Annotated in this window: 50 protein-coding genes (2 of these 50 running past the window's edge); 28 read left to right on the top strand and 22 right to left on the bottom strand. The window is 71.9% G+C overall.

Going from position 1 to position 56,429, the window contains the following annotated elements; genetic code table 11:
- Window positions 1–547: the 3' portion of a TonB-dependent receptor gene (locus HNR76_RS10750; protein WP_162310434.1), read on the top strand. It extends 2,201 nt beyond the left edge of the window; the window shows 547 of its 2,748 coding nt (coding positions 2,202–2,748); the start codon falls outside the window, past its left edge; it ends in the stop codon at window positions 545–547.
- Between the two features lie 623 nt (window positions 548–1,170).
- Window positions 1,171–4,986, top strand: a complete 3,816-nt coding sequence (locus HNR76_RS10745; RefSeq protein ID WP_425501775.1) for a LamG-like jellyroll fold domain-containing protein — start codon at window positions 1,171–1,173, stop codon at window positions 4,984–4,986.
- Between the two features lie 225 nt (window positions 4,987–5,211).
- Here HNR76_RS10745 and HNR76_RS10740 read toward each other — a convergent pair whose 3' ends face one another.
- Window positions 5,212–6,870, bottom strand: a complete 1,659-nt coding sequence (locus HNR76_RS10740; RefSeq protein WP_162310436.1) for a carboxylesterase/lipase family protein — start codon at window positions 6,868–6,870, stop codon at window positions 5,212–5,214.
- A 386-nt stretch (window positions 6,871–7,256) separates the two neighbouring features.
- On the opposite strand from HNR76_RS10740, the gene HNR76_RS10735 reads away from it, so the two are divergent.
- The 8 genes from HNR76_RS10735 to HNR76_RS10700 all read left to right on the top strand — a co-directional run bounded on the left by HNR76_RS10735 (window position 7,257) and on the right by HNR76_RS10700 (window position 15,396).
- Entirely contained in the window at window positions 7,257–8,102 is an 846-nt protein-coding gene (locus HNR76_RS10735; protein WP_183982233.1) for a 2-keto-4-pentenoate hydratase, read from the top strand.
- The gene (locus HNR76_RS10730; RefSeq protein WP_162310437.1) at window positions 8,099–9,118 is read left to right on the top strand and encodes a TRAP transporter substrate-binding protein; all 1,020 of its coding nucleotides are present in this window, start codon (window positions 8,099–8,101) and stop codon (window positions 9,116–9,118) included. The genes HNR76_RS10735 and HNR76_RS10730 overlap by 4 nt, the downstream gene beginning before the upstream one ends.
- A 25-nt stretch (window positions 9,119–9,143) precedes the next feature.
- Window positions 9,144–9,656, top strand: a complete 513-nt coding sequence (locus HNR76_RS10725) for a TRAP transporter small permease (RefSeq protein ID WP_162310438.1) — start codon at window positions 9,144–9,146, stop codon at window positions 9,654–9,656.
- Between the two features lies 1 nt (window position 9,657).
- Complete coding sequence (locus HNR76_RS10720; RefSeq protein WP_162310439.1) at window positions 9,658–10,941, top strand: TRAP transporter large permease; 1,284 nt, start codon at window positions 9,658–9,660, stop codon at window positions 10,939–10,941.
- Window positions 10,942–11,108: 167 nt separating this feature from the next.
- Window positions 11,109–12,170, top strand: a complete 1,062-nt coding sequence (locus tag HNR76_RS10715; RefSeq protein WP_162310666.1) for a LacI family DNA-binding transcriptional regulator — start codon at window positions 11,109–11,111, stop codon at window positions 12,168–12,170.
- A 223-nt stretch (window positions 12,171–12,393) separates the two neighbouring features.
- The gene (gene kduI / locus HNR76_RS10710) at window positions 12,394–13,242 is read left to right on the top strand and encodes a 5-dehydro-4-deoxy-D-glucuronate isomerase (protein ID WP_162310440.1); all 849 of its coding nucleotides are present in this window, start codon (window positions 12,394–12,396) and stop codon (window positions 13,240–13,242) included.
- An 85-nt stretch (window positions 13,243–13,327) separates the two neighbouring features.
- Window positions 13,328–14,083 carry a 2-dehydro-3-deoxy-D-gluconate 5-dehydrogenase KduD gene (kduD, locus tag HNR76_RS10705; protein ID WP_162310441.1) on the top strand — a complete coding sequence of 252 codons (756 nt, stop codon included), beginning with the start codon at window positions 13,328–13,330 and terminating at the stop codon, window positions 14,081–14,083.
- A gap of 164 nt (window positions 14,084–14,247) precedes the next feature.
- Window positions 14,248–15,396 carry a GDSL-type esterase/lipase family protein gene (locus HNR76_RS10700; RefSeq protein ID WP_162310442.1) on the top strand — a complete coding sequence of 383 codons (1,149 nt, stop codon included), beginning with the start codon at window positions 14,248–14,250 and terminating at the stop codon, window positions 15,394–15,396.
- Window positions 15,397–15,631: 235 nt separating this feature from the next.
- Here HNR76_RS10700 and HNR76_RS10695 read toward each other — a convergent pair whose 3' ends face one another.
- Complete coding sequence (locus HNR76_RS10695; protein ID WP_162310443.1) at window positions 15,632–16,717, bottom strand: PA0069 family radical SAM protein; 1,086 nt, start codon at window positions 16,715–16,717, stop codon at window positions 15,632–15,634.
- Window positions 16,718–17,280: 563 nt separating this feature from the next.
- Here HNR76_RS10695 and cls point away from each other — a divergent pair.
- From cls to HNR76_RS10680, 3 genes are all read left to right on the top strand, one after another.
- Complete coding sequence (gene cls, locus HNR76_RS10690; RefSeq protein WP_162310444.1) at window positions 17,281–18,726, top strand: cardiolipin synthase; 1,446 nt, start codon at window positions 17,281–17,283, stop codon at window positions 18,724–18,726.
- A 124-nt stretch (window positions 18,727–18,850) separates the two neighbouring features.
- Complete coding sequence (locus tag HNR76_RS10685; RefSeq protein ID WP_162310445.1) at window positions 18,851–19,144, top strand: hypothetical protein; 294 nt, start codon at window positions 18,851–18,853, stop codon at window positions 19,142–19,144.
- Complete coding sequence (locus tag HNR76_RS10680; RefSeq protein ID WP_162310446.1) at window positions 19,141–19,905, top strand: pyridoxine 5'-phosphate synthase; 765 nt, start codon at window positions 19,141–19,143, stop codon at window positions 19,903–19,905. The genes HNR76_RS10685 and HNR76_RS10680 overlap by 4 nt, the downstream gene beginning before the upstream one ends.
- 190 nt (window positions 19,906–20,095) lie before the next feature.
- Here HNR76_RS10680 and HNR76_RS10675 read toward each other — a convergent pair whose 3' ends face one another.
- The 11 genes from HNR76_RS10675 to dnaA all read right to left on the bottom strand — a co-directional run bounded on the left by HNR76_RS10675 (window position 20,096) and on the right by dnaA (window position 32,109).
- Entirely contained in the window at window positions 20,096–20,509 is a 414-nt protein-coding gene (locus tag HNR76_RS10675) for an ExbD/TolR family protein (RefSeq protein ID WP_162310447.1), read from the bottom strand.
- 3 nt (window positions 20,510–20,512) lie between these two features.
- Window positions 20,513–20,938, bottom strand: coding sequence for an ExbD/TolR family protein (locus HNR76_RS10670; RefSeq protein WP_162310448.1), 426 nt, complete (start codon window positions 20,936–20,938; stop codon window positions 20,513–20,515).
- Window positions 20,939–20,987: 49 nt separating this feature from the next.
- Window positions 20,988–21,746, bottom strand: a complete 759-nt coding sequence (gene exbB, locus HNR76_RS10665) for a TonB-system energizer ExbB (protein ID WP_162310449.1) — start codon at window positions 21,744–21,746, stop codon at window positions 20,988–20,990.
- Between the two features lie 94 nt (window positions 21,747–21,840).
- Window positions 21,841–22,515, bottom strand: coding sequence for an energy transducer TonB (locus HNR76_RS10660; protein WP_183982231.1), 675 nt, complete (start codon window positions 22,513–22,515; stop codon window positions 21,841–21,843).
- Window positions 22,516–22,647: 132 nt separating this feature from the next.
- Entirely contained in the window at window positions 22,648–23,817 is a 1,170-nt protein-coding gene (locus HNR76_RS10655; protein WP_162310451.1) for a tetratricopeptide repeat protein, read from the bottom strand.
- A 109-nt stretch (window positions 23,818–23,926) separates the two neighbouring features.
- Entirely contained in the window at window positions 23,927–24,733 is an 807-nt protein-coding gene (locus HNR76_RS10650; protein ID WP_162310452.1) for a M48 family metallopeptidase, read from the bottom strand.
- 72 nt (window positions 24,734–24,805) lie between these two features.
- Window positions 24,806–25,633 carry a CPBP family intramembrane glutamic endopeptidase gene (locus HNR76_RS10645; protein ID WP_162310453.1) on the bottom strand — a complete coding sequence of 276 codons (828 nt, stop codon included), beginning with the start codon at window positions 25,631–25,633 and terminating at the stop codon, window positions 24,806–24,808.
- Window positions 25,626–28,082 (bottom strand): DNA topoisomerase (ATP-hydrolyzing) subunit B, encoded by a 2,457-nt coding sequence (gene gyrB / locus HNR76_RS10640; protein ID WP_162310454.1) that lies wholly within the window; start codon window positions 28,080–28,082, stop codon window positions 25,626–25,628. The genes HNR76_RS10645 and gyrB overlap by 8 nt, the downstream gene beginning before the upstream one ends.
- A gap of 111 nt (window positions 28,083–28,193) precedes the next feature.
- Complete coding sequence (gene recF / locus HNR76_RS10635) at window positions 28,194–29,288, bottom strand: DNA replication/repair protein RecF (RefSeq protein ID WP_162310455.1); 1,095 nt, start codon at window positions 29,286–29,288, stop codon at window positions 28,194–28,196.
- 82 nt (window positions 29,289–29,370) lie between these two features.
- A complete protein-coding gene (gene dnaN / locus HNR76_RS10630; RefSeq protein WP_162310456.1) occupies window positions 29,371–30,471 on the bottom strand; it encodes a DNA polymerase III subunit beta in 1,101 nt (366 codons plus the stop codon).
- A gap of 312 nt (window positions 30,472–30,783) precedes the next feature.
- Complete coding sequence (gene dnaA / locus HNR76_RS10625) at window positions 30,784–32,109, bottom strand: chromosomal replication initiator protein DnaA (protein WP_162310457.1); 1,326 nt, start codon at window positions 32,107–32,109, stop codon at window positions 30,784–30,786.
- 244 nt (window positions 32,110–32,353) lie between these two features.
- On the opposite strand from dnaA, the gene rpmH reads away from it, so the two are divergent.
- The 5 genes from rpmH (at window position 32,354) to HNR76_RS10600 (ending at window position 37,334) form a co-directional block, all read left to right on the top strand.
- Window positions 32,354–32,494 carry a 50S ribosomal protein L34 gene (gene rpmH / locus HNR76_RS10620; RefSeq protein WP_162310458.1) on the top strand — a complete coding sequence of 47 codons (141 nt, stop codon included), beginning with the start codon at window positions 32,354–32,356 and terminating at the stop codon, window positions 32,492–32,494.
- Between the two features lie 37 nt (window positions 32,495–32,531).
- Complete coding sequence (gene rnpA / locus HNR76_RS10615) at window positions 32,532–32,987, top strand: ribonuclease P protein component (RefSeq protein WP_162310667.1); 456 nt, start codon at window positions 32,532–32,534, stop codon at window positions 32,985–32,987.
- Window positions 32,984–34,696, top strand: coding sequence for a membrane protein insertase YidC (yidC, locus tag HNR76_RS10610; RefSeq protein ID WP_162310459.1), 1,713 nt, complete (start codon window positions 32,984–32,986; stop codon window positions 34,694–34,696). The genes rnpA and yidC overlap by 4 nt, the downstream gene beginning before the upstream one ends.
- A gap of 148 nt (window positions 34,697–34,844) precedes the next feature.
- Window positions 34,845–36,188, top strand: coding sequence for a tRNA uridine-5-carboxymethylaminomethyl(34) synthesis GTPase MnmE (gene mnmE, locus HNR76_RS10605; RefSeq protein WP_162310460.1), 1,344 nt, complete (start codon window positions 34,845–34,847; stop codon window positions 36,186–36,188).
- 144 nt (window positions 36,189–36,332) lie between these two features.
- Complete coding sequence (locus HNR76_RS10600; protein ID WP_162310461.1) at window positions 36,333–37,334, top strand: energy transducer TonB; 1,002 nt, start codon at window positions 36,333–36,335, stop codon at window positions 37,332–37,334.
- A gap of 196 nt (window positions 37,335–37,530) precedes the next feature.
- On the opposite strand, the gene HNR76_RS10595 is transcribed toward HNR76_RS10600, so the two are convergent.
- From HNR76_RS10595 to HNR76_RS10565, 7 genes are all read right to left on the bottom strand, one after another.
- A complete protein-coding gene (locus HNR76_RS10595; protein WP_162310462.1) occupies window positions 37,531–38,712 on the bottom strand; it encodes an ABC transporter permease in 1,182 nt (393 codons plus the stop codon).
- The gene (locus HNR76_RS10590; protein WP_162310463.1) at window positions 38,709–39,455 is read right to left on the bottom strand and encodes an ABC transporter ATP-binding protein; all 747 of its coding nucleotides are present in this window, start codon (window positions 39,453–39,455) and stop codon (window positions 38,709–38,711) included. The genes HNR76_RS10595 and HNR76_RS10590 overlap by 4 nt, the downstream gene beginning before the upstream one ends.
- Window positions 39,456–39,486: 31 nt before the next feature.
- Entirely contained in the window at window positions 39,487–40,992 is a 1,506-nt protein-coding gene (locus tag HNR76_RS10585; protein WP_162310464.1) for an alpha/beta hydrolase, read from the bottom strand.
- 51 nt (window positions 40,993–41,043) lie between these two features.
- Window positions 41,044–41,241 carry a helix-turn-helix transcriptional regulator gene (locus HNR76_RS10580; RefSeq protein ID WP_162310465.1) on the bottom strand — a complete coding sequence of 66 codons (198 nt, stop codon included), beginning with the start codon at window positions 41,239–41,241 and terminating at the stop codon, window positions 41,044–41,046.
- Between the two features lie 10 nt (window positions 41,242–41,251).
- Window positions 41,252–41,833 (bottom strand): hypothetical protein, encoded by a 582-nt coding sequence (locus HNR76_RS10575; protein ID WP_162310466.1) that lies wholly within the window; start codon window positions 41,831–41,833, stop codon window positions 41,252–41,254.
- Window positions 41,830–42,021, bottom strand: a complete 192-nt coding sequence (locus tag HNR76_RS10570; RefSeq protein WP_162310467.1) for a hypothetical protein — start codon at window positions 42,019–42,021, stop codon at window positions 41,830–41,832. The genes HNR76_RS10575 and HNR76_RS10570 overlap by 4 nt, the downstream gene beginning before the upstream one ends.
- Before the next feature lie 199 nt (window positions 42,022–42,220).
- Window positions 42,221–42,952, bottom strand: coding sequence for an FAD-binding oxidoreductase (locus HNR76_RS10565; protein WP_246429099.1), 732 nt, complete (start codon window positions 42,950–42,952; stop codon window positions 42,221–42,223).
- A gap of 138 nt (window positions 42,953–43,090) precedes the next feature.
- On the opposite strand from HNR76_RS10565, the gene HNR76_RS10560 reads away from it, so the two are divergent.
- The 4 genes from HNR76_RS10560 (at window position 43,091) to HNR76_RS10545 (ending at window position 46,302) form a co-directional block, all read left to right on the top strand.
- Entirely contained in the window at window positions 43,091–44,041 is a 951-nt protein-coding gene (locus HNR76_RS10560; RefSeq protein ID WP_162310469.1) for an ABC transporter ATP-binding protein, read from the top strand.
- Entirely contained in the window at window positions 44,038–44,850 is an 813-nt protein-coding gene (locus tag HNR76_RS10555) for an ABC transporter permease (RefSeq protein ID WP_162310470.1), read from the top strand. The genes HNR76_RS10560 and HNR76_RS10555 overlap by 4 nt, the downstream gene beginning before the upstream one ends.
- Complete coding sequence (gene panE, locus HNR76_RS10550) at window positions 44,847–45,800, top strand: 2-dehydropantoate 2-reductase (protein WP_162310471.1); 954 nt, start codon at window positions 44,847–44,849, stop codon at window positions 45,798–45,800. Before HNR76_RS10555 ends, panE begins: the two co-directional genes overlap by 4 nt.
- A 271-nt stretch (window positions 45,801–46,071) precedes the next feature.
- A complete protein-coding gene (locus HNR76_RS10545) occupies window positions 46,072–46,302 on the top strand; it encodes a hypothetical protein (RefSeq protein ID WP_162310472.1) in 231 nt (76 codons plus the stop codon).
- A 133-nt stretch (window positions 46,303–46,435) separates the two neighbouring features.
- Here the strand turns inward: HNR76_RS10545 and HNR76_RS10540 are convergent, their stop codons facing one another.
- On the bottom strand, window positions 46,436–47,443 hold the full coding sequence (locus HNR76_RS10540) for a hypothetical protein (RefSeq protein WP_162310473.1): 1,008 nt from the start codon (window positions 47,441–47,443) through the stop codon (window positions 46,436–46,438).
- A gap of 139 nt (window positions 47,444–47,582) precedes the next feature.
- Here HNR76_RS10540 and HNR76_RS10535 point away from each other — a divergent pair, with 139 nt between their 5' ends.
- From HNR76_RS10535 to HNR76_RS10515, 5 genes are all read left to right on the top strand, one after another.
- On the top strand, window positions 47,583–48,113 hold the full coding sequence (locus HNR76_RS10535; protein ID WP_162310474.1) for a hypothetical protein: 531 nt from the start codon (window positions 47,583–47,585) through the stop codon (window positions 48,111–48,113).
- Window positions 48,114–48,202: 89 nt separating this feature from the next.
- Window positions 48,203–48,742, top strand: coding sequence for an ECF-type sigma factor (locus HNR76_RS10530; protein ID WP_246429098.1), 540 nt, complete (start codon window positions 48,203–48,205; stop codon window positions 48,740–48,742).
- Between the two features lie 7 nt (window positions 48,743–48,749).
- Window positions 48,750–51,581: a serine/threonine-protein kinase gene (locus tag HNR76_RS10525; RefSeq protein WP_183982229.1), complete on the top strand. Its 2,832-nt coding sequence runs from the start codon at window positions 48,750–48,752 to the stop codon at window positions 51,579–51,581.
- 113 nt (window positions 51,582–51,694) lie between these two features.
- On the top strand, window positions 51,695–52,216 hold the full coding sequence (locus HNR76_RS10520; RefSeq protein ID WP_162310477.1) for a copper resistance protein NlpE: 522 nt from the start codon (window positions 51,695–51,697) through the stop codon (window positions 52,214–52,216).
- Window positions 52,217–52,247: 31 nt separating this feature from the next.
- Window positions 52,248–53,036 (top strand): lysozyme inhibitor LprI family protein, encoded by a 789-nt coding sequence (locus tag HNR76_RS10515; protein ID WP_162310478.1) that lies wholly within the window; start codon window positions 52,248–52,250, stop codon window positions 53,034–53,036.
- A 22-nt stretch (window positions 53,037–53,058) separates the two neighbouring features.
- Here HNR76_RS10515 and HNR76_RS10510 read toward each other — a convergent pair whose 3' ends face one another.
- The gene (locus HNR76_RS10510; RefSeq protein ID WP_162310479.1) at window positions 53,059–53,853 is read right to left on the bottom strand and encodes a TatD family hydrolase; all 795 of its coding nucleotides are present in this window, start codon (window positions 53,851–53,853) and stop codon (window positions 53,059–53,061) included.
- 171 nt (window positions 53,854–54,024) lie between these two features.
- Between HNR76_RS10510 and hrpB the strand changes: the two genes are divergently transcribed.
- Window positions 54,025–56,429, top strand: partial view of an ATP-dependent helicase HrpB gene (gene hrpB / locus HNR76_RS10505; protein WP_162310480.1) — the 5' portion only. Its footprint extends 103 nt past the window's final position; 2,405 of the gene's 2,508 nt are visible here — the first part of the coding sequence; it begins with the start codon at window positions 54,025–54,027; its stop codon lies beyond the right edge, outside the window.

Below are 56,429 nucleotides of genomic sequence, written 5' to 3'. Positions count from 1 at the left end.
GATCGCCGGCACCGGCGCCACGATGAGCGACGAGTTCGTGTTCACCCAGCCGTTGAACACCCCCGGCGGCGACCTGAAGGGCTACGAGCTCAGCTACCAGCAGCCGTTCTCGTTCCTGCCCGGGCTCTGGAAGGACTTCGGCGTGCAGTTGAACTACACCCACGTCGAATCGGAGATCCAGTACCTGTCGTCGACCGGTGCGCCGAGCGCGAAGGGGCCGATGGTCGGCCTGTCCGAGAACGCCTGGAACGCCACCCTGTACTACGACAACGGCGACTTCTCCGCCCGCGTGTCGGCCGCCTATCGCGACGAGTACATGAACACCATCCCGGGCCGCGAGAACACCGACATGGAAGGCACCGCGGCCACCACCACGGTCGACGCCTCGCTGTCGTACAACATCAGCAAGAACCTGTCGGTGTCGATCGAGGGCCTGAACCTGACCGACGAGTGGAACGACATGTGGATCGACAGCACCCGCGACCTGCCGATCGCCTACACCCACACCGGCCGGCAGTACATGCTGGGCCTGCGCTACAAGTTCTGATCCGGCCGCACGGCCACGATCGGGCTTGACCCAAGGCCGGGGCGGCACTGCCGCTCCGGCCTCTTTTTGTGCGTGCCGCCGGCTACCGCATGGCCTTCGGCGCGGTACCCGCCTTCTCCGGCGACGGTCCGGAGAGCGGCCGGCCACGCACTCCGGGCGGTGCTGCGCTGCAAGTTGCGGCACGCCCGGACCGTTGTTACGGTCCTATGACCATCGGTGTCATATGCACCGCTTCCGTTTGGATGCCCTGCCGCATCCTGCCGACCATGCCGCCATTTCCGGGAAGGGGAACCTTCGATGCAACCATCTGCCATCCATGGGAAGACACCGGTTACCTTGTTGGCCGACTCCGCCGGCATGTCCTTCGGCAGCGGGGCTGGAATCCGGGCACCTGCGCGCCGACCGTGCGCGACGCGGGCGGACGCGGCGCGCGCCCTGCGTGCGGACATGCCGGTCCACGGGGGCGCGACCTGCACCGACAGCCGGGCCACCCTTTTGTCCCGCTCCCGCAATGCCGCATCGTGCGGCAGCGGAGGATGCCTCTTGCCCCCGCGCGACCGCATCGCGCACCTCCGTTCCAACGTGGAAACCCCGATCCGATGAACGTCCTCCTGCGCCTCGCGATGCTCGCCACCGTCATGGCCGCCGCGCCGCCCGCTTCGGCGCGTGCCGAAGCGCAGGCCGACGCGCCGCAACTGCTGTTCCGGGTCTCGGCCGATGCCAGCCTGGTCGCCGACCACGCCGCCGGCGACCCGGTGCCCAACTTCCGGGACAAGGTGCGGGTCGTGCCCACCGGCGTGCAGGGCGGGGCGATCGAATGGGACGACGACGGCGTGCTGGCCTGGAACGCGCCGGGCAACATCCAGGCCCGGCGCGGCACCCTGTCGTTCTTCTGGCGCCCGCGCTACGCGGTGGGCGAGGCGCCGTTCGTGATCTTCCGCGTGGGCTACGCCGACCACAGCAGTTGGGACATGACCTGGCTGCGCATCGACTGGAACGGCCACGGCTTCGACGCCTTCGCCACCGACGCCAACCTGGCGCGCACGCGGGTGTCGTTCAAGCCCGACGCGCTGCCCGATGCGAAGTCCTGGACCCACCTGGCCTTCGCCTGGGACGAGGCCGTGGGCGTGCGCCTGTACGTGGACGGCCGGGAAGCGGCGCGAGCCGGCACCGATGGCCGCGCCTCGCTCGACTACGACGCCGCGCTGGACCAGCTCGGCCTGGCCGGCCGGGTGATGGCGCCCTACCAGGTGCAGAGCCGCTACAACTTCCTGCGCGGCGGCGACTTCGACGAGATCCGCGTGTACGACCGCATGCTCGACGCCGCCGGCATGGCCGTGCTGGCGCGGCGCGCCGACCTGGCCGCGGCCGTGCCCAAGGCCGCCGTCGAGGCCGGCGAGGCCGCCCGCCACCGGGCCTGGCTGCACCGCCATGGCTGGGACCACGGCCAGGCGCCGCCTGCACTGGAGGCGGCCACCACCTCGATCCGCAAGCTCGAGTTCGCCGACGTGCGCGACAAGAAGCAGTGGATGTGGAAGGGCACCGACGGCATCCCCGAGACCACCTGGCCGGGCGTGTACAACCGCTCGCGCCTGCCCGGCCGCAACGATTACTTCCAGTTGCCGGACTGGAACACCTACGTCGAGGGCGGCATGGCGCTGGACCTGGCGATGCCGGACGAGCCGTTCAACCGGGTGGAGATCCGCGGCGCGGCCTTCGGCCAGGCCACCCACGGCGCCGATGCGCAGCACCTGCAGCCGCTGTTCGAGCGTGCCCGGGGCACGGTGCGCAGCGTCCACCCCTTCGGCACGCGCAGCGGCGGCCACCTGCGTTTCGCCAACGCCGAGCAGGAAACCCCGATCCAGGAGATCTGGGCCTACCACGTCGGCGACGCGGCCGAGCCGGAAGGCACGGTCAAGCAGCGCTACTTCGTCGACAGCTCGGTACTGCCGGACTACGGGAACGTGCAGGCGCTGCGCCATTACATCGACGGCCGCTTCCCGGCCGCCGAGCGCAGCACGGTGATGGCCCTGCCCAAGGGCGCCGGCTCACGCAGGCGCGGCGACGCCTCGTTGCCGGCCTCGCCCGACCCCATCGTGCACGTGCTGGTCCCTTCCGGAGTGGGCGACGCGCCGCCGGCGCAGCCGCTGATCCGTAGCTGGGCCTACAGTTGGGAGAACATGCACGACGGCCTGGACGGGATCGCCATCGACCTGCCCGCGCTGGACCTGGCGGCCACCCACGACGGGCTGATCCCGCTCAACATTCGCGTCAAGGACCCGATCTGGCCGGCGCGCGACATGATCGACGTCTCGGTCTCGGTGCGCCCGGGCCAGGCGCGCACCGTGTGGCTGGATCTGCGCGACCGCATCCTCACCGCCGACAGCCTGTGGATCAGCATCGCCAGCGCCGCGCCGGGCTTCGGCGCCGCCTCGCTGGACGGCGCCCAGGTGCGGCTGGTGTTCAAGGACCGCGAGCGGGCGAAGAAAGAGCACGTCGCCGACCGCTTCAACCAGGTGCGCGACAACTGGGGCTTCCTGGTGGAGGAGCACACCACCTCCAAGCGGCAGCGCCTGTACGCGCGCGTGTACGCCGACCTGTCCGACCTGCTGCGGGTGGACCCGGACCACGCGCTGGGCCGGCTGTACTGGAACTACATCAGCTACGACAGCCAGGGCCGGCCGCCGTTCGAACAGCCGCGCGCGCCGCAGGGCGTGCCGCTGTGGGCGTTCCGCCAGGTCGAGGACCTGAAGTACGTGCGCCGCTTCGTCGACTGGTGGATCGACCACCGCCAGGTGGAATACGGCGACTTCGGCGGCGGCCTGTCCGACGATTCGGACCTGGTGCAGCAGTGGCCGGGGCTGGCGCTGATGGGCGTGCGGCCGGACAGGATCAACGCCTCGCTGACCGCGGTGTCCGACGCCATCCACCGCAACGGCATGGTCACCGACGGCCTGAGCACCATCGAGACCGACGAGCTGCACGCCTATGAGGAAGGCATCAACGCCGACAGCGCCATGCTCTACCTCAACTGGGGCGAGCCGCTCACCGTGGAGCGGCTGATGGCCACGGTGCGGGCCTTCGACCAGCGCATCGTCCTGCCCAACCCGCAGGGCCACCTGCTGTTCTCCAGCAACTGGTTCGGCGGCAACAAGGTCTATCGCGAGCCGAACTGGCAATGGCAGAAGCCGTATTCGTTCCCGGCGCTGCATCCGGCCTACCTGCTCGGCGACTTCAACGCCGACCGCACCGGCCGCAAGCTGGTCACCGGCCTGGCCGACGCCTACCTGGCCCATGCCTATACCGCGCAGGACGGGCAGTGGGCGCTGCCCAACGAGATCCACTGGGCCACCGGCCGGACCCGCGGCGGCGAACTGCTGCAGAGTTCCGGCGGCGGCGACACCCTGCACCTGTTCTGGGCCGCCTGGCGCTGGACCGGCGAGGACCGCTACCTCAAGGCGCTGGACTATCGCGTGGCCCGCAGCGGCCCGGCCGCGCTGGGCAACCTGGGCGAGAACTTCGTCGGCGTGCTCGGCCGCCAGGACGACTGGGGCCGCGCGCTGGTGGCGGCGGCCGACACGGGCGCCACCGGCTACGCCAGCCTGGCGGCCTGGCAGCACACCGGCGACAAGAAGTACCTGGAGGCGCTGCACGCCGAAGGCATCCGCGCCAAGGCGCAGCGCCACTACATGAACACCGAGGGCCACTGGTGGTCCGACCGGGTGGAGGCGCCCAGCGAGTTCCTGCAGCGCGCGCGCCTGGGCGGCATCGCGCTCAAGCGCAACCAGTCCTGGCCGGGCCACACGGTGAGCTGGCGTTTCGCCCGCGAAGGCGGCGCCGAGCAGGTGGCGATCCTGCTGCCCGACCCACGCCGCGACCGCTTCAAGGTGATCGGCTACAACCTGGATGGGCGGGCGCAGCCGGCGACCATGACCGGCTGGAACATCGCGCCGGGCACCAGGCGCATGACCTGGGGCATCGACCGCGACGGCGACGACCGCATCGATGGCAAGGCGTCCACCCGCGAGTTCGCGCTGGAGAAGAGTGCCTCGGTGGACCTGCTGTTCCCGCCCAGGCAGACCGTGGTGATGGAGTTCGAACGGGTGCGGGAGGGCAGCCCCGTCGAACTGCGCCCGGACCTGGGCATCGGCCGCGGCGACGTGCGCGTGGCCGGCGATGCGGTGGAGGTGACCGTGCACAGCCTCGGCCACGTCGCCACCGGCGGCGCATACGCCGTGCTGGAGGACTTGCGCGGCCGCGAGCTGGCGCGGGCAGCGGTGCCGGCACTGGCCGCACCGGCCGACCTGCAGCCGCGGACCGCGCAAGTGTCGCTGCCGCTGCCGCCCGGCGTGGACCGCGCCGGCCTGCACGTGCGCGTGGGCCTGGAAGACGGGGCCGCGGAAGTGACCGCCCTCAACAACCGGCTGCCGCTGCGATGAACGGCGCCGTCCGCCCGCGGCGGCCGGGCCCTGCGCTCCTGCGCTCGCGCACCGCAGCGTGGCCGGCCAGGTGCGGGCGTTGAAGCCGGCGACCCGCGCGGGCCAGGGACGCTGCCTGGACTTCCGGTGCGGTGCACTGGATTTCCGATCCCGCACCACCTGGCAAGAGCGTGCCAACGTGCGATGGAGCCTTCCCGCCCATCCCCGCCCGAGGAGCAGCCGCCTCTACGAGGTGCCGCGTTGCAGGAAGGGGGCCTGCTGCCAGAAACGGCGCTCCGCCCCGCGCGGGTCGTCGGCCTGGACGGCCGGCACGTCGAACAGCAGCGTCTGCCGGCGCGGCAACGAATACGGTTCCCAGCGCGGGATGCCGGCATGGTTCGGGTCGCCGCCGCGGGCGAAGGCCAGCACCGCCCCGCTCATCGCATCGGCCAATGCCTGCGCCTGGACGCCGTCGCCGGTGCGCGAACCGGGCTGGCGGACGTTGTCGAACACCAGCGGGATGTCCAGGGTGTGGAACGCGCGCAGCCGGCCGCCTTCCAGCGGCGAACCCCAGTCCAGCCGGTAGGCCCAGGTGGGCGCGGCACCGCCCGGCTGGCGCGCGCGCGCCTCCAGTTCCTCCACCGCGCCGCGCCAGGAGCGCCCGGCCGTGGTCGCGGCGAAGAACACTTCCGACGGCGTGTAGTGCGGGTACAGGCGGCGGTACTCGGCGACCACCAGGTCGGCGCGGATGTCCACGTACTGTTGCTTTTCCAGGCGCGCGGCCAGGTCGTCCCAGCCCAGCGCGAAGTTCCTCGGGTCGTTGCCGAGGAAGGCGCGGGTCTCGTCGCGGGTGTTGCCGACGACCATCGGGATCGCCGCCGACTGCGCCGGTGCGTCCGGCCAGAACGGGTGCCGCGGCAGCGTTTCCCCATCCATCACCGGGCCGAAGTACAGGCGGGCGTCCTCGACCCGCGAGAAGTCGTGCACCGCCGTGGCTTCGACGAGCGTGCGCCGCGGCAGCGCGCGCAGCCTCGCGATCGCGTCGGCCGACGCCGGATCGATGCCCGCCGCCGCCAGGAAGCGTCGTGCGCGCTGGGTGGCCGCGCGCGGCCCGGCGGCGGTGACCTGCTGCCCGCTCATGGTCCAGGCGCGGTGGAACAGGCCGCGCGCGGCCGGCATCGCCATCAGCGTGGCGATCTTGGCGCCGCCGCCGGACTGGCCGAACACGGTGACGTTGCCCGCATCGCCGCCGAACCCGGCGATGTTGTCGCGCACCCATTGCAGGGCCAGCACCAGGTCGAGCTGGCCGGCGTTGCCCGAGGCCGCGTACCGCGCGTCGCCGAACTGGCACAGGTACAGGTAGCCGAAGGCGTTGAGCCGGTGGTTGACGGTGACCACGACCACGTCGCCGCGCAGGCACAGGCGGGTGCCGTCGTACAGCGGGTCGCTGCCCGCACCGGTGTCGTAGCCGCCGCCGTGGAAGTAGGCCAGCACCGGGCGCCGCCCGCCGTCGCGCAGCGCCGGCGTCCACACGTTGAGGAACAGGCAATCCTCGTCGCCGTCCTCGCCGCGCTGCGGCGCCGAGGCGCCAGGCTCCAGCGCCGCGGCCACGCCGGCCCAGGGCGAAGGCGCACGCGGCGGCTGGAAGCGCAGCGGTGCGGTATCGGCGCCGTAGCGGATGCCGCGGAACACGTGCACGCCGCGCTCGCGCACCCCGCGCACGCGGCCGGCGCGGGTGCGCGCCACCACTGTGGGCGACGCGGCGGCGAAAGCCGGCGGCGCGGCGCCGGCCAGGGCGAGGCCGGGCAGGGCCGCCGCCGCCTGCAACAGGCGGCGGCGATGCGGATCGGCCGGGCCGTCAGCGGGGGCGGGCGATGGAGGCAGGAATGGACGCTCGGAGGACATGTTCAAACCCGAATGGAAGTATCGGAAGCCGTGGCGGCAGCGGCCGCCGGGCCCAGGCGGCGATGCGCGGCGGCAGGTACGGCGGCGATGGCCAAGGCGCACGAAGGACGGACCCTCGGCCGGCACGCGCCCGTATCCCGGCAGGCCCGTGGCCGGTTGCCCGCTGCGTCCGAGGCGATCCGAAGGCGGCGATCAAGGGCGGCCTGCAACGCCGGCGGCCGGGCCGGGTCCAGCATCGAAGGGCGTTCTCCCGGGGGCGGGACGGCCCGCGACGAAGGTTTTGCCGCAGTGCACATTGCCAGATGACACCGGTTTACCATATACCGTCCACAGGCCGCCGTCTTATGGCGGCGCAACACGACAGACCGCATCAGTTGGGAGGCGTCTTGAGCAAGGATAACGGCACCGCAAGCGGAACCACGGCAACGCCGGAACTGGCCGCGATCGCCGAACGCTTCACCCGCGCGCGCCGGCGCGGCGAGTCCCTGCCGGGGTTCCCCGGCACGATCCCGGACGACCTGGACACCGCCTACCGGGTGCAGGACATCGCCATCGGCCGCTGGCCCGACCGGGTGGTCGGCTGGAAGGTCGGGTACATCGCCGTCGAGCGCCGCGACGCGTCCGGGGACGAGCGCCTGCTGGGGCCGATCTTCGAACGCAACCTCTGGAATGCCACCGGTAGCATCATCCCCATCCCGATATTCGACGGTGGCTTCGGCGCGATCGAGGCCGAGTTCGTGCTGCGCCTGGACGCCGACGCTCCCGCCGACCGCTTGCACTGGACGCCGGAGGCCGCCGCCGCGCTGCCGGCCACACTGTTCATCGGCATCGAGGTGGCCAGCAGCCCGCTGACCACGATCAACGAACTCGGTCCGCGGGTGGTGATCTCCGACTTCGGCAACAACAACGGCCTGCTGCTGGGCGCGCGGATCCCGGACTGGGCCGCGCGCGACGAGGCCACGCTGCTGGCCGAGACCTTCATCGACGGCGCCAGCGTCGGCACCGGCGGCGCCCGGCGGCTGCCCGGCGGCCTGCGCGCGGCGTTCGCCTTCGCCCTGTCGCGCTCGGCCCGGCGCGGGCGCCCGCTGCGGCGCGGCGAGCTGATCGCCACCGGCAACGCCACCGGCATCCACGACATCGCCATCGGCCAGCGCGGTACCGTGGTGTTCCAGGGCCATGGCACGCTGGAGTGCCTGGCCGTGGCCGCCATGCCCCGTGAGGATCTCGCATGACCGCGCTCAGCCGCCGGCGCCTGCTGTTGGCCGGAGCCGGCGCCGCCTGCGCGCTGCCGCTGGCCGGGGCCGGGCGCGCCCTGGCCGCCGGCCCCGGCGACCCGGCCGGCACCCGCCTGCTCACCGCCACCGACGTGCACGTGTCCGACTACCCCACGGTCGAGGCGGTGCGCTGGATCGGCCAGGCCCTGCGCGAGCGCAGCGGCGGGCGCCTGGACATCCGCCTGTACCACTCCGGCCAGCTCGGCCGCGAGGCCGAGGCCATCGACATGGCCCGCTTCGGCGCCATCGACATCACCCGGGTGTATTCGGGCGCGCTCAACAACGCCTTCCCGCTGACCCAGGCGCTGTGCCTGCCGTACGTGTTCGACTCGGTGGAGCACATGCGCCACGCGCTGGACAACGGCGTGGCCGACACGGTGCTGCGCGGCTTCGAGAGCCGCGACCTGGTCGGGCTCGCGGTGTACGACAGCGGCGCGCGCTGCTTCTACAACATCAAGCACCCGATCGTGCAGCCGCACGACCTGCACGGCCTGAAGCTGCGCGTAGCCTCCTCGGACATCTTCATCCAGTTGCTGCGCCTGCTCGGCGCCAACCCCACGCCGATGTCGCTGGGCGACACGTTCTCCGGGATGGAAACGCACATGATCGACGGCGCCGAGAACAACATGCGCAGCTTCCATTCCAGCCGCCACTTCGAGGCGGCCCGGTTCTGGTCGCAGAGCGAGCATTCCTACGCGCCGGACATCCTGCTGGTGTCGCGCCGCACCTTCGACTCGCTGGCGCCCGGCGACCGCCGGCTGCTGCTGGAGACCGCGCGCGAGTCGGTGGCGGTGATGCGCCGGAAGTGGGACGAGTCGGAAGGGCGGGCGCGCCAGGCGGTGCTGGACTACGGCATCCAGGCCAACGCGGTGGACATGCCCGCGTTCCGCGAGGCGGCCCGCCCGCTGCGCGAGGCCTACCTGCACCGGCCCGAGCTGGCCGCCCTGTACCGTCGCATCCGCGACCTCGCCTGACATTTTCGTTTCCCGGGATTCCGCGATGTCCGAAGCCATGACCGCTCCGCCGCCCAGCGCCGTCCAGCGTGCGCTGGGCCTGATCGCCGCCGCCGCCATCGGCCTGGCTGCCGCCGCCCTGCTGGGGCTCGTGGTGGTGCAGGGCTGGCAGGTGTTCGCCCGCTACGTGATCAACGATTCGCCGAGCTGGACCGAGCCGGTCACCCTGCTGCTGCTGGCCACCTCGATGAGCCTGGGCGCGGCCGCCGGCGTGCACGGCAACCGCCACTTCGGCTTCTACCTGCTGCACGACCACGTGCGGCCGGCGGTGCGCCGCGCCATCGACGTGGTGGCGCAACTGGTGGTGGCCGCCATCGGCGCGGTGATCGCCTGGTGGGCGGGAGTGCTGCTGCTGGACGGACTGGACATCAAGACCGCGGGCGCCAACCTGCCGCTGAGCATCAACTACCTGCCGCTGGCGCTGGGCGGCGCGCTGATGACGCTGTTCGCGCTCAATCGCCTGGCACTGGCGCTGGCCTCGGACGAAGGAGCGCACTGACATGGAGATCGCGCTTCTGTTCGGCGTGTTCGCCGTCCTGCTGGTCATCGGCGTGCCGGTGGCCTACGCGCTGGCCGCCGCCTCGCTGGCCACCCTGCTGGCGCTGGGCCTGCCCTCGGTGGTGCTGGTCCAGCAGCTTTCCGCCGGCACCGGCACCGCCTCGCTGATCGCCATCCCGCTGTTCATCTTCGCCGGCGAGATCATGATGCGCGGCGGCATCTCCGAGCGCCTGATCGCGCTGGCCTCCTCGCTGGTGGGACGCCTGCGTGGCGGCCTGGGCCAGGTGTCGATCCTGTCCTCGCTGTTCTTCGGCGGCGTCTCCGGCTCGGCCATCGCCGACGTCTCGGCGGTGGGCGGGACGATGATCCCGCAGATGGTCAAGCGCGGCTACGACCGCGACTTCGCGGTCAACGTCAGCATCACCGCGGCCCTGGTCGCGCTGCTGGTGCCGCCCTCGCACAACCTGATCCTGTACTCGGCCGCGGCCGGCGGCGGGCTCTCGATCGCCGACCTGTTCGCCGCGGGCATCGTGCCTGCCCTGATGATGACCGTGGCGCTGATGATCACCGGCTATGTGGTGGCGCGCATGCGCGGCTACGGGGTGGAGGCGTTCCCCGGCTGGCGCGCGGTGCTGGTACGGCTGGTGGCGGCGCTGCCGGGCCTGGGGCTGGTGACCCTGATCTTCGTGGGCATCCGCGCCGGCGTCTTTACCGCGGTGGAGTCGGCCGCCATCGCGGTGGTGTATGCGCTGCTGGTGACCATCGTGCTGTACCGGCAGTTGCGGCTGCGCGAGTTCCTGGAGACGGTGACCCACGCCGCGCGCAGCACCGGGGTGATCCTGTTCGTGATCGCCGCGGCGGCGGTGTTCGGCTGGCTGCTGGCCTACCTGCAGGTGCCGACGGCGGCGGTGGACTTCCTGCAGTCGTTCGCGCACAGCAAGGCCATGGTGCTGCTGATGATCGTGGTCATGCTGCTGCTGCTGGGCACCTTCATGGACCTGGCGCCGATGATCCTGATCTGCACCCCGATCTTCCTGCCGGTGGCCCGCGCCTACGGCATCGACCCGATCCACTTCGGCCTGGTGCTGGTGCTGACCGGCGGCCTGGGGCTGGTGACGCCGCCGGTGGGCTCGGTGCTGTTCATCGGCACCGCCATCGGCAAGATCAGCGTCGGCCAGAGCATGCGCACCATCTGGCCGTTCTGGCTGGCCGGCCTGGGCGTGCTGCTGGTGGTGGCCTTCTTCCCGCAACTGTCGATGTGGCTGCCGGCGGTGCTGCGCGGCTGAGGCCCGGAGACGCCCCGCCCGCGGGGGTTCCCGCCCATTGCCCGCGAGGCGGCCGCCGGACCCGTGCCGCCGCCTCGCGGCGAAGCGGCGGCACCGCAGCGCGACCCGACCCGCCCAGCCGCGTCCGCTCCGGCTAGAATCCCTTGGATATCCACGTGAATCCGACCATGCCCGCGCGCAAATCCCCCGCCGATACGGCCTCCCGGCCCGCCGCCGCCGCTGGCAAGGCGGCGACCATCAACGACATCGCCCGCCTGGCCGGGGTGTCGAAGAAGACCGTCTCGCGGATCATCAACCACTCGCCGCTGGTGCGTAAGGACACTCGCGAGAAGGTGGAGGCGCTGATGCGCGAGGTCGGCTACGTGCCCGACCCGCTGGCGCGCGGGCTGGCGTTCCGGCGCTCGTTCCTGATCGGCATGGTCTACGACAACCCCACCGCGCAGTACATCGTGGACATGCAGTACGGCGCGCTGGACGCGCTGCGCGACTCCGGCTTCGAGCTGGTGGTGCACCCCTGCGACACCCGCAGCCCCGGCTACATCGACAGCGTGCGCCGCTTCGTCCGGCAGCAGAAGCTGCACGGGGTGATGCTGGTGCCGCGCGCCTCCGAGGACCAGAACCTGGCCGACATGCTGGCGGAGCTGAGCTGCCGCTACACCCGGATCGTGCCGGTGGGCTTCGACGACCACGACGGGCGCATGATCGTCACCCACGATCGCGACGGCGCGGCCGAGGCGGCCGACTACCTGCTGACCCTGGGCCACAAGGACATCGCCCTGATCACCGGTGCGCTGACCTACCGCTCGGCGATCGAGCGCACCGAGGGCTTCGTCCAGGCGCTGGCCATGCGCGGGGTGGAGGTACCGAAGTCGCGGATCATCGAGGCCAGCTACACCTTCGAGTCCGGCGTGGCCGCGGGCGAGAAGCTGCTGGCCGGCAAGGACCGGCCGACCGCGATCTTCTGCGGCAACGACGAGATGGCCGCCGGCGTGTACAAGGTGGCCCTGCGCGCGGGCATCAGCATCCCGCGCGATCTTTCCCTGGTGGGCTTCGACGACAGCCCGCTGGCCTCGCGCCTGTGGCCGTCGCTGACCTCGGTGCGCCGCCATACCCGCGACACCGGCCGCATCGCCGCCGCCACCCTGATCCGCACCGATCCCAGCCCGCTGCCGGTGGCCAGCGTGCGCCCGCACCTGATCGTGCGCGACTCCTGCCAGCCCCCGGCCTGAGCCGGGCGGCCGCGCCGCGCGCAATCCCCGGCGGATGCGCGCGCCCTCGCTTCCCCGCGTTCCGGATGGGGCCCGCCACCCGTTCCAGGGCCGTGGCCGGATCTTTCCGCAGTGCGGAATGACACCGGTTACCAAAATTGGCTAGACTCGTAGCCTGCCAATGGATGCGGGGGCCATTCCCGGCCACCGCCGCCCTCTCCAAGAGCCGCAGGAGCTGTTCGCCATGTATCAGAAAACCTATTACGCAACCCATCCCGGCGTCGTGCAGGGCGCCAGCAACGACGCGCTGCGCGACCTGTACCTGATCGGCGAGCTGTTCGCCGCCGACCAGGTGCGCCTGAACTACACCCACTACGAGCGCTTCGTGATCGGCGGCGCCGCGCCGGTGAACCAGGCCGTGTCGCTGCCCCGGCAGACCGAGCCGGCCTCGGCCGCGGGCAAGGCGTTCCTGGAGCGCCGCGAGCTGGGCGTGATCAACGTGGGCGCCGGCACCGGCACGGTGACGGTGGACGGCACCGCCTACGCCCTGGGCCCGAAGGACGGCCTGTACGTGGCCATGGGCAGCGAGGAGGTCGTGTTCGCCTCGACCGACGCCGCCACCCCGGCCAAGTTCTACCTGACCTCGACCCCGGCGCACGCGCGCTTCGAGACCAAGCAGCTATCGATCAAGGACGCGGTGGCGCTGGACCGCGGCGCGCTGGAGACCAGCAACGAGCGCACCATCTACCAGTACATCGTGCCGGCCACCTGCCAGTCCTCGCAGTTGCTGCTGGGCCTGACCGTGCTCAAGCCGGGCAGCGTGTGGAACACCATGCCGCCGCACCTGCACGACCGCCGCAGCGAGGTCTACTTCTACTTCGACCTGGGCGCCAACGACCGCGTCTACCACTTCATGGGCCAGCCGGACCAGCAGCGCCACATCGTCATGCAGAACGACGAGGCGGTGGTCTCGCCGCCGTGGTCGATCCACATGGGCTCGGGCACCAGCAACTACGCCTTCATCTGGGCGATGGGCGGCGAGAACCTGGACTACACCGACATGAACGTGCTGGACATCTGCCAGCTCAAGTAAGCCACCGCGCCGCGCGGCCCATCCCGCACGGCGCGCTCCGCCGGCGACCCGCCGCAACAACCGCACACTCGAAGGGGTACATCCGATGACGAATCCGTTCAGCCTGGAAGGCAAGGTCGCGCTGGTCACCGGCGCCAACACCGGCCTGGGCCAGGGCATCGCGCTGGCGCTGGCCGAAGCCGGCGCCGACATCGCCGGCGCCGGCATCGTGCCGGCCGAGGAAACCGGTGCGAAGGTCCGGGCGCTGGGCCGCCGCTTCCTCAACCTCGACGCCAACCTGATCTCGATCGAACCGGTCGAGCGGCTGGTGAAGGACACCGTCGCCCAGCTCGGCGGCCTGGACATCCTGGTCAACAACGCCGGCCTGATCCGCCGCGCCGACGCGGTGGAGTTCAGCGAGAAGGACTGGGACGACGTCATGAACGTCAACATCAAGTCCGCGTTCTTCATGTCGCAGGCCGCGGGGCGCCACTTCATCGCCCAGGGCCGCGGCAAGATCGTCAACATCGCCTCGATGCTGTCGTTCCAGGGCGGCATCCGGGTGCCCTCCTACACCGCCAGCAAGTCCGGCATCGCCGGCATCACCCGCCTGCTGGCCAACGAGTGGGCCGACAAGGGCGTGAACATCAACGCCATCGCGCCCGGCTACATGGCCACCGACAACACCGCCCAGTTGCGCGCGGACCAGGACCGCAGCAAGGCCATCCTGGACCGCATCCCCGCCGGCCGCTGGGGCACGCCGGCCGACCTGGGCGGCACCGCGGTGTTCCTGGCCAGCACCGCCTCGGACTATGTCAACGGTGCGGTCATCCCGGTCGACGGCGGCTGGCTGGCGCGCTGAGCGAACCGGCCGCCGGCCGTCCCCCGCGGCCAGCGGTATTCTTCAGGAGAGGCCTCCGGCCACGACCGCCCTCTCCCGCGGTCGCGGCCGGGAGCCGATCCTCCCGGAGCGAAGCCCGCCCCCGGCGCCATCGTCCGCTCCGGCCTCGCCCTCGTGGAGGACGCATGCTCCCGCACCGACCGCTCCGGTGGCTGCTCCCGATCCTGCTCGGCCTGCCCGGCCCGGCTACCGCTACCGCCACCGCCGCCACGCCCGCCGCACCGCACCGCGTCTTCCTGGCCGGCGACTCCACCGTGGCCGAGTACGGCCCCGAGCGCGCGCCGCGCAACGGCTGGGGCCAGCGCCTGCAGGATTTCCTCGACCCGGCCGCCTACCAGGTGCGCAACCGTGCCGTGGGCGGGCGCAGTTCGCGCAGTTTCGTCGAGGAAGGGCGGCTGCAGCCGATCGCCCGCGAGCTGCGCAGGGGCGACGTGCTGCTGGTGCAGTTCGGCCACAACGATGCCAAGTACGAGGACCCGCGCCGCTACGCCGACCCGGCGCGGGCCTACCCGCAGTGGCTGATGCGCTACGTGGACCTGGCCCGCGCGCGCGGCGCCACGCCGATCCTGGTCACGCCGGTGGCGCGGCGCCTGTTCGACCATGGCGCGCTACTGGACACCCATGCGCGCTACGCCGACGCGATGCGCGCGCTGGCCGCGCGCGAGCGGATCGCGCTGATCGACCTCGATGCCGGCAGCACCGGCTGGCTGCGCGCGCTCGGCGAGGAGGCGTCTCGGCCGTACTACGCGCACGTGCCCGCGCGCGGCGTCACCGACGATACCCACCTGAGCGTGGCCGGCGCGACGATGGCCGCCTGCCTGGTGGTGCGCGACTGGAAGGCGCTGGACCCGGCCCTGGCCGCGCACGTGGTGCGCGACACCGACTGCGGCGCGCCGGACAGCGCGCGCGAGGATCGTGCCGCGCAGGCACGCCCGTCCTCGGTGGTGCACGAATCGGACTTCGCCCGCCCGCAACCCGGCCCGCACGGCGGACCGGGCGCCACCACCGCCTATCCGCTGTTCGCCGACGCCCAGGACCTGCCCTTCGTGCTGCGCAAGCGGGTGCTGCACAAGGGCGCCGGCATCGGCCTGCACCAGCACCACAAGGACGAGATCTACTACGTGCTGTCCGGCCGCGGCCGCTACGTGCTCGACGGCCAGGTGCACGAGGTCGGTCCCGGCCACGCCATGCTCACCCGGGCCGGCAGCACGCATGCCATCCAGCAGGCCGGCGAGGACGACCTGGTGCTGCTGCTCGCCTATCCGGCGCACTGATCCGCGCGCCCACCGGCCCGGATACGGCGGCGACCCGCGTTTCGTTTCCCTTCCCGCGAGGGGCGCCACTCCGCGCGCCGCTACGCGATCGCACCTTCTCGCCGGGCGGCCGCCAGGAAGATAGGCGGCGGCAACCGGCTTCCGGGCATCCCGGCCATGCGGCGGGATCAGGGTGGGGACCTGGCCACCCCTTCCGGGATTGGCGCCCCCTGTGGATAGCGCGCCAGCGCCGCGTTCAGAACAGCTCGCCCTGCGGCGAGGGCGGGCGGGGCGCCACGAAGCGCCCGCTGTCCAGCCGTCGCGGGCGCACGTCGGCGTAGCCGAAGCGGCGGTGCGCCAGGGCGAAGCGCTGTGCCAGCAGGTCGGCATGGCGGCCCTGGCCGCGCATGCGCTGGCCGAACTGCGACTGGTAGTCGCGGCCGCCGCGCATCTGCCGCAGCACGCTCATCACCCGCTCGGCGCGCTCGGGCAGGTGCGCCTGCAGCCAGTCGCGGAACAGCGGCGCGACTTCGTGCGGCAGGCGCAGCAGCACGTAGCCGGCGCTTTCGGCGCCGGACCCGCGAGCCGCTTCCAGCACCGCCTCCAGCTCGTGGTCATTCACCCAGGGAATGGCCGGGGCGAACATTACCCCCACGGGCACCCCGGCCGCGTGCAGCCGCGCCATCGCCCGCAGGCGCGCGTGCGGGGCGGCCGCGCGCGGTTCCAGCCGCGCGCTCAGGCGCGGGTCCAGCGTGGTCACCGAGAAGTGCACCCGCACCAGGCCCTGTTCGGCCAGCGGCTGCAGCAGGTCCAGGTCGCGCTCGACCAGGGCGTTCTTGGTGATCAGGCTGAAGGGGTGCCGGCATTCGAGCATCACCTCGATCAGCCGGCGGGTCAGGCGCAGGCGCCGTTCGGCCGGCTGGTAGGCGTCGGTGTTGATGCCCAGGGCGATGGGATCGGGCCGGTAGCCGCGGCGAGCGAACTCGCGGCGCAGCAGTTCCGGGGCGTTGGTCTTGGCGAAGATCCGGGTCTCGAAGTCCAGGCCGGGGGAGAGGTTGAGGTAGGCGTGCGAGGGCCGGGCGAAGCAGTAGCTGCAACCGTGCTCGCAGCCGCGGTAGGGATTGACCGACTGGGAGAAGCCCACGTCCGGCGAGTCGTTGCGACTGATGATGCTGCGTGCGCTTTCCTCGTGCAGCCGGGTGCGCGGGCGCAGCGGGTCCGGCCCGCACTCGGTGTCGCCTTCCGGTGGCGCCCAGCCATCGTCGAACGCCTCGGTGACGGTGCGCTCGAAGCGGCCCGCCAGGTATTGCCGCGAGCCGCGGCCCTTGATCGTCTCTGCCATGCGCGCAGGCTAGACCGCGCCGTTCTCAGGCGTGGCGACCTGGCTGAGCGGTTCAGGTGCGGCGCGTGCGGACCCGGCTACGAACGGCCGTCTTGCCGTCCCCACCGTCGCGCCCAGGCGGGACTGCACGCGTGCCGGCTGCGGGCCTGGACGGCCGCCTGCGCACTGGCCCTCCGTGCTAAGAATCTGCCTGGCTGCTGCATGTGCGCGCATGCTGCGGCATGCTGGTGGCCCGCCCCATCGCGCGACCGGCACCCGGACATGTCCGCCAGAAACCTGGACTACTGCGGCCTGAGGCTCCTCGACGCGCTGCAGCGGGGCGCGCGCATCACCCGCCGAACCCTGGCCGAGCACATGGCGCGGCCACCCGGTGCTTGGCTGTGCCACGTGCACGAGCCGGAATCGCGCAGCCAATCAGCCACGCGCATGCTGCTGGGCGACGGCTATGGCGTGGAAGAAGATCGTCTCCCACTTCCTGATGGACGAGGACGAGCCGTTCAGCGGCTATCTGCCGCTGGACGCGCCACCGCGATGACCTCCCGCCAGACGCCCGGGGCCCGCCCATGTCCGCATTGCTGACCTCCACCCGGGAGATGCTCGGCGCGATCCCCTACCTGGGCCATGCCCTGGTCCTGGCCTGGCTGGTGTACGTGCTGTGGCTGTGCGCCTGGATCGTGCTGCAGAAACGCGAACCGGTGGCCACCCTGAGCTGGGTGATGTCGCTGGCGCTGCTGCCCTACGTCGGCTTCATGGTCTATTTCCTGCTCGGCCCGCAGCGGATCAAGCGCCAGCGCCTGCGCCGCGGCAGGACCCGCTCGGGCATGGCCCGGTACTCGGACACCTGTCCCGCCGACGACGCCTGCGCCGAGCTGTCGCGCATCGCCCAGGCCACCACCGGGCTGCCCCCGTCCAGCGCCCTGTCGGCGCACTGGCTGGTGGACGGCCAGGCCACCTACGCCGCGCTGCTGGAGGCCATCGCCGGCGCGCGCCATCACATCCACCTGGAGTACTACATCTGGAACCCGGACCGCACCGGGCTGCGTCTGCTCGACGCGCTGGCCGAACGCGCGCGCGCCGGCGTGCAGGTCCGCCTGCTGCTGGACGCCGTGGGTTCCTCGGCGCTGAAGGCCCGGCACCTGCGCCCGCTGATCGAGGCCGGCGCCGCGTTCGCCTGGTTCCATCCGACCCGCTTCCGCCCCTTCACCCGGCCCTGGGTGAACCTGCGCACCCACCGCAAGATCGTCGTGGTCGACGGCCGGGTCGGCTTCATCGGCGGCATCAACGTCACCGACGAGGAGAACGAGGCGGTTTCCGGCAACGCCTACCGCGACCTGCACCTGCGGGTGGAAGGCGCGGTGGTGCGCAGCCTGCAACTGGCCTTCATCGAGGATTGGATCTACGCCGACGCCTGCGACCCGGACGGCTTCGGCGAGCCGGGCTACTGGCCTCGGCCCGAGCCCGGCCCGGTGCAGGCGCAGGTGCTGGTGTCCGGGCCGGATTCGTCCTGGGAGGCGATCCACCGCCTGCATGTGGCGGCCATCCACGAGGCCCGGCGCCGGGTCTGGCTGGTCACCCCGTATTTCGTTCCCGGCGAGGCCGCGCGCATGGCCCTGACCTCGGCCGCGCTGGGCGGGCTGGACACGCGCCTGCTGGTCCCGCGCCGCAGCGATTCGCGGCTGGTCACCCTGGCCGCGCGCTCCTACTTCGACGAGCTGATCCAGGCCGGCGTGCAGGTCTACGAGTACGGGCCGCGCCTGCTGCACACCAAGGCGCTGCTGACCGACGACCAGTTGTGCATCGTCGGCAGCGCCAACTTCGACCACCGCAGCTTCCGCCTCAACTTCGAGGCCTCGATGCTGCTGCGCGACGCCGATGCCTGCCAGGCCCTGGCGCGGCTGCTGGAAGCCGAGTTCGACGCCGCCGCCCGGGTCCGCCCCGACCGGCCCGGCGGGCTGTGGCGGCACCGGCTGCCCGAGTCGCTGGCCCGCCTGCTCTCGCCCCTGCTGTAGGCCCCGGCGACGGACGGGCCGGGACCACGGACGCGCGGCGGCAGCCGGCGGCCCGCACATCGGGCATCATGATCCCGGCGCGGCGCCCAAGGGGGGCGCGCCTCCCGCCAACTGGAGGACAGTGATGCACTGGCTCTATCTACTCTTCGCCCTCGGCGCCCTGCTGCTGGCCATCACCACCACCCATGCCTGGCTGCTGGCGTTGTGCCTGATCGCCGCCGCCGGCCTGTTCGTCGCCTGGGCGCTGGCGCTGTACCAGCAGCGGGTCGGCGACAGCGGCCGCGACGCACTGGGCATGATCGACCCGACCGAGCTGCGGCGCATGCGCGAGCTGGCCGAGGCCCGCCGCCGCGCGGATGCCGGCGCCGCGCAACCCTCCACGCAATCCCGGGAGCGCACGCCTCCGCCTTCGGCATGACCCGGCTCAGCGTCAACGTCAACAAGATCGCGGTCCTGCGCAATTCCCGCGGCGGTGGCGAGCCGGACGTACTGGCCGCGGCCCGGGCCTGCCTGGACGCCGGCGCCCACGGCATCACCGTGCATCCGCGGCCGGACCGCCGCCACATCGTGGCCGAGGACCTGCCGCCGCTGGCCGCGCTGACCGCGCGCCGCGGGGTGGAACTCAACATCGAGGGCAATCCATTCGCCCCGCCGCGGGCCGGCTACCCCGGCCTGCTGGCGCTGTGCGAGCAGGTGCGGCCGGCGCAGGTGACCCTCGTGCCCGACGGCGACGGCCAGCTCACTTCCGACCACGGTTTCGCCTTCGACGGCGACCTGCAGGCCCTGGCCGTGCAGGTCGGGGCCTTCGCCGCGCTGGGCTGCCGGGTCAGTCTGTTCGTCGATGCCGGCGTGGCCGGGCTGGAACGCGCCGCGGCGCTGGGCGCGGACCGGATCGAGATCTACACCGGCCCCTACGCGGAGGCCTTCGCCGCGCGCGAACCGGCACCGGCGCTGCAGGCGTGCGCGGACACCGCGCGCCGTGCCCGCGCGGCCGGGCTGGGCGTCAACGCCGGCCACGACCTGTCGCAAGCCAACCTCGGCGCCTTCCTGGCGCAGGTGCCGGGCGTGCAGGAGGTGTCCATCGGCCATGCGCTGGTCGGCGAGGCGCTGTACGCGGGCCTGGCCGCCACCGTGCGCGGATACCTGTCGATCCTGGACTCGACGGCGCCCAGGGCCTGACTTCGGGCCGGCTGCCGGCCCGGCGGCCAATCGGCTACCGGGGCCACCTGGCGGATGGACCACGCGATACCGGGTGCGGTAGCGGGGCCGTGCCGGCCACAAAAGGACACGCCGCCCGTAGGCGGCGTGTCCGGCGCGTCGCATTCCGGGCCCCGCCGCTGCAGGAAGCGGCGCCCGGCGTGCGCTGCGGTCAGGGCTGCACGAAGTTGATCTTCTTCATGTCCGCGTTCTTGGCCGCGGCCAGTACCTTGGCCATGGTCTCGTACTCGGAGTCCGAGCTGGCGTCGATGCGCAGCTCCGGCTGGTTGGTCGGGTCGCGCTGCACCTCGGTCTCCATCATCTGCTGCAGGGACGCGACCGCGACCGGGCTGTTGTTCCAGTACGCCTGGTTGGTCGCGTCGATGCGCAGGTCGATCGGCGGCGGCGGTTCGCGCAACTGCGGCGGCGGGTTGATGACCCGCTGCGGCAGGGCCACGTCGATCGGGTAGGTCATGATCGGCGCGGTCACGATGAAGATGATCAGCAGCACCAGCATCACGTCGATCAGCGGCGTGACGTTGATCTCGGCCATGGGGCCATTGTTGCCACCAGAACTGAAAGCCATGGCTCAGTGACCCTTCTCTTTGGTTGCGACGAAGCCGATGTCCAGCATGCCGTTGCGCTGGGCGATCACGGTGATCTCGTTGATCGTGCGCATCTTGGTGGTGCGGTCGCCGCGCAGGTTGAGCGGCGGCTGCGGCACCTGCTGGGCGACGCTGGACAGGCGCGACTCCAGGATCTCCCGAGTGATCTCCTCGTCGTTCCAGAACAGCGAGCCGTCCTCCTTGACCGAGACGGTGATGGGCAGCACCCGCTCGTTCTTGTCGTCGTCTGTCTGGACGAGGTTCGCCTCCGGCAGTTCGATCTTCACCTTATGCGACATCAGCGGCGCGGTGATGATGAAGATGATCAGCAGCACCAGCATCACGTCCACGAGGGGCGTGACGTTGATGTCGTTCATCGGGCCGTTGGAGTTGTCGGAACTGAAGGCCATGGGGCTCTCCGAATTGCGTGCTGGTGCGGCGCTTCTTCTACGGGCCGGCTCAGCGCACGCGCGAGCCGGTGGCGAAGAAGTCGTGCAGGTCGTGGGCGAACGAATCGAACTTGGCGATCGTGGCGCTGTTGATCTTGCTGAAGAAGTTGAAGGCAAACACGGCCGGGATGGCGACGAACAGGCCGATGGCGGTCATGATCAGCGCCTCGCCCACCGGGCCGGCCACCGCGTCGATCGAGGCCGAGCCGGTGGCACCGATCTTGATCAGCGCGCCGTAGATGCCCCACACCGTGCCCAGCAGGCCCACGAACGGCGCGGTCGCGCCGACGGTCGCCAGCAGGATCATGCCCGACTGCAGCCGGGCGCTCTCGCGGGTCACGGCCTGGCGCAGCGCGCGGTCCACGAACTCCGAGCGGCTCAGGGTCTCGCCCACGCCATTGCCCGCACCCTCGGCGCGCTGGTGGTGGGCGGCGGCCTGGGCGGCATCGAGCGCGATCTTGGAGAACGGCTCGCTACGCGGCTGTTCTTCCATCGTGCGGATGGCTTCCTGCGCGTTGGGCGCTTCCCAGAAGGCATTGACCACGCGGTCGGCCGCCGACTTCAGGCGGGTGTTCTTGATGGTGTTGAAGACCGTCCAGTACCAGGACGCCGCCGACATCAGGACCAAGGTGATCAGCACGATCCAGGAGACGGCGAACTCGCCCGGATTGGCAACCATCTCGCTGATGAGGTGGTCGAAGCCCATCTGGTTCAGGGCCGAGGCGCTGTTGCCCCCGGCAGCGGCGGCGATGAAGATTTCCTGCAGCATGACGCTTACCTTTTGTTTTGATTGGGGTGAAGAGAAGGAAGGCGGAAACGCTAGGCCCGGTTTCCGTCACGGGGTCCCGTGACGGGTGCGGACATCAGCCCAGAGTGAAGTTCACCGGGACCCGAACGCGACCGGCCGCCTTCTGGCCGTTCACAGTCGCGGGATTGAAACGCCACCTGCGGGCGGCCTCCATCGCGGCGCGGTCGAGGTCGCGGTTGCGGCTGGACTTCTCGACCGACACGTTGGTCACGTTGCCGCTGGCATCGACGTCGATGACGAGGATGACCTCGCCCTCGATGCCGGCACGCGCGGCGGCCGGCGGATAGCGCGGCGGGTTCATGTTCTTGGACGAGATGTCCACGCTGGCCGAGATGTCGGCCACCGGCGCGGGCGGCGCGGGCGGCGACGGCGGCACGAACACGTCGGTCGGGCGCGGCTCGGCCACGTCGATCGGCGGGGCCTCCGGCGGCGGCGGTACCGTCGAGGGCTTCGGCGGCGACAGGTCCTTCACCGGCGGCGGCGGCTTGTCCTGCTGCGGCGGCGGGGGTGGCGGCGGTGGCGGCGGCGGCGGCGGGGCATCCACCAGCGTGACCAGGATGCTGCGCTCCTGTTCGACATCGGCCTTCGGCGCAACGGCGGGGATCAGCAGCAGCATCAGTGCCGCCAGATGCAGCGCGACGACGAACGCGATGCCGATGATGCGCGGCCAGCTCAGTCCGCTGTCCTCGACTTCTTCGTAGTTCCTGTGGACGACCAGTTGTTCAGTCATTGCGCCAATGGCTCGTTTGTGGGGCTGGAACCCGAGCAGGGTCCCCTATTCCGCGGTTAACACCGCATGAACCGCCAAGCATATACCAATCCCGGGTTCCTTTGACCAGACACCCGGCGCTTCTATCTAAATTCACTTCAAGTTGATGATTTTCTTCGCATCCTCGGGCTTCCTGACGCCCTTGGACAATGCCTGCTGGGCTGCCTGCTTGGCCTCGGGGATGCGACCCTCCTGCCATAGAACGCGCGCCAGGTTCAAATAGGTCTCCCCGTCCTTGGACATCGGCGCGGCCTTCTGCCAGTTCTCGATGGCCTGGGGGATCTGTTCGCTGTAGTAGTACGACTGGGCCAGGGCCAGGTGGGTCTGGTAGTCGGGCTTGAGCACACCCTTCCGCATGCCCTCGTCGATCACCGCGATCACGTCCTTCTCGCGGTTGTCCATGTTGGCGTAGGTGATGTAGAGCTGGCGGTACTCGCGCTCCTCGGTGAGCTGGCCCTGCGCGCGCAGTGCCTCCAGCACCTCGGCGGCCTTGTCCGTGCGGTCAGCCTGGGCGTAGACGGAGGCCAGGTTCATCTTCGACTTCTTGTCGGCCGGGTTCTTCGCCGCCTGCTGTTCGGCCAGGGCGATCGCCTCCGGGTACTGCTCGGTCTCCGCGTAGCAGGCCAGCAGCAACTGGATCCAGTTGTCCTTGGGTTCGGGCGCAAGCTCGATGGCCTGCTTCAGCACCGGGATCGCCTCCTGGTAGCGCTCGGCCTGGTAGAGCGCCTGGCCCTTGAGAATCAGGTCCTCGGGGCGGCGGGAGTGGGTCTCGGCCAGGAAGCGGTCCAGGGTGGCCAGGCCGGGTTCGATCTCGTCGTCGGCCAGTTGCAACTGCGCGAGCATCAGCATCGACTGGTAGTGGCCATTGTTCTCCAGGCCGTTGAAGTCGATCGCCTGCTGCAGGTACGCCTTGGCACCGGGGTTGTCGTCCAGGTTGTAGGCGGCCTGCGCGCCCAGTTGCGCGGCCAGCGCGCTGTCGTACTCGTTGGCGCCCGCGGTAGCCAGGATCTCATCGGCCAGCGCGCGGGTCTGCGCATAGTCCTCGCCGTTGTAGACGTCGATCAGCTTGCCCAGCTTCTTGCCGACCTTGGGGGACGGCTTGGCCGAGGGTTCCTGCCGGGTGGCCTCCGGGAACATCGCCTCGGTCTTCTGCGCGGACTTCTTGCCCGAGCGCGAGGTCTGCGCGGACGCATCGGCCACCACCGCGCCGCCCAGGCAGGCGGCGATGAAGAACGACAGCAGGACATGTTTGCGGAATGTCATGGAGGATCACCTCTTGCTGGCCATCGCACCGCGATGGCGGGAACCGAGCCGGCAACGCTAACAGAACCGGATTTTTTTCGAAATGCCGCTTGGGGACCGCGCCGCCCGGTCACGGACCGCATCGCGGCGCCTGCCCGCCCTGGCGCGCGGCCTGGTAGGCCGGCTGCAGGGCGGGTGCGCGCTGGCGCAGGGCCTGGATGCGGTTCTGCGGATCGGGATGAGTGGACAGCCACTCGGGAGTGCGGCCGGCCGAGGCGGCGACCATGTTCTGCCACAGGTCCACGGCCTGGGCCGGGTCGAACCCGGCCTGCGCCATCAACTGCTGGCCGATCTGGTCGGACTCGGTTTCCTGGACGCGGGAGAAGGGCAGCAGCAGGCCCAACTGGGCGGCCATGCCGCCGCCCTGGGCGACCATGTCCGAGGCACCCTGGCCGTAGCGCGCGCCGGCCAGCGCGCCCACCACCGCCAGGCCGGTGGAGGTGGCGGCCTGGCGCGACACGCGCTCGTTGGTATGGCGCGCGTAGACGTGGCCGATCTCGTGGCCGATCACCGCGGCCAGTTGGTCCTGGTTCTTGGCCACCTTGAACATGCCGGTGTTCACGCCGACCTTGCCGCCCGGCAGGGCGAAGGCGTTGGGACTGTCGTCCACGAACACCGCGGTCTCCCAGGGCAGCTTCTGCCAGTCCGCCGGCAGTTGCCGGACCAGCGCCTTGACCACGCACTGGACGTAGCCGTCCTGCTGCCCGCTGGCGGCCGTCTTCTGCTGGGTCTTCATCTCGGTGAAGGCCTGCGCGCCCATCTGGTTGAGCTGGCTGTCCGAGTACGCCATGTATTGCTTGCGCCCGGTCGGCGACGTCGTGGTCGCGCACCCCGCCAGCACCGTCGCCGCGGCTGCCGCCAGCATCCAGCGTTTCATGATCCCGCCCCTCGCCTGTTCCAGTGGAAATTGTGGTCGTTGGGGGCTTAACTTTTCGTCAAACGGCCGCTCTCAGACCAGGCCGTGCACGTACAGGGCGACGGCGTTGTTCAGGGCGTGGGCGGCGATGGGCGACCACAGCGTGCCGGTGCGCCGGTAGACCCAGGCGAAGGCCGCGCCCATGCCGGCATAGACCAGCCACAACTGCAGCACGGCCAGCGGCGGATTGCCGCTCAGGCCCGGCACCTCATGGACCAGGGCGAAGGCCAGGCTGCTCAGGACCAGGCCCAGCCACGGCCGGCCGGCGGCCAGGAAACGGCCGAACAACACGCGGCGGAACAGCAGCTCCTCGTAGGCCGGGGCCAGTACCACGGCGAACACGAACAGGAACAGCGGCCAGCGTTGGCTGGCTTCCTCCACCATCGGCAGGTTGCTCGGCACCGGTTCCACCCCGGCCTGCCGCATCAGCCACCCGATCAGCGTGCTGCCGGCGAACACCGCCAGCCCGATCGACAGGCTCCACGCCCAGGTGGAAGGCCGGCGCGCGGCGGCGCGCGAGCGGGCGCGCTCGCCGGCATCCGCGCGGCGGCGCCAGAAGTACAGCAGCAGCGCGGCCGACGACATGCCCAGCACCGCCATCAGTATCTGCGCCAGCACGCCAGGCTGGCCCAGCGCCTGGGCAATGGCCTGGGCGTCCGGCGCCGGGCCGGGCCCCTGGCCCACCACCTGGAACGCGCGCCAGGCGGCCCACGCCATCCCGGCCACCATGCCCACCGCCGACAGCACGACGAACGCGACCGCCGCATCCACCAGGAACCGGCCGACCAGCGCGCCCGTGCGCTCGGGCGGAAGCGATGGCGGGACAGCGCCGGGATTCGCGCCGTCCGCTGGCTCAGACATCCAGGTTGGCGACCTTCAGTGCGTTGGTCTCGATGAACTCGCGGCGCGGCTCGACCACGTCGCCCATCAGGGTGCTGAAGATCCGGTCGGCGGCCACCGCGTCCTCCACCCGCACGCGCAGCAGGCGGCGGGTATCCGGGTTGACCGTGGTATCCCACAACTGCTCCGGGTTCATCTCGCCCAGGCCCTTGAAGCGCTGGATCTGGCGGCCCTTCTTGGCCTCCTCCAACAGCCAGGCCTGGGCCTGGGCGAAGCTGGTGACCGGCTGCGAACGGCCGCCGCGCACCACCTGCGCGCCCTCGCGCACCAGCCCGTGCAGCAGCGCGGCCGCGTCGCGCAGCGGCCGCAGCTCGCCGCTTTCGAAGATCGTCAGCGGCAGTACCTGGCGGATTTCCTCGCCCATGTGCCGGCGGGTGAGCTGCAGCGCGGCCGGGCGTGCATCGTTGGCCGCTCCATCCGATCCGGGCTCGGCCGCCAGCAGGGCCAGCGCGAAGCGCGGGCTGCCGAGCTTGCCCCGGTTCAGGCGCGCTTCCAGCGCGTCGAGCTCGTGGCGTTCGTCGGTGTTGCGCGCCAGGTGCGCGGCATCGAGCGGGGTGAAGTCGATCAGCGATTCCAGCAGCAGCGCATCGAAGCGATGGCTGTTGCGGGCGATCGCATCGCGCGCGCCGGCATAGGCGAGCAGCAGCTTCTCCAGGGCCTCGCCGCTGATCGGCGGTTCGCCCTGCGCCGGCACCAGCGCGGCGTTGTCCACCGCGCTGCTGGCCAGGTAGGCGTTCAGCGCCGCGTCGTCCTTCAGGTACAGCTCGGTCTTGCCCTGCTTGATCTTGTACAGCGGCGGCATGCCGATGTAGACGTGGCCGCGCTCCAGCAGTTCGGGCATCTGCCGGTAGAAGAAGGTCAGCAGCAGGGTGCGGATGTGCGAGCCGTCCACGTCCGCGTCGGTCATGATGATGATGCGGTGGTAGCGCAGCTTGTCCGGGTTGTACTCGTCCTTGCCGATGCCGGTGCCCAGGGCGGTGATCAGGGTGCCGACTTCCGCGCTGCCGAGCATGCGGTCGAAGCGCGCACGCTCGACGTTGAGGATCTTGCCGCGCAAGGGCAGCACCGCCTGGTTCTTGCGGTTGCGGCCCTGCTTGGCCGAGCCGCCGGCCGAGTCGCCCTCGACGATGAACAGTTCCGACAGTGCCGGGTCCTTCTCCTGGCAGTCGGCCAGCTTGCCGGGCAGGCCGGCGATATCCAGCGCGCCCTTGCGCCGGGTCAGCTCGCGCGCCTTGCGCGCGGCCTCGCGGGCGCGGGCGGCGTCGACCACCTTCTCGGTGATGGCGCGGGCCTCGTTTGGATGTTCCTGGAGGAACTCCTGCAAACGTGCACCGAACGTGCTTTCAACTGCTGACTTCACCTCCGAGCTGACCAGCTTTTCCTTGGTCTGGCTGGAGAAGCTGGGGTCCGGCACCTTCACCGACAGCACCGCGATCATGCCCTCGCGCATGTCGTCGCCGGAAAGGTTGATCTTGGCCTGGCGGGCGAGCCCGTTCTGCTCGATGTACTGGCTCAGGGTACGGGTCAGCGCGGCGCGGAAGCCGGCCAGGTGGGTGCCACCATCCTTCTGCGGGATGTTGTTGGTGAAGCAGAACATCGTTTCCTGGTAGGCGTCGGTCCACTGCATGGCGACGTCGACCACGATCCCGTTCTGCTCGCCGGTCACCGAGATCACGTTCGGATGCAGCGGCGTCTTCAGTTGCGCCAGGTGCTCGACGAAGCTGCGGATGCCGCCTTCGTACTGGAAGGTGTCCTGCCGGCCCTCGCCGCGCTCGTCGACGAGGGTGATCTTGACCCCGGAATTGAGGAACGACAGCTCGCGCAGGCGGCGCACCAGGATGTCGTAGTGGAATTCGGTGTCGCTGAAGATCTCCACCGCCGGCTTGAAGCGCAGGGTGGTGCCGCGCCGGTCGGAAGGCTCCAGGCGCTTGAGCGGATACAGCGGCTCGCCCATCGAGTATTCCTGCTGCCAGTGGAAACCGTCGCGCCAGATGTCCAGCCACAGGTGCTCGGACAACGCATTGACCACCGACACGCCCACTCCGTGCAGGCCGCCGGAGACCTTGTAGCTGTTGTCGTCGAACTTGCCGCCGGCATGCAGCACGGTGAGGATCACCTCGGCGGCCGCGCGCTGCTCCTCCTTGTGCATGTCCACCGGAATGCCGCGGCCGTTGTCGGACACGGCCACCGAGCCGTCCTCCAGGATCCGCACGACGATGTCGTCGGCGTGCCCGGCCAGCGCCTCGTCGACCGAGTTGTCGACCACCTCGAACACCATGTGGTGCAGGCCGGTGCCGTCGTGCACATCGCCGATGTACATGCCCGGTCGCTTGCGCACCGCTTCCAGGCCGCGCAGGACGGTGATCTTGCTGGAATCGTAGAAGTCGTTGCCGGGGGTCTGTTCGCTCATGCCTTCGCCGCGCTCGGGGCCGGACCGCAGACCTTGGGAGGCGCGGCCCAAGGCCATAGGGTAGACAGCCGATTATACCAGCCTCGACACCCCGCCCTCCGAGACCCAGGTTCAGCCGGAGAGATGGCCCTGTTCCACGTGGAACAGGCGGTACGTCAGCCCCATGTCCGCCAGTACCGGCGGCGCCTCGGTGGCGGTGACGAACAGTTGCAGTCCGGACTGGCGCCGCAGATGGTCGAACACGCGCTGCTGGTGCGGCCGATCCAGCTCGGAAGGGAGGTCATCCAGCGCGATTACCGGCCACTGCCCACGCCGCGCCGCGTAGTCGCCCGCCTGGGCCAGCAGCACCGCCAGTGCGAGCAGCTTGGTCTGGCCGCGAGAGAGCGCCTCCCGGCCTGGCAACTCCTTGAAGCGCACGCTCCAGTCGGCCCGGTGCGGCCCGGCCCCGGTATGGCCGCTGAGCCGGTCCCGTTCGCGTCCCAGCAACAGCGCGTCGGCCAGGGAGAACTCCTGGCGGCGCCAGCCGGGCTGGAATTCCAGGCCTTCCAGCGGGATCGTCCCACTGAGCCCGGTCGTGGTCTCGGCCACCCGCGGGGCCAGTTCGGCCAGGTAGCGTTCGCGGTGTACGGTCAATGCCTCGCCCGTCTCGGCCAGCTCCCGGTCCCAGGCATCCAGTTGCGCGGTGCCGCCGCCGGCCTTCAGCAACGCATTGCGCTGCTTGAGGGCCCGCGCATAACGGCGCCACAGGAACATGAAGTCCTGTTCCACGTGGAACAGGCCCCAGTCGAGGTAGCGCCGCCGGTTCTCGGCGCCCCCGGCGATCAGCGCGTGGCTGCCCGGCTCGAAGGTCACCACCGCCAGCGCCGCGCACAACTGGCCCAGGTGGGCGACGTCCTCTCCATCCAGGCGGCCGGTCCAAGCCTGGCCTGCGTGCCGCAGGCCCGCGCGCCGCGTCCGGGTCATGTCCGCGGCGTCCATTTCCTCCCATTCGACGAAAACTTCCAGCGCCGGGGCCTGGTCGCGGATCAGACCGTCGCGGACGCGGCCTCGGAAGCTGCGCCCATAGGCCATCAGGTGCAAGGCTTCCAGCACGCTGGTCTTGCCTGCGCCATTGCCGCCCGTCAGCAGGTTCAGGCCGGGCGCGGGCGCCATCTCCACCGCCTGGAAGCGGCGCAGGTCGCGCAGGGCCAACCGAGTCACGCGCATGGCGAGGCCCGCACAGGAAGACGCCCGGACAAGGCCGGGCGTCGGAGTTCCACGTGAAACATGGCGGGTTGCCCGGAGCCGGTCACAGGCGCAGCGGCATCACCACATGGCGACACTTGTCGCTGCCCGCTTCCCGCACCAATGCCGAGGAATTGGCATCGCGCAGGGCCACCACCACGAACTCGTCGCGCAAGGCACCCAGGGCGTCGAGCAGGTAGTTCACGTTGAAGCCGATGGCGATGCCATCCACCGTGGTGTCGGCCTCGATCTCTTCCTGCGCCTCTTCCTGCTCGGGGTTGTGTGCGTTGATCTTCAACTGCCCCGGGGAAATCTCCACGCGCACGCCGCGGTACTTCTCGTTGGACAGGATGGCGGCACGCTGCAGCGCCGTGCGCAGCACCTCCCGGTCCACGCGCACTTCCTTCTCCGCGCCGATCGGGATCACCGCCTCGTAGTCGGGGAAGCGGCCATCGATCAGCTTGGAAGTGAAGCTGACGTCGTCGCGCTTGACCCGGATGTGGCTGCGGCCGATCTCCAGCTCCAGCGCCCGGTCGCCGCCCTCCAGCAGACGCTGCAGTTCGGTCACGCCCTTGCGCGGCACGATGATCTGGCGCTTGGTCGCCACCGGCTGATCCAGCGGCGCCTCGCACAGCGCCAGGCGGTGGCCGTCGGTGGCCACGCAGCGCAGGGTGGATTCGCGCAGGTCGAACAGCAGGCCGTTGAGGTAGTAGCGCACGTCCTGCTGGGCCATGGCGAAGGCGGTGCGTTCGATCAGCTCCTTCAGTGCGGCTTCCGGCACGCCGATGCGCTCGGTGGCCTCGACCTCGTCCACCGACGGAAAGTCGTTGGCCGGCAGGGTCGCCAGGGTGAAGCGGCTGCGTCCGGCCTGCACCGAGACCTTGTCGCCGGACTGGGACACGGTGACCCGGCTGCCATCCGGCAGCGCCCGCACGATCTCGAACAGCTTTCGCGCCGGGATGGTGGTCTCCCCGTCCTGGGCGTCCTCGACCGAGGTACGGGCAATCATCTCCACCTCCAGGTCGGTGCCGGTCAGCGAGAGCTGCCCGTCTTGGACCTGGACCAGGAAGTTGGCCAGAACGGGAAGGGTCTGGCGCCGCTCGATGACGTTGACGACCTGGGCCAGAGGCTTGAGCAAGGCTTCGCGCTGGAGAGTGAAACGCATGGGATTCCGTGCCTCTACGCTTTAGAGAAGATGTGGAATAAATCAAAAAGCGGTGGTGCTGGAGGGGGCTTCGGGCTGTGTATAACAGCTTTAAATACATGAAAACAAACGGGATTTATCTGGACCAAACCGTGCTGGAAAGACGCTGCCGGGGCTGGGACAAGCTGTGGATGGTTTCCGGTGATCGTTTCTGTCCCCCGCTTATCCCCAGCCCGCCCCCGTGTTGTACCCGGAGAATCTACCGCACCTTTTCGCCCTTGGATGACTCCCGTGCGTGCGGCCCGGCGATCGCCCCGCTTTCCTCGGAAAGAGTCATTCGCTCAACTTCCGGATCAACTTGTCCCAGTCCTCGCGCAGCTTGCCGTCGGCTTCCATCAGCGTGCGGATCTGCCGGCAGGCGTGCAGCACGGTGGTGTGGTCGCGGCCGGCGAAGGCATCGCCGATCTCCGGCAGGCTGTGTTCGGTCAGTTCCTTGGTCAGGGCCATGGCCACCTGCCGCGGCCGCGCCAGCGAGCGGGTCCGGCGCTTGGACAGCAGGTCCTTGATCTGCAGGCCGTAGTAGTCGGCCACGGTCTTCTGGATGTTGGGGATGCCGATGGCCTGCTGCTGGGCGCGCAGCAGGTCGCGCAGGGTCTCCTGGGCGAATTCCACGCTGATCGCGCGGCCGGTGAAGTTGGCCCGCGCGGCCAGGGTGTTGAGCGCCCCTTCCAGGTCGCGCACGTTGCTGCGCATCTTTTTGGCCAGCAGGAAGGCGACCTCGTCGGGAATCTGCGCGCCGCGCTCGCGCGCCTTGGCCAGGACGATGGCCGCGCGGGTCTCGAAGTCGGGCGGATCGATGGCCACCGACAGGCCCCAGGCCAGGCGCGACTTCAGCCGCGGCTCCAGGCCGTCGACCTCGCGCGGGTAGCGGTCGCAGGTCATGATGATCTGCTGGCGGCTGTCGAACAGCGCGTTGAAGGTGTGGAAGAACTCCTCCTGGGTGCGGTCCTTGCCGGCGAAGAACTGGATGTCGTCGATCAGCAGCGCGTCGATCTGCTGGAACTGGCGCTTGAACTGGTCGGCGGTCTTCTCCTGCAGGGCGCGGAAGAAGGCGTTGTAGAACTGCTCCGAGCGCAGGTACAGCACGCGCGCGCCCGGGTTGAGCCGGCGCATCTCGTTGCCGGCGGCGAACATCAGGTGGGTCTTGCCCAGGCCGGTGCCCCCGTACAGCAGCAACGGGTTGTGGGCGCGGTCGCCGGGTTTCTGCGCCGCCTGCCAGGCCGCGGCGCGGCCGAGCTGGTTGCTGCGGCCCTCCACGAAGTTCTCGAACACGTAGTGCGAATCGAGGTTGCCGCCGAACGGCTCGGCCGGCACCGCGCGGGCGGCGGGCATCGTGCCTGCCGGCGGCGGCGGTTCGGCCGTCTTCGGCCGCGAGCCGATCTCGAGGCCCACGTTCAGGTGTCCGGCGAAATGCTGCGCCAGCTCGCGGATGCGCGGCAGGAAGCGCTCGCGCACCTGCTCGACGATGAAGGCGTTGGGCGCGTACAGGACCACGCCGTCGGCGCGCTCCTCGGCCTGCAGGGGTTTGAGCCAGGTATGGATGTCCTCGGCCGGCAGTTCGGCTTCGAGACGTTCCAGACAGCGGGGCCAGGCATCCATCGAAAGGCAAAGCTCGTCGGGCGCGGTCACCGCGCCGCCAGGAGCGTCGCCGGAGACCGCGGAGGGGCGGTATCGGACAGGGCAGCCTACCACCGGCCCCGCCGTTTCCCAAGATTCATCCACAGGCCATCCACAGCCCGAGGGCATTCGCGCCGTGGGCCCGGCACCGGGCAGGTTGACCCGGAGGCGGGGTGCCCCTAGAATTTCCGGTTCTTTCGATCCCGAACACTTCCCGAGTGCCGCCATGGCCACCAAGCGCACCTTCCAGCCCAGCAACCTCAAGCGCAAGCGCGACCACGGCTTCCGTGCCCGCATGAAGACCGCCGACGGCCGCAAGATCCTGGCGCGTCGCCGCGCCAAGGGCCGCGCGCGCCTGAGCGCTTGATCGCGCGCGGCCGGTGCGCCGCGGCGAGAGCATTGCAATGAACACGGACCCGCGCGCGCGATTCCCTCGCGGCGCCAGGGTCCGTTCGCGTGCCGACTACACCCGCGTATTTGACGGCGGCCGCCGCCTCGGCGATGCCCTGCTTGGCCTGCACTGGCTTCCCGGCGACGGCGAACCCCGCCTCGGGCAGGCCGTATCGCGCAAGGTGGATCCGCGTGCCGTGGGCCGCAACCGGATCAAGCGCATTCTGCGCGAGACCACCCGCCGCATCCGTCCGCAACTGGCCGGCGGCGACTACGTGGTGGTCGCCCGCCCCGCCGCCGCCCGCGCCAGCCACGCGCAGATCGCCGCCGCGCTGACGCGCCTGCTGCGCAAGGCCGGCGCATTGCCCGCGCCGGTCGCCGACGGCACAATGCCCGCGGCCGCGGCGCCGACGTCCCCTCCCGATTCCACGCCGGATGCTCGCGCCGGCCGAACCAGCCTGCCCGAATGAACCAGACCCGCGTATTCCTGATCCTCGCCTGGCTGATGGTGGCGATGCTGCTGTGGATGGAATGGGGCAAGGAGAAGGCCGCCCCGCCGACTCCTCCCGCCCCGACCACCGCGCTCGACGCCGCGACCGCGGTGCCGGATGCCGTGCCGGCCGCCGCCCCGGCCGGGGCCGGGGCCGACGCCTCGGTGCCCATGCCGACCGCCGCGGCCGCCCCCGTCGCGGAGGCCGCCGTGCCGGCCGCGGCCACCGCGGCCCGGGTGAGCGTGACCACCGACGTCCTGCGCCTGGTCCTGGACGGCGGCAGCGTGCTGCAGGCCGACCTGCTGCAGTTCCCGCAGAGCCGCGACCCGGGCAGCGCGCCGGTCCGCCTGTTCAGCCAGGCGCCGGGCGAGTTCTATGCGGCGCAGAGCGGCTGGGTCAGCACCGCCGCCTCGGCGCCCAGCCACCAGTCCGGCTTCGTCCCGGCCGGCCCCGAGCGCGAGTACGCGCTGGCCCCGGGCCAGGACACGGTGGCGGTGCCCTTCGTCTGGCAAGGCGAGGACGGCGTGCGCATCACCCGCACCTACACCCTCACCCGCGGCGGCTACGCCGTGCAGGTGCGCGACGAGATCGCCAACGACGGCGCCACGCCCTGGCAGGGACAGGTCTATCGCCAGCTCATCCGCACCCCGCCGCAGATCAAGCGCGGCTACACCCGGCCGGAGTCCTTCAGCTTCAACGGCGCGGCCTGGTACGACGGCAGCTACCAGCGGCGCAAGTTCGGCGAGGACTACCTGGAGGACGGAAAGGTCGACCAGCAGACGGCCAACGGCTGGGTGGCGATGCTGCAGCATCATTTCTTCAGCGCCTGGATCCCGGAAGGCGGGCAGCCGGCGACGATCTCGCTGGACGCGCCGGCCAGCGGCGCCCTGGTGCGCGAGCTGGGCGCGCCGCTGCAGGTCGCCCCGGGCGCCACCGGCACGGCCAGCGCCCGCCTGTACGTGGGGCCGAAGCTGGTCTCGCAGATCCGCGCCCAGGCCGTGCCGGGCCTGGAGCGGGCGGTGGACTACAGCCAGTTCTCGATCCTGGCGATCCTGGGCGAGGGCCTGTTCTGGGTGCTCGGCCACCTGTTCGGCCTGATCGGCAACTGGGGCTGGGCGATCATCGGCCTGGTGCTGCTGGTCAAGCTGGTGATGTATCCGCTGTCGGCGGCCCAGTACAAGAGCTTCGCCAAGATGCGCAAGTTCCAGCCGCGCATCCAGCAGCTCAAGGAACGCTACGGCGACGACAAGCAGAAGTTCCAGGTCGCCATGATGGAGCTGTACAAGAAGGAGAAGATCAACCCGATGGGCGGGTGCCTGCCGATCGTGGTGCAGATGCCGGTGTTCCTGGCCCTGTACTGGGTGCTGGTGGAGTCGGTGGAACTGCGGCATGCGCCATGGGTGGGCTGGATCCAGGACCTGACCGCGCGCGATCCGTACTTCATCCTGCCGGTGATCAACGTGGCGGTGATGTGGTTCACCCAGAAGCTGCAGCCGGCGCCGGGCATGGACCCGATGCAGCAGAGGATGATGCAGTTCATGCCGGTGGCCTTCGGCGTGATGATGGCGTTCTTCCCCGCCGGCCTGGTGCTGTACTGGGTGACCAACGGCGCGCTGGGCCTGCTGCAGCAGTGGTGGATGATGAAGCGCCACGGCGAGCCGGCGCCCCGGCCCACGCCCGCCAAGTAAGGCCGGCCGCCGCGCATCCGAAGGAACCCGCCGTCATGGCGGGTTCCTGCTTTCGGGCGGCGGCCGCCGCCCCGGCTGCGCAATCGTGCGCATCAGCCGCTACGCTCTCCCGCATCCCGCATCCCGCATCCCGCATCCCGCATCCCGCATGAGCCAGACCGAGACCATCGCCGCCATCGCCACCGCCCCGGGTGCCGGCGGCGTGGGCCTCGTGCGCCTGTCGGGCCCGCGCGCGCTGGAGATCGCGGCCACGATAAGCGGCCGCCGCGCCGTGCCGCGCCGCGCGCAACGCGCCGGCTTCCGCGCCGCCGATGGCGAGGCCATCGACGACGGCATCGTCCTCGCCTTCCCGGGCCCGCACAGCTTCACCGGCGAGGACGTGGCCGAGCTGCAGGCGCACGGCAGCCCCGTGCTGCTGCGCCGGCTGGTGGAGCGCTGCTGCGAGCTGGGCGCGCGCCCGGCGCGCCCGGGCGAGTTCAGCGAGCGCGCCTTCCTCAACGGCAAGCTCGATCTGGTCCAGGCCGAGGCCATCGCCGACCTGATCGCCGCGGCCGACCTGCGCGCGGCCCGCGCGGCCCGGCGCTCGCTGGAGGGCGCGTTCTCCCAGCGCGTGGAGGCCATCGCCGGCACCCTGTTGCGCCTGCGCATCCACGTCGAGGCGGCGATCGACTTCGTCGACGAACCGATCGACACCCTGGGCCTGCCGCAGGTGGCCGCCGAGCTGGACGGCCTGCGCGGCCAGGCGCGCACGCTGCTGGAACGGGCCGAACGCGGCCGCCGCCTGCGCGACGGCCTGCATGCGGTGCTGCTGGGTCCGCCCAACGCCGGCAAGAGCTCGCTGCTCAACGCGCTGGCCGGCGATGCGCGGGCCATCGTCGCCGAGGTGGCCGGCACCACCCGCGACGTGCTGCGCGAGACCGTTCGCATCGATGGCCTGGAACTGGTCCTGGCCGATACCGCCGGGCTGCGCGAGGGCGGCGATGCGATCGAGCGCGAGGGCATGCGCCGCGCCCATGCCGAGCTGGCCCGCGCCGACCTGGCCCTGCTGGTGGTCGACGCGCGCGACCCGTCCGCCGACCGCGCCGCGCTGGAGGCGGCCGCGGCCGACGTGCCGATGCGGCTGTGGATCCACAACAAGGCCGACCTGCTGGACGCCGGCGCCGCACCGCTCGATGCGCCGCATGCGGTGCGGGTCTCGGCCCTGACCGGGGCCGGCCTGGAGCGCCTGCACGCCCTGCTGCGCGAGCGGGCCGCCGGCGGTGCGCCGGACGCGGCCGAAGGCGAATTCAGCGCCCGCGCCCGCCAGGTCGACGGCCTGCGCCAGACCCTGGGCCATGCCGATGCGGCCGCGGCCGAGCTGGGCCTCGGCCGCCTGGAACTGGCGGCCGAGGAACTGCGCCTGGCCCACGACACCCTGGGCGCGATCACCGGCCGGATCGGCGCCGACGAGATGCTCGGCCACATCTTCGCCAGCTTCTGCATCGGCAAGTAGCCGCGCCGCACCCGCCGTCGCGCGGGAATGGAACCGGTGCGGATGGGTTGTAGGCTCGCGCCAACCGGTTGACAATCCGGGCCTAATGGCGCGAGCTAAGGGAAGAGTCCGCGGTACCACAGGCTTTGCCACGGGGGAAAGACAATGCAGACCATGACGATTTCGTCGAAGTCGCGGCTGGCCGCGTGCCTGCTGTTGGCGCTGATGCTGGGCGCCTGTTCCAAGCAGGAAGAAGCCGCACCGGCCGCCGCGCCGCCGGCGGACGGCACGCCCGCCGCCGCCGAGCCCGCCGCGCCGCCGGCGCCGGCCGTGGCCGCCAGCGTGCAGGCCATGAGCGCGGACCAGTTGCGCGAAGCCGCCACCCAGGCGCTGCGCGAGAACCGGATGTACGCGCCGGCCGGCGACAACGCCATGGAGTACTACCTGGCCCTGCGCGACAAGCTGCCCGACGATCCGTCGGTCAACAGCGCGCTGACCGACCTGATGCCCTACACCGTCATCGCCACCGAGCAGGCGGTCGGCCGCGAGCAGTTCGGCGAGGCCCAGCGCCTGGCGGCGCTGATCGAGAAGGGCGACGCCTCCGCGCCGGCGCTGCCGCGCATCAAGCAGAGCATCGTCAGCGCGCAGCAGGCGGTGGCCCAGCGCAGCGAGGCCGAGGCCACGCGCGCGCGCGCCGAGGTGGAGGCGCGCACCCAGGCCGAGCAGCAGCGCGCGGTGCAGCAGCAGGCGGCCGAGGCCGATGCCGCGCGCCGGCTGGCCGAGCAGCAGGAGGCCGCGCGCCTGGCGGCCGAACGCCAGGAGGCCGAACAGCGCGCCGCCGAGCAGCGCGCGGCCCAGGCAGCGGCCACGCAGCAGCCCGCGCGCCCGGCGGCCGCACCGACGCCCCCGCAGCGCAGCCTGCGCGCGGTCAGCATGGCGCAGCCGCGCTATCCGCCCGAAGCCCTGCGCTCGGGCACGGCCGGCGAGGTGCTGGTGGAGTTCACGGTGGAGCGGGACGGCAGCGTCAGCGACGCGCGCGTGCTGCGCGCCACCCCGCCACGCACCTTCGACCGCGAGGCGCTCAACGCGGTGCGCCGCTGGCGCTTCGAAGCGGGGGACACGCCGGTCACCACCCGCCGCACCCTGGTCTTCAGCCCGGCCGACTGAGCGAAGGCCAGGCTGCACGAAACGAAGAAGCCCGGCATCGCCGGGCTTCTTCGTCATGGGACATCCGCCACGGCCCTGCCTCGGCCTGGGGGGAGGCGTGCCTGCGCGTGCCGCCCACGCCATGAGCGCCCGAGGAGCTGCACCCGCCCGAGGGCGCTTCCACGGAGCCATCCTGCGGTACCCGAGTGCCGGGGCTTCAGGTGGAGATCGCCAGCTTCTCCTGGCGGTAGCGCAGCACCGCCGCCAGCCACAGCAGCGCGGCCAGGCCCACGCTGGCGCCCAGGTACACCCCCCACGCCTGGGGGCCGATCGCCTCGCCGCGGATCACCTTCAGCAGCAACTGGTTCTGGGCCAGGAACGGCACCGCGAACTGCCACAGTTGGCTCTTCACCGGGCTGGCCATCAGCATGATGGTCGGGACCATCGGCAGCAGCATCAGCCAGGACATGTGGCTCTGCGCCTCCTTCAGGCTCTTGGCGGCCGCGGCCAGGAAGGTCAGCAGCGAGGTGCCGATCAGCAGCATGGGCAGCAGCACGAACAGCATCTTGCCGATGGCATGCAGCGACATGTCCAGGCTGCGGGCGGTGCCCGTGCCCATCTGCGCGCTGAGCTTGATCGCCAGCAGCGACAGCAGCAGGGAGACGACGCCCAGCACGCAGGCCGCGGCGATCTTGCCGCTGACGATCGCGCCGCGCGCCGCCGGCGTGGCCAGCAGCGGCTCCAGCGACTGCCGCTCGCGCTCGCCGGCGGTGGCGTCCAGGACCAGCGCCGCGCCGCCGAGGAAGGCGGTGATGATCAGGAAGTAGGGCAGCATCAGCGACAGCAGGAAGCCGCGCTTGGCGTCGGGCGTGGCCACGTCCAGGGTGCCCACGTTCACCGGCTGGGCCACCGAGGCGTCCACGCCGCGGGCGAGCAGGCGCAGCGCGCCGACCTGGCCGCCGTAGGCGGCCAGCGCCGAGGACAGCCGGCGCCCGGGAATGCCCGAGTCGCGCTGGCTGCTGTCCAGCATCACCTCCACCAGCGCCGGCCGGCCGGCATGCCAGTCCTCGGCGAAGTTTTCGGAGATGCGCAGGCCCGCGTCCACCCGCTGCTCGCGCAGGGCATCCTCCAGGTCCGCCGGCGCGTCCACCGCGCGGATGCCCTGGGTGGCCAGGAACGCGACCAGGTTGGGCGCCCGCTCGCGCCCCACCGTCGGCACCTCCAGCACCTGTTCGATCTGGGTGCGCGCGCGCTTCTCGGCCAGCGAGCCCATGCCCAGGATGATGGCCGGGAACAGCAGCGGCCCCAGCAGCAGGGTCAGGCCCAGGGTGCGGCGGTCGCGGCCGATGTCGCGCAGTTCCTTGACCAGTACGGTCCACATCGTCGCCAGTGCGCTCATGCGTGCAGGCCCTCCTCCGAGCCGATCGCCTTGACGAAGGCGTCCTCCAGGTTCTCCTCGCCGGTCTGCTCGCGCAGTTGGTCGGCGCTGCCGGCGGCCACCACCCGGCCCTTGGCGACGATGACGATGCGATCGCACAGCGCGGCCACCTCCTGCATGATGTGGCTGGAGAAGATCACGCAGCGGCCTTCCTCGCGCAGCCGGCGCAGGAATTCGCGCATGGCGCGGGTGGTCATCACGTCCAGGCCGTTGGTCGGCTCGTCCAGGATCACGTTGCGCGGGTCGTGGACCAGGGCGCGGGCGATCGCGGTCTTGGTGCGCTGGCCCTGGGAGAAGCCCTCGGTCCGGCGGTCCAGGATCTCGTCCATGTCCAGCGCCTGCGACAGCGCCTGGATGCGCTGCGCGGCGGCGGCGGCCGAAAGCCCGTGCAGGCGCGCGAAGTAGGCGATGTTCTCGCGCGCGGTCAGGCGCTTGTACACGCCGCGCGCATCCGGCAGCACGCCCAGGGCGCGGCGCACCGCGACCGGGTCGTGCGCCGGGTCCACGCCATCGACCTCGATCCGGCCGGCATCGGGTTTCATCAGGGTGTAGAGCATGCGCAGGGTGGTGGTCTTGCCGGCGCCGTTGGGGCCGAGCAGGCCGGTGATCTGGCCGTCGTGCGCCTCGAAGCTGACGCCGGCCACGGCGTGGACCGTGCCGGTCTTGGTCTTGAAGCGCTTGTGCAGGTCGTGGGCGCGGATCATGCGGCGGCTCCCGTGTGGAGGTGTGGGCGCATCAGGGTTCCCATCCGTTGAAGCTGGTGAAGGGCGGCACGTAGGCCATCGTGTCCAGGCAGGTGGCGTCGAGCGACCCGGCGTCGGCCGATTCGAGGAACTGGGCCACCAGCCGCGGCATGCAGCCGCTGCCGAGGTTGCCGTGGCCCTGTCCCTGCGCGACCAGGTGGCGGCCGTTGCCCAGGCCGGCGAGTACCCGCTCGCCATAGCGCGGCGGGGTCACCGGGTCCAGCTCGCCGGACACCAGCAGCGCGGGCGCTTGCGAGCGCAGCGGCGCGGTGAAGTCCCGCGGGCGGCCGCCGTGCGGCCAGCCGGCGCAGGCGGCGAAGAACATCCGCGCCACGTCCGGGCCCAGCAGGGTGCCGTCGGCGGCGCCGGTGTCGCGGTAGCGGTCGGCGTCCTCGGCGCAGATCACCGACCATTGCATGCCGCGCGCCATCGTCCCGCCCATGCTGCGGCCCATCAGCTCGTGCAACGACATCAGCGGGGCGTAGCGGCCCTGGCCGGCCTCGTCCAGCACCAGCGGCAGCAGCGAGGCGGTCTGCGGCATGTACGAGAACAGGAAGGCCAGGCCGGTGACGGTGTCGGCATCGACCGTGCCGCGGTGGCTCTGCGCGCTGGCCGGGTCGCGGTATTCGACGTCCACCGGCGCCTGCCGCAGCCGTTCCACCAGGGCGGCCAACTGGGTGCGCGCATCCTGAGGAAAGCGCGCGGCGCAGGCCGGCAACTGCCGGCATTTTTCCGACTGCAGCGCCAATGCGTCCTCGAAGGTATGGGCGAACTCGCCGCCGACCACCAGGTCGTTGGGCGCCACGCCGTCCAGGACCAGGCTGCGCACGTGCTGCGGGTGGCGCGCGGCGTATTGCTGGGCCACGCGGGTGCCGTAGGACACGCCGACCAGGTCGATCTTCGCCGTACCGATCGCCTCGCGCACGGCCTCGACGTCGGCGATGGCGTCCATCGTGGTGTAGAAGCGCGGATCGGCGCGATCGCCGAGGCGCTCTGCACAGCGGCCGGCGAAGGCGGCCAGTTCCCCCGGATCGGGCGTGGCCGCGGATTCCTCGTCCTCGTCCTCGCACTCCAGTGGGTTGGAGCCGCCGGTGCCGCGCTGGTCGATCAGCACCACGTGCCGCTGCTTGCGCACCTGGGCGAAGGCCGGGTCGATCTGCGGCCAGGTGCGCAGCGCCGACTGGCCCGGGCCGCCGGCGAAGAAGAACACCGGGTCGTCCACCGCCGAGCCTTCCTCGGTGGCGGGCAGCCAGGCCAGGGCCAGCTCGATCTTCCGGCCATCGGGCGCGGCGCGGTTCTCCGGTACCTGGAAGCGGGCGCACTGGGCCTGCACGTTGCCGGCGAACGCGCCGCTGGCCAGGGTGCAGGGTTCGAACGCGATGCGGCCGTAGTGGCGCGTGGCCGCCGCCGTCTGCGCCGGATCGGCGGTGGAGTCGCAGCCGGGCAGGCCGGCGGCCAGCGCGGCGGCGAGGAGGAAACGGGTCGTTCCGGGGATCATCGAATCGTGCCCTTGCGGTGGAATGGGGATCGGAATGGAAGCGGTGTGCGGTCAGCCCGCATCGGGATCGAACACGTCCTCGATCCGCAACGCGAACAGCCGGGCGATGCGGAACGCCAGCGGCAGGCTAGGATCGTACTTGCCGGTTTCCAGGGCGTTGACGGTTTGCCGCGAGACCTCCAGCCGTTCGGCCAGTTCGCCCTGCGACCAGCCCTGGGTCTGGCGCAATTCGCGCAGGCGGTTGTTCATGGCGGCGCATTCACCGGTAGCGGCGCACGACCGCGAGCTTGGCCAGGCCGTAGGCCAGGCAGGTCAGCGGGAACACCCAGATCATCGCCGCGTCGGCGGGCAGGTCGATCACCCGGGCCGCCTGCAGGAATCCGCCGGCCATGTAGGCCAGCGACACGCAGGCCGTGGCGATGCTGACCGCCTCCAGTTGGATCCGCTGCTGCATCTCGTCGGCGTCGCGGATGTAGCGGACCATGGCGCGCAGCACCAGCGCGATCGGCGGCACCGGCAGCAACGCGACCGGGGCGCGCAGCGCCGGGGCCTCGATCCGCTTGAGCAGCCAGACCGACAGCACCAGCACCGCGGCGTACGCGGCCATGGCGACGAACATCTCCCGGGAATAGCGCCGGCGCAGGGCCGGCGTGGCCATGTCGCAGTCGTCGGGCCGGCGCCAGCGCAGCAGCGCGGTGAACGCCAGGCCGATGCCGATGCCGATCAGCAGGCCGCTGACCATGTCCGGCACCCGGCCCGGCAGCAGGTACGCCAGCCCCAGGCCGGCGCCCGCGCACAGGATCGCGGCGGCCAGCAGGTGCCAGGGCGAGAACCGGCTCATCGTTGCTGGCCCTTCCAGTCCCGCCGCCGCCACGCCACCCCGGCGGCGACGAACGCCAGGCCCATGGACAGGCCGGAGGATGCGCCGCCGGCGACATAGGTCGACAGGAAGACGGTGCCCAGGATCAAGAAGACCCGGCCCAGAGGCTCGGGAGGCGTGCAGATCCGCATGACGTTGCCCTGTGTCAAGGAAGCTTGACAGAACGTAATCCTGGCCGCTCCGGCTTGTCAAGCGCCCTTTACATGCCGGGGGCGCTGGCCGCCTCGGTCCGTCTATGCGCAGGGATACCGGAAACGCCGCCGCGTGCCGCGTGCGGCGCACGGCGGGCAGGAACACGGATGTCGACGCCCGGCGACCGGCCCGCCGCGCCGGCGGCGCCTCCCCCGGTCAGTGGCCGGCGGTGGCGGTCACGTATTTCTCGCGGCGGATCTGCGGCAGGCCCAGCCCGTAGCCCTTCAGCGCCTCGATGGTGGCGTCCACCATCACCGGGTTGCCGCACAGGTAGGCCATGTCGGCGGCCGGGTCCGGCGCGAACTCGGCCAGTTGCTGCTGCACGTAGCCGCGGCGCACGTCGGCGTGCGCGTGCGACGAGCCGGCCGCGGGCAGCTCGCGCGACAGGCACGGCACGTAGCGGAAGCGCGGATGGGCGTGGGCGAAGGCGCGGAACTCATCGCCGTAGAGCAGCTCGCCGGGGATGCGCGCGCCGGCCAGCAGCACCACGTCGACGTCGCGCTCGTGGATCTGCTGGGCCAGCACCGGCAGCATCGAGCGGTACGGGGCCACGCCGGTGCCGGTGCCGACCAGCAGGTAGCGGCGGTTGCGGTCGCCGGGCATCAGGCAGAAGCGGCCGTAGGGCCCGCTGGCGCTGATCCGGTCGCCGATGCCCATGCCTTCGAACAGCGCGGTGGCCGCGCCGCCGGGCACGTGGCCGACCGCGATCTCCACCGCCTCGCCCGGGCCCAGCGCGTGGTTGTGCACGGTGGCCAGCGAATAGCTGCGCCGCGCCGGGGAGCCGTCGGCGTAGTCGAAGTGGATCTGGATGAACTGGCCGGGAACGAAATCCAGCGGCTGCCCGTCGTCGCGGGCGAGTACGTAGTGGCCGATGGAAGGCGCCAGCATGCGGCGTTCGACGAGGCGGAGCGGAAACGGAACGGGCACGATGGTGGTTTTCGCAACGGTCTGTAGCCGGGTCCGGTGCCGGCGGCCATCTATAATAGCCTCTGCTCCAAGCAGGCGCCGTATCCGGCGCGAAGGCCCATGACTCCCTCCGATGAAACCGCGGCGCCCGCGCTGCGCGTGCGCGACCTGCGCAAGACCTACGAAAACGGCGTGCAGGCGCTCAAGGGCGTGAGCCTGGACGTGGCGCCGGGCGACTTCTTCGCCTTGCTCGGGCCCAACGGCGCGGGCAAGTCGACCCTGATCGGCATCGTCAGCTCGCTGGTGAACCTCACCGCCGGAGCGGTGCAGGTGTTCGGCATCGACCTGGCCGCGCGCCGCGGCGATGCGATGCGGCTGATCGGCCTGGTACCGCAGGAGATCAACTTCAACCTGTTCGAGCAGCCGTTCGACATCCTGGTCAACTACGCCGGCTTCTACGGCATCCCGCGCGCGCAGGCCGAAGCGCGGGCCGAGGCCGAGCTGCGCCGCGCGCACCTGTGGGACAAGGCGCGGATGATGAGCCGCACCCTGTCCGGCGGCATGAAGCGGCGGCTGATGATCGCCCGGGCGATGATGACCGGCCCGCGGCTGCTGATCCTGGACGAGCCCACCGCCGGGGTGGACATCGAGATCCGCCGCGACATGTGGCGGGTGCTGCGCGAGATCAACGCCGCCGGCACCACCATCATCCTCACCACGCACTACCTGGAGGAAGCCGAGAACCTGTGCCGCAACCTGGCCATCATCGACCACGGCACCATCGTCGAGCAGGGCCCGATGCGCGCGCTGCTGGCCAAGCTGGACGTGGAGGGCTTCCTGTTCGACATCGACGGCACGCTGCCGGCGCGGTTGCCGGCGATCGAGGGCGCCACCCTGGCGGCGGCCGACAGCCACACCCTGGACCTGGACATGCCGCGGGCGATGGACCTGAACCGCGTGTTCGCCGCGCTGGAGGCCGCCGGCATCCGCGTGCGCTCGATGCGGACCAAGAGCAACCGCCTGGAAGAACTGTTCGTGCGCCTGACCGGACGCACCCAGGAGGCCGCATGAAGCACGACGCCATCCCCCAGGTCCCGGCCCAGGCCGGCAAGGCCGCCCGCCACTGGACCGCGCTGGTCACCATCATGCGCCGCGAGGTGTTCCGCATCCTGCGCATCTGGTCGCAGACCCTGGTGCCGCCGGCCATCACCATGACCTTGTACTTCCTGATCTTCGGCGGGCTCATCGGCTCGCGCATCGGCGACATGGGCGGCTACAGCTACATGGAGTTCATCGTCCCCGGCCTGGTAATGATGAGCGTGATCCAGAACAGCTACGGCAACATCAGCTCCTCGTTCTTCGGCGCCAAGTTCGGCCGCCACGTCGAGGAACTGCTGGTCAGCCCGATGCCCAACTGGGTGATCCTGTGGGGCTACGTCGCCGGCGCGGTGCTGCGCGGGCTCATGGTCGGGGTGATGGTGCTGGCGATCGCCATGTGCTTCACCACGGTGCGCATCCCGCATCCGCTGGTGACCCTGAGCACGGTGCTGCTGGGCGCGACCATCTTCTCCCTGGCCGGCTTCATCAACGCGGTCTATGCCAAGAAGTTCGACGACGTGGCCATCGTGCCGACCTTCATCCTGACCCCGCTGACCTACCTGGGCGGCGTGTTCTACTCGGTGAAGCTGCTGCCGCCCTGGGCCGAGGCGGCCACCCACGCCAACCCGATCTTCTACATGGTCAACGCCTTCCGCTACGGCCTGCTGGGCAGCACGGACGTGCCGCTGTGGGTGGCGTACACGCTGATGCTGTGCTTCGTCGCCGCCCTGTCCGCGCTGGCTCTGTGGCTGCTGCGCCGCGGCGTGGGGCTGCGCAGTTGAGCGCCGGCCCGCGCATCCTGGTCCTGGGTGCCGGCGGCACCGGCGGCTACTTCGGCGGCCGCCTGGCCCAGTCCGGCGCCGACGTCGCCTTCCTGGTGCGTCCGGCGCGGGCGGCGGCGCTGCGCGAGCGGGGATTGCGCATCCGCAGCCCGCTGGGCGACGCGGAGCTGCAGGTGGCCACCGTCACCGCCGACGCCTTGCCGGCGCGGGCCGGGCGGCCGCCGTTCGACCTGGTGGTCCTGAGCTGCAAGGCCTACGACCTGGACAGCGCGATAGAAGCGGTCGCGCCCGCGGTGGGCCCGGACACGGTGGTGCTGCCCATCCTCAACGGCCTGCTGCACTACGACGCGCTGGACGCGCGCTTCGGCCGCGCGCGGGTGCTGGGCGGGCTGTGCTTCATCGGCGCCGCCCTCGGCGCGGACGGCGAGGTGCTGCACCTGGGCAAGCCGGCCTCGATCACCTTCGGCCTGCGCGAAGGCAACCGCGATACCGGCGTGCTCGCCGCGCTGGCCGCCGCGTACGCCGGCGCCGGGGTCGACCACCTGTACGCGCCCGACATCGCCCGCGCGCAGTGGATCAAGTTCAGTTTCCTGGCCACGCTGGCCGCGGGCACCTGCCTGATGCGCGCCGGCATAGGCGACATCGTCGCCAGCGAGGGCGGCATCCGTTTCATGGCCGCCCTGCACGAGGAATGCCTGTCGGTGGCCGCCGCCGAGGGGCAGCCGGTGCCCGCCGACGAGGCCGCCATCGCGCGCAAGGGCCTTACCCGCGCCGGCTCGCCGGTCACCGCCTCGATGCTGCGCGACCTGCGCGCCGGGCAGCGGGTGGAGGCGTTGCAGATCGTCGGCGACATGGTCCATCGCGCACAGCGCGCCGGCCTGGCGGTGCCGCGGCTGGAAGCGGCCTGGTCGCACCTGCAGGTCTACGAAGCCGGCCGCAGCGAAGGCTGAGCGGCACGGGCTGGCGGCGTAGTCGCCGGCATCGTTGCTGCCGTACCGCCGCCGCCAGGCTCAAACCGGGCGGGTCGTGCGGCGTCGCCCAGAAGCTGGAACGGCGCACCAAGGACCTGGCACGGGTTCCGGTATGGACGGGCGGCGAGCTGCTGTGGGTGGAGGGCAGGGTCTTCGACGACCGCATCGACAACGCCAAGGGCAAGACCTTCTCCAAGTTCGAGCTGGACAAAGCACCTGCGCGAGCAGGTCGAGGGACGGCGGCGTGCGGGTGAGCGAGCGCAGCTACGGCCGCGACACCTACCAGGCCAACAAGAAGGCGCTGGACGACTTCCGCCGGGAGTTCCACGGCCTGGAGGACGCCTGCTGGTACGGCAAGGACGTGGACACCTACGCCATCCGTCGCGCCGACAGCGTGGTCTGGGTGGTGCTGCAGATGCGCAACGCCGCCGCCCTCATCCTGGTGGCCGAAGGCCCGCTGCCGGCGGCGAACCGACGGTAGGGGCCGCGCGTCGAACGCCGCCAGGACCGCCGGCGACCGCCCCGGCGATGCCCGGGTGGGCCAGCGCCGATCGCCTCCGGCCCGCACGCAGGCCGCGACACGGCGCTGGCAGCACCGGCCGCGGCACCGCGGCTCAGCGCGGCCCGCGCAGGGTGAGGTAGGTGGCGCTCCACTGCATCGGGTCGTCGGTGTTGTTGTCCTGGAAGAACGCCTCGCCGTTGCCGCGGCCGTTCACGCCCAGGCCGAGCAGATGGTGGTCGCTGTTGTTGAAGGTGAACTCGAAGCCCTGCAGCGCATCGATGCGGCTGGACGGCGCGCCGCCGCGGCGCGCCTGGGTGCCGGCCAGCGCGCCCTTCTGCGCGACAGTCGCGTTGGGGATCCAGGCGTACTGCACGGTCACCCGGTAGCCGCGGTACTTGCCGGACATCCGGCCGATGCCCTTCACCGCGGCGCCGGTGCCGGCGACCACGCTGCCGGTCTCCAGCAAGCCGGGCAGCGGGATCGCCGCGCTGGCGGCCATGGCCCCGAGGCTGGCCTCCAGGCCGCGGAAATCCAGGCCCTGGTCGTCCATCAGCGACACCCGCACGCGGTTGCGCTGCGGGTCCAGCCACACGCCGATGTTGCGCAGGTTCGCGTCGGTGCCGTCGGCACGCTGGAACTGGAAGCCGGACAGCACCAGGGTCGAGTCGGCCGGTGCGCGCCCGGGCAGGCGGATCTCGAACTTGCCGCCGCCGTCGGCGCTGACCTGCTGCACGCGCACGCCGGGCAGCGCGCTCAGCCGCGCGCTGGCGTTGAACGGATCGTCGCCGTTGCCGTCGGCCAGCGCGAAGCGCACGAAGCGCTCCTCGCCCAGCACGCCGATCCGGCGCAGCTTGTGGTCGCCATTGCCGAAGCGCAGGTCGAATCCCGCCAGGGCCCAGCCGCCGGGCAGCGGGCGGTCGAGGGCGGCCGGGCCGCTGTCGCGCAGGCCGTCGATGCGGGCATGGTGCGACGCCGGCGCCTGCGCCGCCCGGGCGACGACGGGCTGTGCCTTCATCCGTTCGGGCGGTACCACGCGGACCTGCGAGGCGGCCGGCGGTACGGCCAGGCACAGCAGCACGACGGCGGACAGGACGAACGGGCGCGACGGCAGGACGGTCATGGCGGGCTCCGGAAGGAATCGACACCCCGGCATCCGCAAACCGGGCCCGCCGGCTGCCAGGGGCGGCTGGCAGTTGCCGCCGGCAATCTGCGGACGCCGCAACCGAACGCCCCGCTTCCCGGGGCCGGAGAGCGCCGCCATGTACCGGATCGCCGTTTCCTGCGTGCTGCTGTGCCTGGCCGCCTGTTCGGCCCCCGCACCGGACGAACTGGCCGAAAGGGCCGCCGGGAAAGCCGCCGCGGCCGCGGTCGCCGCCGCCAGCGAGGGCCAGGTGAAGCTGGAGGCCGGGCAGGAGCGCCTGGTCGTGGAGGATGGCGGGCAAACGATGGAGGTGGGCCTGGCCAGGGGCGGCCTGCCGCGTCCGGACTGGTGGCCGCAGGACGTGTACCTGCCCGAGGACGCCGCCATCCACCAGGTCGCCCGGAACGAGGGCAGCCACGTGCTGGCGGCCGCCGTGGCCCGGCCCGGCGCCGCGCTGCATGGCGAGATCGAGCGCGCCATGCATGGACTGGGCTGGAGCACCGTGCGCAACTCGCTGGCGGCCAGCGGCTCGGGCATGGCCGCCTACCGCAAGGACGGCCGCGAAGTCACCGTGCTGGTGGCCGCCTCGGGCAAGGCCGGCCAGCCGGCGATGGCGACCTTCCACCTGCGCGGGGCCGCCGCGCGATGAACGCCCCGGCCTGCGCCGCCGGCCACGGTGGCGGGGGATTCCGGCTACCCTCTGGCCCTTGTACCGGTCCGGGCAGGATGTGGTCGCTGATGGGCAACGAGATCACGCAACTGCTGGAGCGGGTGAGCGCGGGAGAACCGGCGCACCTGGCGGAGGTGTTCGAGCGGCTCTACCCGCAGTTGCGCCAGATCGCCGCCGCGCGCCTGCGCGCGGGCGAGCGCACGCTCACCCCCACCGTGCTGGTGCACGAGCTGTACCTGCGCGCGACCACTGGCGAACCGCTCAGCGCCAGCGACCGCCGCCATTTCTTCACCACCGCGGCCAAGGCGATGCGCTGGATCCTGGTCGACCATGCGCGGCGCAAGGCGGCCGGCAAGCGCGGCGGCGACCTGCTGGAGGTGACCCTGACCGAGTCGCTGGCGCAGGCGCCCGCACCGGACGTGCTCGACCTGCACGACGGCCTGGAGGTGCTGGGCGAGATCGCCCCGCAGCAGCGCGACATCGTCGAGCTGCACTACTTCGGCGGCCTGGAATTCGCCGAGGTCGCGGCGCTGCTGGGCACCTCCGAGCGCACCGTCTACCGGCAGTGGCAGCGCGCACGCGCCTTCCTCCACGCGCGCCTGCGGTGAGGCACGCATGGACCCGCGCGAGCGCCAGGCGTGGCAGGCCGCCGATGCCATCCTCGACACCCTGCTGGACCTGCCCGCGGACGCGCGCGAATCGCACCTGCGGACCCTGAGCCACGACCCGGAAGTCACCGCGCGGGTGCGCGCGCTGCTGGCCGGCAGCCAGCGCGAGGGGCCGCTTGACCGTCCGCTTTCGCCGCCGCCGGACCTGGGCATGGAGGACGCCCCGCCGCCGTCGCTGCGGGGGCGCCGTCTCGGCCGCTGGACGCTGGAGCACTGGCTTGGCGAAGGCGGCATGGCCGTGGTCTGGAAGGCGACCTCGGCGGCGCCGCCGCTGGGGCAGCAGGCGGCGGTGAAGATCCTCAGCCTGGGCGCGCTGGCCCGGGGCGGGCACGAGCGCTTCCTGCGCGAGCAGTCGGTGCTGGCCCGCCTGCGGCATCCCTACATCGTCCCGCTGTACGAGGCCGGGGTCGGCGAAGACGGCACGCCGTGGCTGGCGATGGCGCTGGTGGAAGGCCAGCGCATCGACCAATGGTGCCAGTCGCGGCGCCTGGACCTGCCCGGGCGCCTGGACCTGGTCGAGCAGGTCGGCGAGGCCCTGGCCCATGCGCATCGCAACCTGGTCGTGCACCGGGACGTCAAGCCGTCCAACGTCCTGGTCGACGAGGACGGCCTGGTGCGGCTGCTGGATTTCGGCATCGGCCGCGAACTGTCGGCCGGCGCGCCCACCCATACCCGGTTGTGCGCGCTGACCCCCGAATACGCCGCGCCCGAGCAGGCCAGCGGACAGGACAGCGGCACCGCCGCCGACGTCTACGGCCTGGCCGCGCTCACCTACCGGCTGCTGGCCGGCAGCCCGCCGAACGCACAAGGCCGCGCCGCCGGGCAGGAGCCGGAGCGTGCGTCGGCGCGGGCGTCGCGGATGCCGCGCGGTTCGCCCGAACGCGGCTTCGCCGCGCGCCTGCGCGGCGACCTGGACGCGGTCCTGCTGCGTGCGCTGGCGCAGGAACCGGCCCGCCGCTATACGAGCGTGGAGTCCTTCGTCGCCGACCTGCGCCGCTACCGCGCCCGGCGCCCGGTGCAGGCGCTGGCGCCGCGCGCCGGCTACCGCCTGCGCCGCTTCGTGCAGCGCAACCGCTGGCCGCTGGCGGTGGCCGCGCTCCTGTCCGCCTCGCTGCTGGCCGGCGGCCTGGGCGTGCTGTGGCAGGCGCAGCGCGCCGAACGGGCGGCCGAGGAAGCGCGCCTGCAACTGCGCTACCTGGAATCGCTGCTGCAGGAACTGGCGCCCTCCACCGCCGAGGCGCGGGCGATGGACCGCGGCCGCCTGATCACCTCCGCGGCCGGGCACGCGCGCAACGACCTGGCCCGCCGCCCGGGAGTGCTGGCCACCGTGCTGCTGGCCCTGGCCGAGATCGCCGAGGCGGCCGGCGACCACCGCCAGTCCGAACGGCTGGCCGCCGAGGCGGCGGAACTGCGCGAGCGCCTGCATGGCGCCGACAGCGTGGAGTACGCGCAGGCGCTGGTCGTGCGCGGCCACGCGCTGTGGTCCGAACGCGGCCCGGACGACCCGGCCGTGCTGGCCGAGCGGGCGCTGGCGATATACGAGCGCCGGGCGCCGGATTCCGACGGGCACATGCGCGCGCTGGTGCTGCAGCAGGTGCTCGACGGCAGCCTGGACCGGATCGAGCGCGCGCGGGCCGGCAGCCAGCGCACGCTGGCCTGGTGCCGGGCCCGCGGGCAGCAGCCGTTCGAGGTCTGCAACCAGGTGCTGTTCGCCGCCGCGGCGCTGTACGACCGCCAGGGCCACGTACGCGAGGCCGAGCCGCTGTACGCCGAGCTGGTCGAGTTGCGCACCGCGCGCCACGGCGCCGGGCATGCGCGCACCCTGCACGCGCGTACCCGCCACGCCCGTGCCGTGCTGCGCCTGGGCGATGCCGCGCGGGCCGCGGCGCTGCTGGAGCCCGTGCTGGCCACCCAGCGGGAGATCTACGACACCGCCACCCCGGAGCTGGCCGGCACCCGGGGCGCCCTGGCCGAGGCGCTGACCGCGCTCGGCGAGTTCTCGCGCGCACGCGCCCTGCACGAGGCGCAACTGGCGGAGCTGGCGGACGCGCGCGGCGGCGCCCATCCCGAGGTCGCCGCCTACCTGGGCAACTTCGGCGTGTTCCTGTTCAAGGCCGGCGACTTCGAGGGCGCGCTGGCGCGCCTGGCCGAGTGCGCCGCGGCCTATGCCACCCAGGCCGGCCCGGACCACGCCGGGGTGCACGTGTGCAACGGCAACCGCGCCGACGTGCTGCGCGAGATGGGCCGCGCCGCGGAAGCCGAGCCGCTCGGCCGGGCCGCCCTGGAAGGCATCCGTGCCGCGTTCGGCGAGGACTCGCCGCTGCTGGCGCCGCGCTACAGCAACCTGGGCCGGATCCTGGTCGCGCTGGGCCGCGATGCCGAGGCGCTGCCGCTGTTCGCGCGCGCGCGCGCCATATATCGCGAACAGGACGCCCCGGTGGCCGCGCTGATCCACCTGTACGAACTGGACGTCCTGGTCCGCACCGGGCAAGTCCCGCCCGACCGGGGCTGGAACCAGGCGCTGGATGCGCGCGCACGGCTGGAGGCGGGCTTCCCGGCGCGCAATCCGCTGCGCACGACCATGCTGGTACCGCTGGCGCGGATCGCCTGCAGCGCTCCGCGCCGGCTGCCCTGCGCCGCCCTGCGCGACGAGGCCCTGGCCGCCATGGCCCAGGCCGCCACCCCGGCCGACGCCCGGCAGCAGATCGGCCTGGTCCTGCGCACCACGGAAGACGCCGTGGCCGTGGCGGGCGCGGCGGCGACCGGCCCCGCGCGTTAGCGGTTGCGGGCCCCGCGCGTCGGCCCCGGCCTGGCAGTCGCCCCGTCCTTTTTCCGTCTACCTCCAGCAGCGGCGCGATCCACGCCCGCATCCGCCATCCGGGAGGATCAGGAATGAAGCGCAATCCATCGGCCGCCACGGCGCTGCTTTTCGCCGCGGGCATGGCCGCGACGATCCCGGCGATGGCCGTCGACGCCTGCCTGGTGGGCACCTGGAGCCCGGAGGGCAACGGGGCGGCCGAATGGGTCCAGCGCCAGTCGCCGGGCATGAAGGTGCTGGTCCAGCAGGAGGTCGCCACGCTGCGCTTGAACGCCGACGGCAGCTACAGCGCGCAGGCGCGGATGCGGATGGAGGGCCGGGCGGCGCAGGTGGCCGCGCGCAGCGGCGGCAGCTTCTCCGCCCAGGGCGGCTGGAGCGCCAGCGGCGACAGGCTCACCCTCGTGCCGTCCGCTTCCCGCCTCGACGGCACGGTGGACGTGTCCGCCGGCAAGGCAGGCACGCGCGGCCACAGGCTGCCCAGCAAGGCTGCCCGGCCGACCGCCTACCAGTACGCCTGCGGCACCGGCACCTTGGAGACGCGGATGCGGATTCCCGGCGTGTCCGACCCGATCGTGCAGCGCTATCGCCGGCAGTGAACCGATGATGCCGGCCACCCAGGAGAAGCGAATGAAGCGGACGACCCCCCTGGGCATGGCGCTGGCCGGATTGCTGCTGCTGTCCGGGCAGGGGCAGGCCGGGCCGGATGCCGGGCCCTCGTTCGATTGCGCCCGGGCGAGGACGCAGGTGGAACGCATGGTCTGCGCCACGCCGCGCCTGTCGGTGCTCGACGCCGTCCTCGGCCGCTACTACGCCGCCGCCGGGCAGTCGTTGCCGCTGGGCCAGCGCAGTTGCCTGGCCGCCGAACAGCGCACCTGGCTTGCGACTCAACGCAACGCCTGCGGTTCCGCCGCCTGCCTGGAACGGGCCTACCTGCTGCGGCTGGATGCGCTGGAGGGCCTGTTGCCGGGCGCGGCCGTCGATCGCCGCCTGGAGGGCTACCCGGACGTGGCCGGCGCGCGCTTGCTGGCGGTCGTCCCGGCGGCGGCCGGCCGCGACCCCGGGGAAGACCTGGAGGAAGTGCTCATGGAAGGAACCCCGGTGGAGGACGAGGGTGGCTACCTGCTGGTGGATGCGCGGTTCGACCCGCGTACCCATGGCGAGCTGGCGGCCATGCAGGGCGATGCCGACGCGATCCGTGCGCGGTTCGGCGATGGCCCGGTGCGTTCGCCGGGCGTCGTCGGCAGCTTCGGCACGTATCTGCTGGACGACAGGGCACGCGCGGCCATCGCCGCTATTGCCGGCGGTGGCGGCGACGGCATCGTCCGGGTCAAGGGCTGGGCCGTCCATGCCGACGCCGCACCTCCGGCCCTGGACCCCCGCCGCTGCGCGTTCGTCTATGCGGCCGCGCCGCGATGAAGCATCGGCACGGACGAAGGGTTCACGCCTGCGGCAGGCGGAAGAAGCCGCGCGTGGCCGCCGTGGCGTTGGCCGCGGTCAGCGCCGCGTCCTCGCCGCGGTCGCGGGCCACCTCCTCGACGATGTGCGGCAGGAAGGCCGGCTCGTTGCGGCGGTCCTTGGGCATCGGCCTGAGCGTGCGCGGCAGCAGGTAGGGCGCGTCGGTCTCCACCATCAGCCGGTCGGCGGGGATGTGCCTGACCAGCTCGCGCAGGTGCGCGCCGCGGCGCTCGTCGCACAGCCAGCCGGTGATGCCGATGTACCAGTCCCGGTCCAGGCAGTCGAACAGCTCCTCGCGGGTGCCGGTGAAGCAGTGCACGACCGCCGGGCCGAGCTGGCCGTCGAAGTTCTTCATCACCGCGACGAAGTCCTCGTGCGCGTCGCGCTGGTGCAGGAACAGCGGCTTGCCGGTATCGGCGCCGATCTGCAACTGGCGCTCGAAGGCCTTGCGCTGCGCCGGGCGCGGGGAGAAGTCGCGGAAGTAGTCCAGCCCGCATTCGCCCACCGCCACCACCTCCGGGTGCGCCTGCAGGGCGCGCATCTGCGCGTCGCACTCGTCGGTGTACTCGGTGGCGTGGTGCGGGTGCACGCCGGCGGTGGCATAGAGCATGCCCGGGTGCGCCTGCGCCAACCGCAGCGCCAGCGGCGAGTGCTCGCGGCTGGCGCCGGTCACCACCATCTGCGCCACGCCGGCCTGGCGCGCGCGCGCCAGCACCGCGTCGCGGTCGTGGTCGAAGCTGTCGTGGGTGAGGTTGGCGCCGATGTCGATCAGGTGCATGCGCTGCCGCAGAGGGTTCGGGAATGCCTATTGTAGGAGCCGGTCGTGCCGGCGACCGCCACGATGGAACCAGGACAGCTCTCCGACCCGCGGACCGGCGCGCCGGTCCGCGGGCATCGCGGTCGCCGGCACGGCCGGCGCCTGCGAGGGGCGGCGCCTTATCCTTCACGGATGGAATCCCCCGCCTTTCCGATAACCCCGTTGCTGCCCGCGATCGGCGAGAGCCTGGCCGCCCATCCGCGCCTGGTGCTGGAAGCGCCGCCCGGTGCCGGCAAGACCACCCAGGTGCCGCTGGCCCTGCTCGATGCGCCCTGGCTGGAAGGCAGGAAGATCGTGATGCTGGAACCGCGCCGGGTCGCCGCGCGCAGCGCCGCCACGTTCATGGCCCGCCAGCGCGGCGAGGAGGCCGGCGCCACGGTCGGCTACCGCATCCGCTTCGAGAACAAGGTATCGGCGCGGACCCGGATCGAGGTGGTCACCGAGGGCATCCTCACCCGCATGATCCAGGACGACCCGCTGCTGGAGGGCGTCGGCGCGCTGCTGTTCGACGAGTTCCACGAGCGCCACCTGGCGGCCGACCTGGGCCTGGCCCTGGCCCTGGACGTGCAGGCGCAGTTGCGCGAGGACCTGCGTCTGGTGGCGATGTCGGCCACGCTCGACGGCGAGCGGCTGGCGCGGTTCCTGGATGCGCCGCGGCTGTCCAGCCAGGGCCGCGCCCACCCGGTGGAGGTGGCGCATTTTCCCGCGCGCCGCGACGAGTCGCTGGAAGCGCAGGCGCGGCGCGCGGTGGAACAGGCGCTGGCCCGCCACCCCGGCGACGTGCTGGTGTTCCTGCCCGGCCAGCGCGAGATCGCGCGGCTGGGCGCGGCGCTGGATGCGGCGGCGCTGCCGGCGGGCGTGGAGGTGCTGGCGCTGCATGGGGATCTGCCGGTGGAGCAGCAGTCGCGCGTGCTCCAGCCCGCGCCCGACGGCCGCCGCCGGGTGGTGCTGGCGACCAACGTGGCCGAATCCTCGGTCACCCTGCCCGGCGTGCGCGTGGTGATCGACAGCGGCCTGGCGCGCGAGCCGCGCTTCGATCCCAGCAGCGGCTTCTCGCGGCTGGACGCGGTGGCCATCTCCCAGGCCTCGGCCGACCAGCGCGCCGGCCGCGCCGGCCGCGTCGCCGAGGGCTGGGCCTGGCGGCTGTGGCCCGAATCGCAGCGGCTGGAGGCGCAGCGCCGCGCGGAGATCGGCCAGGTCGAACTGGCCGGGCTGGCGCTGGAACTGGCGGCGTGGGGCAGCGACGCCCTGCGCTTCGTCGATCCGCCGCCGCCCGGTGCGCTGGCCGCCGCGCGCGAACTGCTGCAGCGGCTGGGCGCGCTGTCCGACGCCGGTGGCGTGACCGCGCGGGGCCGGCGCATGCTCGCGCTGGGCACCCATCCGCGCCTGGCGGCGATGCTGCTGGCCGCGCGCGACCCGCGCGAGCAGGCGCTGGCCGCGGACGTGGCCGCGCTGGTCGAGGCCCGCGACCCGCTGCGCAGCCGCAGCGACGCCCTGGCCGAACGCTGGCGCGCGCTGGCGGCGTTCCGCGGCGGGCGCATGCCGGCCGATGCCAGCCGCCCCGCGCTGGCCGCCATCGACGCGGCGGCAAGACAGTGGCGCGGCCGCCTGCGCTGCGAGGCCGGGCCGCCGGCGCAGGTGGAGGCGCACGCGCTGGGCGACCTGCTCGCCCACGCCTTCCCCGACCGGATCGCGGCCCGCCACCCTGCCGATCCGCTGCGCTACCAACTCGCCAACGGCCGCGCCGCCCGCCTGTTCGAGGACAGCGCGCTGCGCGGCGAACCCTGGCTGGTCGCCAGCGAACTGCGCCAGCCGCCGCGCGGCGACGCCCTGCTGCTGCGCGCCGCGCCGCTGGACGAGGCGCGGCTGCGCGCCGACTTCGCCGATCGCTTCGCCGAGCACGAGGGCGCGGTGTGGGATGCGGACAAGCGCGCGCTGGTGGCGCGCCGCCAGACACGCTTCGACCGCATCGTGCTCGACAGCCGGCCGGCCGGGCGGGTCGATCCGGCCCAGGCCGCCGATGCCCTGACCGAGGCGGTGCGCGAACTGGGCCTGGAGGCGCTGCCCTGGAGCGAGGGCCTGCGCCAGTGGCAGGCGCGGGTGGCGTCGCTGCGTGCGTGGATGCCGGAACTGGGCCTGCCCGAGGTGACCGACGCCGCGCTGCTGGCCACGCTGGACGATTGGCTGCGCCCGGCCTTCGCCGGCAAGACCCGGCTGGACGCGCTGGCGGAAGACGCGCTGGGCCAGGCGCTGAAGTCGCTGCTGGAGTGGGACGCGCGCCAGCGGCTCGACCGCCTGGCGCCGGCGCGCATCGCCGTGCCCTCGGGCATGGAGCGGCGCGTCGACTACGCGCTGGACCCCCAGGGTCTGCCGCGGCCGCCGGTGCTGGCGGTCAAGCTGCAGGAGCTGTTCGGCCTGGCCGACACCCCGCGCATCGCCGACGGCCGGGTGCCGCTGCTGCTGCACCTGCTGTCGCCGGGCGGCAAGCCGCTGCAGGTCACGGCCGACCTGCGCAGCTTCTGGGACCGGACCTACCC

This window comes from Pseudoxanthomonas broegbernensis, from assembly GCF_014202435.1.
Taxonomy (GTDB): domain Bacteria; phylum Pseudomonadota; class Gammaproteobacteria; order Xanthomonadales; family Xanthomonadaceae; genus Pseudoxanthomonas; species Pseudoxanthomonas broegbernensis.
The sequence above is the reverse complement of the archived record's forward strand: the minus strand, read 5'-3'. Positions and strand labels throughout refer to the sequence as shown.

Bases quoted from the DNA above. Each gene is read 5' to 3' on its own strand.
- HNR76_RS10745 (WP_425501775.1), top strand. From the start codon at position 1,171: ATGCTCGCCACCGTCATGGCCGCCGCGCCGCCCGCTTCGGCGCGTGCC.
- HNR76_RS10740 (WP_162310436.1), bottom strand. From the start codon at position 6,870: ATGTCCTCCGAGCGTCCATTCCTGCCTCCATCGCCCGCCCCCGCTGAC.
- HNR76_RS10730 (WP_162310437.1), top strand. From the start codon at position 8,099: ATGACCGCGCTCAGCCGCCGGCGCCTGCTGTTGGCCGGAGCCGGCGCC.
- HNR76_RS10725 (WP_162310438.1), top strand. From the start codon at position 9,144: ATGTCCGAAGCCATGACCGCTCCGCCGCCCAGCGCCGTCCAGCGTGCG.
- HNR76_RS10720 (WP_162310439.1), top strand. From the start codon at position 9,658: ATGGAGATCGCGCTTCTGTTCGGCGTGTTCGCCGTCCTGCTGGTCATC.
- HNR76_RS10715 (WP_162310666.1), top strand. From the start codon at position 11,109: ATGCCCGCGCGCAAATCCCCCGCCGATACGGCCTCCCGGCCCGCCGCC.
- kduI (WP_162310440.1), top strand. From the start codon at position 12,394: ATGTATCAGAAAACCTATTACGCAACCCATCCCGGCGTCGTGCAGGGC.
- kduD (WP_162310441.1), top strand. From the start codon at position 13,328: ATGACGAATCCGTTCAGCCTGGAAGGCAAGGTCGCGCTGGTCACCGGC.
- HNR76_RS10700 (WP_162310442.1), top strand. From the start codon at position 14,248: ATGCTCCCGCACCGACCGCTCCGGTGGCTGCTCCCGATCCTGCTCGGC.
- HNR76_RS10695 (WP_162310443.1), bottom strand. From the start codon at position 16,717: ATGGCAGAGACGATCAAGGGCCGCGGCTCGCGGCAATACCTGGCGGGC.
- cls (WP_162310444.1), top strand. From the start codon at position 17,281: ATGTCCGCATTGCTGACCTCCACCCGGGAGATGCTCGGCGCGATCCCC.
- HNR76_RS10685 (WP_162310445.1), top strand. From the start codon at position 18,851: ATGCACTGGCTCTATCTACTCTTCGCCCTCGGCGCCCTGCTGCTGGCC.
- HNR76_RS10680 (WP_162310446.1), top strand. From the start codon at position 19,141: ATGACCCGGCTCAGCGTCAACGTCAACAAGATCGCGGTCCTGCGCAAT.
- HNR76_RS10675 (WP_162310447.1), bottom strand. From the start codon at position 20,509: ATGGCTTTCAGTTCTGGTGGCAACAATGGCCCCATGGCCGAGATCAAC.
- HNR76_RS10670 (WP_162310448.1), bottom strand. From the start codon at position 20,938: ATGGCCTTCAGTTCCGACAACTCCAACGGCCCGATGAACGACATCAAC.
- exbB (WP_162310449.1), bottom strand. From the start codon at position 21,746: ATGCTGCAGGAAATCTTCATCGCCGCCGCTGCCGGGGGCAACAGCGCC.
- HNR76_RS10660 (WP_183982231.1), bottom strand. From the start codon at position 22,515: ATGACTGAACAACTGGTCGTCCACAGGAACTACGAAGAAGTCGAGGAC.
- HNR76_RS10655 (WP_162310451.1), bottom strand. From the start codon at position 23,817: ATGACATTCCGCAAACATGTCCTGCTGTCGTTCTTCATCGCCGCCTGC.
- HNR76_RS10650 (WP_162310452.1), bottom strand. From the start codon at position 24,733: ATGAAACGCTGGATGCTGGCGGCAGCCGCGGCGACGGTGCTGGCGGGG.
- HNR76_RS10645 (WP_162310453.1), bottom strand. From the start codon at position 25,633: ATGTCTGAGCCAGCGGACGGCGCGAATCCCGGCGCTGTCCCGCCATCG.
- gyrB (WP_162310454.1), bottom strand. From the start codon at position 28,082: ATGAGCGAACAGACCCCCGGCAACGACTTCTACGATTCCAGCAAGATC.
- recF (WP_162310455.1), bottom strand. From the start codon at position 29,288: ATGCGCGTGACTCGGTTGGCCCTGCGCGACCTGCGCCGCTTCCAGGCG.
- dnaN (WP_162310456.1), bottom strand. From the start codon at position 30,471: ATGCGTTTCACTCTCCAGCGCGAAGCCTTGCTCAAGCCTCTGGCCCAG.
- dnaA (WP_162310457.1), bottom strand. From the start codon at position 32,109: ATGGATGCCTGGCCCCGCTGTCTGGAACGTCTCGAAGCCGAACTGCCG.
- rpmH (WP_162310458.1), top strand. From the start codon at position 32,354: ATGGCCACCAAGCGCACCTTCCAGCCCAGCAACCTCAAGCGCAAGCGC.
- rnpA (WP_162310667.1), top strand. From the start codon at position 32,532: ATGAACACGGACCCGCGCGCGCGATTCCCTCGCGGCGCCAGGGTCCGT.
- yidC (WP_162310459.1), top strand. From the start codon at position 32,984: ATGAACCAGACCCGCGTATTCCTGATCCTCGCCTGGCTGATGGTGGCG.
- mnmE (WP_162310460.1), top strand. From the start codon at position 34,845: ATGAGCCAGACCGAGACCATCGCCGCCATCGCCACCGCCCCGGGTGCC.
- HNR76_RS10600 (WP_162310461.1), top strand. From the start codon at position 36,333: ATGCAGACCATGACGATTTCGTCGAAGTCGCGGCTGGCCGCGTGCCTG.
- HNR76_RS10595 (WP_162310462.1), bottom strand. From the start codon at position 38,712: ATGAGCGCACTGGCGACGATGTGGACCGTACTGGTCAAGGAACTGCGC.
- HNR76_RS10590 (WP_162310463.1), bottom strand. From the start codon at position 39,455: ATGATCCGCGCCCACGACCTGCACAAGCGCTTCAAGACCAAGACCGGC.
- HNR76_RS10585 (WP_162310464.1), bottom strand. From the start codon at position 40,992: ATGATCCCCGGAACGACCCGTTTCCTCCTCGCCGCCGCGCTGGCCGCC.
- HNR76_RS10580 (WP_162310465.1), bottom strand. From the start codon at position 41,241: ATGAACAACCGCCTGCGCGAATTGCGCCAGACCCAGGGCTGGTCGCAG.
- HNR76_RS10575 (WP_162310466.1), bottom strand. From the start codon at position 41,833: ATGAGCCGGTTCTCGCCCTGGCACCTGCTGGCCGCCGCGATCCTGTGC.
- HNR76_RS10565 (WP_246429099.1), bottom strand. From the start codon at position 42,952: ATGCTGGCGCCTTCCATCGGCCACTACGTACTCGCCCGCGACGACGGG.
- HNR76_RS10560 (WP_162310469.1), top strand. From the start codon at position 43,091: ATGACTCCCTCCGATGAAACCGCGGCGCCCGCGCTGCGCGTGCGCGAC.
- HNR76_RS10555 (WP_162310470.1), top strand. From the start codon at position 44,038: ATGAAGCACGACGCCATCCCCCAGGTCCCGGCCCAGGCCGGCAAGGCC.
- HNR76_RS10540 (WP_162310473.1), bottom strand. From the start codon at position 47,443: ATGACCGTCCTGCCGTCGCGCCCGTTCGTCCTGTCCGCCGTCGTGCTG.
- HNR76_RS10535 (WP_162310474.1), top strand. From the start codon at position 47,583: ATGTACCGGATCGCCGTTTCCTGCGTGCTGCTGTGCCTGGCCGCCTGT.
- HNR76_RS10530 (WP_246429098.1), top strand. From the start codon at position 48,203: ATGGGCAACGAGATCACGCAACTGCTGGAGCGGGTGAGCGCGGGAGAA.
- HNR76_RS10525 (WP_183982229.1), top strand. From the start codon at position 48,750: ATGGACCCGCGCGAGCGCCAGGCGTGGCAGGCCGCCGATGCCATCCTC.
- HNR76_RS10520 (WP_162310477.1), top strand. From the start codon at position 51,695: ATGAAGCGCAATCCATCGGCCGCCACGGCGCTGCTTTTCGCCGCGGGC.
- HNR76_RS10515 (WP_162310478.1), top strand. From the start codon at position 52,248: ATGAAGCGGACGACCCCCCTGGGCATGGCGCTGGCCGGATTGCTGCTG.
- HNR76_RS10510 (WP_162310479.1), bottom strand. From the start codon at position 53,853: ATGCACCTGATCGACATCGGCGCCAACCTCACCCACGACAGCTTCGAC.